Consider the following 57,671-nt stretch of genomic DNA (forward strand, 5'->3'; position numbering starts at 1 on the left):
GTTTCATGCAGAATCTCCTCCAGCATAGGGTATGAGAAAATTCTACTTTTGACATCAGTTATTTTTCGGGGGGATTACCAATTGACTCACATTTTATCTGGAAAAACTTATATGGATGTGACTTTTGAATCCTTACCTTTAGATGATCTCCATCAATTCCAAAAAATATTGAAAACTGAACTAAAAAGTCGTCGAGTACAATCTCATGATCATTTACCAGAATTGACTGTTCCTCCTTTTCATTTGAGCGTCAAAATTGAAGATGCTATTCCAAGGTTAGATCAAAAAGCATTGCTCGATGTAATCTCGAAAATTTCGGATGAAACTTTGGCTGGTTTATCTCAGCAAGCTCATTGCGCATTAAAAAAAAACCAAAATCTAACTGACAAATCATTCAAGGAGTTTTTACGATCATCTATTTATTCAAATGAAAATCGGCACAGTCAGCTTAATACTGAAGGTAATTCGGGATTTGTGTTTGCGAAGCTTTAAAGAGATTTGTTGCACTCTTGTAATACTTTCAAAGAGTGTTGGTCAATAGGGATCTTTATAATTTAAGATCTTTATAAACTACTAAGGATTCTTCTAATTGTTCAGAAAACTAGTGTTTTATAAGGGAGTAATTTTTTTTTAAATTTATTTTCTATAAGCCTTTTTTGGTTTTCAAACACCATATCCTATATTCCATAATATTTTGTAAAATGCTGTACAATTTACAAGTCGAATTTTTATGATTAGCCATATATACGGAAACCCTTATACCTATAGTCGAAACAATGCATTGCAATATAATTTTGCTATGAAATTGCTAAGTAAAATTTCATTTGATACCAAATCTAGAGTGTTAGATATTGGATGTGGTGACGGAGTAATCACTAATGAAATTGCAGCTATTGTTCATGAGGGCTGTGTGATCGGCACCGATATTTCTGAACAAATGATTGAGTTTGCTACTAAAACATATAAGACGCGGAGCAATCTCCGTTTTTTAGTCATGGAGGCAAACCAAAACATATTTAGAGAACAGTTCGATATTATAACTTCATTTAATTGCTTACACTGGGTAAAAGACCAGCAAAACGCACTCCTTGGCATAGCAAGATCTGCACTACCAGGAGCTCAAGTTGCTCTGCTTCTGTCTCATAAAAAATCATTATATCATCTGGTCCTTGATGAACTTTGTTCTAGTAGTAAATGGAAAAATAGTTTTATTGATTTCGTTAGTCCTCGTTCATTTTTCGATCCAAATGATTACAGCGATATGATCGTTAAATCTGGTCTGGAAGTGGTTGATATATCAGAGGAAGAAATGACATATTCTTTTCAATCAAAAGAACATCTTAAAGATTTTTTTAGTGCCGCTGGATCTCAGATCAAACAAATTCCTGAGACCAGGAAAGCTGAATTCTTAAATGACTTTGCGAGCGAATACCTAAAGAATGCGAATTGTTTTCAAGGAAATTCGATACCTGTTGGTTTTTGGTGCTTACAGGTCATAGCTGTTAAACCAAGTCTATGATTAATAAAAAAGATGATTTACAAAAGTCACCAATTAAGCTGTATTCGTAGTGACATATTTTTCTAATATTTAAATCAATTCGTGGAGTAAACATTTTTGCTAATATTCCTCAAATATTTTTTGAATTCTATTAGCATCTGGAGTAACAGTTAATGAGAGTGATAACAGAAGACTTGATTTATGCTGGGATAAGCCTTTGGCTACAATAAGGCCATATTTTTCATTGTAATTTGTATTCCTGGGGTGAGATGTTCTCGTTCAGAATATGGATATTCCCGTATTGACAAAATACCTGAATCTACAGCTTTTTAATAGGTCTGAAATATAACTGGGTTGATATCCTTTACCATCAGCATTAATTACCATCACACTAATCAACAAATTTAAAGTATTATGCAATTATTATTGATTATATCTTGCAGATGCGATATTTTCCCTTACCGTAAAGTGGCTAAATTATTTGGATTTTAGTCGCCACTAATTAGCATGTCCTCAGTATAAAGGAATAAAGATGAAGAGTTATATTATTAAGTTAGTAACAGTGATGTGTTTTTTCTTTGGTTCCAAAGAAATTATATGTGCAACAACAGATTTTACCCCTTATTTTGAAGCAGATTCTGAATTTCAACAGATAGTTGCTAAAGCCACTACTGTTAATAGGATGCCCCGAATTTCAAAAAAACAAAAAGCTGAATTCATTTATATTTTATCAGATAGCAAGCGCTTTTTCGGCTCTAAAACTTTCGATCTCAGAGACCTTTCCTCAGTCTTATTTAAAAAAGATATCTACTTTAACGGATGTCTCCTGTAACTAAAAAATACAGTTTAAAACCGTGAACTTATAAATTAAAAATAGAAGGTAGTTTCTAAGTATGTTTTATTTAAAAGATTTAAAAGAGAAAATTAGTGATTTATACCCTTTGCCTCAGATGATTTTTTTTGTGGTATTAATAACGGTATTTAATGTTTTTTGTAAACCTTATTATGAGAGTTGGAAGTTTGATAGAGAAATAAAAAAAGCATATCCAATATTTGAAATTTTAGAAAAAGCTTCACCACAAGAGTATAAGGATTATTCTAGTAGCATGGGGAAGATGTTAGCAGAAAAAAAAGATAAGAAATTACTAATGCTTCATACGCATAAATTTGTTGACGCACAGATGAGCAAGCTTTTGCCGGTTGCTGATAATAAGTTCATCTATTCAATGATAAGGGACACATTGATTTTTTATAAACAAGTCGAGGATCCAAGTATTATAATTGCTTTTGAGTTTCCAGAGAGTAGAATCATTGATGATGTTTCTATAAAAAAATATGAAAATTATATCCAAAAAATAGCTCTTTCAAAGTATTCTATAATCAAAAATGGACTAGAAAATCCTCAATCTATTTTTTCGGAAGAACAATTTTTATCTGCCAAAAAACAGTTGAAAAATATTATATCTTCCTTAGAGAAAAAATATGGTTCTGAAAATGTATTTCTATTATTTAATGATACTAATAATCCTAAGCTCAATGATGCGATAGCTGCCAAAATATTAATTAATTTATATCAAATGATTCTTGCCCTTGGAGTTGATAAGACAGGAGAGATATATAAGTTCATATATAGTGGTGAGAGGTGGAAGTTTGAGGAAGAAGTAAAAAAAGAGAACCCACCAGGTGAAATTTTAGAAAAAATTGCCTCACAAGAATCTGAGGGCTCTCCTAAAGAGATTTTTGCAGGAAACCAAGAGACTGATTTAGTAGCTGTTCGGATCCGTGAGTATGTTGAGGCACAAATGCAGAAATATTTGCCAATTTCCGATAATAAATCTATCTACGCAATGGCAAGAGAAACACTGAATCTTTATAAAAAAGTTGATAATCCAAATTTTATAATTGCTGCTGAGTTTCCAGAGAGCCGGAGTATTGATTATGCTACTAAATTTAAATATAGAAACGACGCCTTTAAAATAATTCTTTTAAAATATTATATAATCAAGCATGCACTAGAAAATCCACAACCACCTCTTTCATCAGGGCAGATCTTATCTGCCAAAAAGCAGCTAAATAATTTTAAATCTACCTTGAATAAAAAATATGGTTCTGAAAACGTATCTTTATTATTCCATGATACTAATAATCCCAAGTTGAATGAGGCGCTAAGTGCTAAAATATTAATTGATTTCCATCAGAAGATTCTTGATCTTGGAGTTGATAAGGCAGGAGAAATATTCAAATTTTTACACAGCAAAGACCCAAGAAATTGATTGATAAATAGGAGGGCAGGGATACGATTTTGGTAGATGACAGCGTACAGCGTCATGGTAAGCGAGATCAATCTGATTTAATTTGTTCTAACAATTAATATGCTCAAGAGATTTCTATCTTTTTCACTAAATTTTACCGGTCATGGTTCTGTATTGTTGCAGGCTTAGTTAGCAAAAATAGAAGATAGAAAAATTGTACTAAGAAATATTGTTAGCGATAAAGGCATTGGTATGGTTAAAGAAAGGCAGGATGAAATCTATGTTCAATTTAAACAATTAACCCCTTCTTACCAAGGAATTTACAAAGGACTTGGACTTTATGTGTTAAAACAATTTATCGATGAATTAGATGGTGAAATTTATGTAGAAAGCGAGTTGCATAAAGGCACTTGTTTTACTTGTTTGATTCCTTTAAAACTATCCTTTGATAGATGACGAATCAGGTATCGATAAAATGCAAGAAGAACGGAGTACTTCCGCCAGATTGCAACTTGCTGAAGATGAAAAAGGAAGCAAACCACGTATCTTAATTTTCGAAGACAATGCCATAGCCCAATTGGCTGCAAAAGGTATTCTTACTTCGATGAATTGTCAGGCTCTATTTTTGGCTAATTGATTGAATAATAGCAACTTTTAAAAAAGTATCCTGACAATATCTGTCATAATGAAAGATTAATATATCGTTCTCAACATTCAAAAGGAGTCATCGATATGTCGTTTAGTGAGCCTAAATTAGCAATTCTTGATAGTTTTATTGTTTCTGGTTTAAGTGTGCGGACAAAGAATAGTGAAGAGTTTAATCAGAGTACGGCAAAATTGCCCAGGCTTTGGGAGGATTTTGGAGCGGTTGTAATACCTAAGCTCGCTGATTCGAAGGAAAGCTCAGAGGTTTTTGGGGTGTATTCGGATTATGATAGTGATGCCACCGGGTATTACAAAGTAACAGTTGGAATTCCTCTGAGAACTAGGCAAACCTTGTCTGAGTTTTCTACTGTCACAATTCAAGCGGGTAAGTATTTGGTTTTTAGCGGCAAGGGGGTGATGCCTCAAACTGTCATCGAAACGTGGTTGAGGATTTGGTCTTTTTTTGAGTCGCGTCTTGAATATACCCGTAATTTTATTTCTGATTTTGAGCTATATCGTGGTGATGAAATTGATATTTACATCGGTGTAAGGTCTAGTATGTAGACCTTCTGTTAGATGTTCTACAAGTGCCAGCAAATGGCCACAACCAAGTTAAAATTTTCGTAATAGAAATGGAAATACTCCATGAAAAAAATAGTACTATTATTAACTATCTTATGTAGTAAAATATGGTATCTGGAAGTAAATACATTAAAAGCAAAAGTATTGTAAACGATGTTCTTAATTGAAACTTAAGACACGCTTTTTCTATGAGGTAAAATGGAACATAGTTGTTATTGGGTCTATATACTATTGTGTGAAAACAATACTTACTATACCGGATTTACTAATAATCTTTTAAAACGCTACCGATCTCATATTGATGGAACCGGTAAGTGCAAATACACAAGAAGTTTTAAACCCGTTAAGATTGCACAGGCTTGGCTAATTAATGGTGGAAAGGCTGAAGCAATGAGAGTTGAGCGGTTAATAAAAAAATTATCACGTACCGAAAAAGAAAAAATTATTGCTCATCCGTTACAACTCTTATATTAACAGCAAGGAACTATATTTCTTGTTTAAACTACAATACGTTATCAGAAACAATTTAAGAATTTAAAAAAACATATCGCAGGGAATCATTTGTTTTTTGGAGAATAATTTGTCCTAATATCTTTTCTTAGTACTCCACCACAAAAGAAATTATCTAACCAATCTGAGGAGGAGCATACTTCTCAATCCAGTCCTAATCTTAAGTAAATACCTTTTGTAGCTAATTAATCGAGAATTGAAGGGCGTGAAATTATTATTCCGCTAAGCCATCATGAAATCAATTATGGGGTTTTTGCTGGATTTTGGGTTTCATGCCAAGAAAATTTTTCCATTTGCCTGTAGACCTATAAACGTTTGAAAAACTGTCTTTTATTATTTTTATTCCACAACTTAGCTCGTTTTCTAAGGAAAAAGCGCTAAGGCATTGATTCACTTTATTATCAGTTGCGACATAATTTTGACGCTATTAATAATATCTTAACAATCTGCCCTTATATTATACTTATAGTGTTCTGTAAAGGTAAATGAAATGAAATTGCTACCGGTTTGTATCAGAAATGATTGGCTTTATGAAAATACCAGGCGTCAGAAATTTAGAGAAATGGGGCCAAAGGATGTGTTGTCGATTTCTAAAAAAACATTCAAAACAGTTCCGTTGTTAGCTATCGCAACGGCGGGTATGAGCAAAGGTCTGGCGACCCAGGGAATTAGTTTACTAAATTATAGTATGCAGATCTTAAAACAAGCCCATACCGGTATAGCTAATGTAGGAAAAAATAAAGACTGTTCTTTTTATCAAGAAATTGATTTCAATAAGCTGGAAAAACTTGCAGAAATGGTCGATGCGCATCCTGAATTACCTTATGCTAAATTGTGGTTAGTGACCGATGCAGATTTGCCTGTAGTTAATAGGGGAATATTGCTTTATAGCCGAACAGAAGCAGTTAGATTTGTGGAAATGTATAATTCCTTAGAGGATTATACTCAATCTGATTTTTATAAATATAAAGGTATTTCAATTCAAATCAAAGACAGCGATCTTCCGATCTTTGAAGAGGAGCTGCTCAATTATCTCAAAGTACGTGAAAATCGGTTGTGGTCGCAACTTATTAAAATGCCTGAAGTACTGGATGAGCATTTTACCGATGAACTTGTTACTTCAGAGGATAGTGAGCCAGCTATAATACAAATCAATTTTCCTGAAGCGGTGAGTCAAAAAGCGTTAGAAAAATATTTCCCAGGAACTTTGAAATGTCTTGTAACAGAAGAAGAGAAAAAACAGGCCGTCGCTTCTAAAGATAAGCTCCAAAGTACCGCTATCTATGAGGCTCTTGCTAGCTATGCTGATGAGTGGACTGATTCTGAGACTGAGGATGATTCTATAGAAGAGTCCGTTGTCTATGGGGATGAGATAATTGATTCTGAGCCTGAAGATAATGAGTCTACAGAAGAAGAGAAATACGAACAAAAAACGGCTGCAGGTAAAGAAAAACCGATATCATATTTACATAGAAACAGGGGAGAGGTTGTTGCTACCAGAACAACTACTGTTTCTGCTCAACCGGATCTAACTCCTCAAGCCAGAGGTAACTTAACTAAAGAAAGCGCTACTCAGTCTTCATCGATTGATTCAGATCTATATCCTCAAGCTGGAGGAGGGCTCGTTAAAAAAAGTGCCTTAGCTCAGTCGATGAGTAAAGGAGTTTTTAAAACTAAAGAAAAAGCAACCCCATCTGATGAGTTGGCTAGGGCTCCCGATTCTGACTCCACGTTCAAATATTGACAGGGTTTATAACCGTACTAAAAGAGAATAATTTGATTGATTGACCAATATGGGTTAATATTGGTCATCTGGATTTTTAATGTGCAAAGGTTATGCGTAGTAAAAAGGAAAAAAGCGCTCAGGGTAGTGCAAATGATAGCGCTCAAGATAACAGTACTCAAAATCAAAAAAGCAACAGTTTTACCCAACAACCCCCGATGATTCGTTATGCGCTAAAAAACCATCTTAAACGTATGCAGGAATATTTACGCAAAAAGGGCAAGATTGCTCTAGAAGAAAGAGAAAAAGAGACCAATGGATCAGCTTTTCATCTGGCAGCGTATCAAGGTCATCTTGATATTTTAAAGTATCTAGTTCGTTTTGCAGGTAAACAACATTTACTTGAGGTTAACAAGGAAGGTTCTTCTGTTCTGGATATTGCTCTTGATAGTCGCAGGCCATCAGCAAGAGTTGTTATTTATCTCCTATTCGATATAAAAGTCCCTTTTAGTCAAAAAACGTTAGCATTGTTGAAGAAAAAAAAGGGAACTTTTGTTCAGGAAATAGAAAAAACTTTCTCAGAACCTGAAAAAACTTTTTATCTTCAACAAATGAATAAGTTATTAGATCTTGCGGGTCAACCTGATTGGAGAGAGAGTAGACGAGCCAATTTTGCTAAGCCTCCTAGTTTATTTCAGCTTGCTGCTCGCTCAAGTTTCTTCCTTAAAGATCTTAAAGGAAAAATGCAAATTTTGCCTGTAGACGTTCAAGAGAAAATGACGGATCAAATACTGCTTGAATGCGAAGAAGACCTACTTGGGAAGTTAATACTAAAATAAAAGCTATAATCTGCAACTGATGTATCTCCACCATTTAGTGGTCATTTTTAGGTTTGGATCTCATTAAAATTCCGCCGCTTCATATATTCTATTAAATTTTTCGGACGATAAGTTTCATCATTTAAATAGCGTTCTAGAACTGAGGAGTGAAGTGATTGGCAGCTTTCTTTTCTTGGATCTGCGATTTTTTGATCAATCGGTCTAAAATACGGGGGAATAAGTCGATAAAACCCGGTTCTAGAGTTTCCACAGGACTGCATAAAGTTTGGTTTAAGGTCAAGTTGAGCAAGCCCTAAACCCAGGCTGCTTGCTTTATCGGCCATCCACTCAAGGGCGATATCAGACAAACCCGCTGTCGCATAACCTCCGCCCACATCACTATGGACGCCAACAAACCAAACTTGTTCCAATATTTGATGAGTACCTTTTTCCTTTTCCCACAAGGCAGGATGAAAATACAAACGCTGTTCATCAATGGCTACAGCCTGATAGGCATGTTTGACGTTTGCACCTAGATGATAATCATGAAAACTATGTCGTCGACTAAATAGTCCGTTGAGCAACAAGGGATTTCCTAAAGTACCGACTGTATCCCAAACGCCAATAAATTTAATTGGCGTAAGATTCTCTAACGCATAAGTTCGCCGAAAAAGAGTCGATTCGATCAATCGAGGCTGTGATGCAGGCGAGCGTGATCTATAAAGCTTGAACGCTTGATCGATTTTATCGATGGCATTGAGTCGAAGAATGCCGCAATTGCGAATCATTCCCGCCAAGCTTCTCACAGTGAAAGCGCCACGACTAAAACCAAAAAAGAATAACTCATCGCCTACTTCGTAATTGTGAATAAGATAGCGGTAAGCATTTAACATGTTTTCAGATAAACCGTTTCCTGTAATGCCATCAATAAGTCGATTTAACCGACTTCCAGAAGTACCAATTCCGGTTTCATAAAACATCATCTGCTTGATGTTGGCGCTAGTTGTTAATACGGCGTTAGCAATCTTTGCAACATTAGTTTTTACAGGAACGCCATTGATTTTATTATCCGGAGAGTCCCAGGTTCCATCACAACAGATAACAATGCGTTTCAAGAGCTTAATCCTTTAGCGAGTGGCGTATACAATGATTCCACCCATTTTCTCCTCTCTAACATTAATTAAGAGTTGTTGATAACTATCATACATTTGCTTAAATAAAGAGAGATCAAACTGGGCGACGATCGCTTCTTTTTTCGTCTCAAAATAATGTAGCAATTGAACATACCAATGTTCAAATTGAGTACTAATGTCTAAACTCGTTTTAAAATGCCAGCCTGCTGCTGAGAGTTGTTCTTTTAATTCAGGCAAATAAATAGGATGGAATCGCGAAGCAGTTTTTGACCACGGGAAAGGACTCTCAAGAGGGGAAGCATGAGGACGAGAATAGTCAAAAATCATTAAGTTGCATCCCTCCTCTGCCAAACCTGCAAATTGATGAAGCGCATTTTGTTGCGAGGAAAAAGAAAAGAAAGAATTAAAACAATAAATGACATTAAAGGTTTGCGGTATTTCCAATTGTAAAATGTCCCCCTGAACGAAAGAGACTTCCGGGTAATGTTTTTTTGCATACTGAATAAGTTCATTATCTAAATCAATGCCGGTAATTTCACCCCAATTTCGTTGTTGTAAATAATGAGCTGTTCCTCCTAAACCACAGCCGACATCAAGAAGTCGCTGAGACTGGTTTTTGGGAATGGGCGCCATAGCGAGCTGAATCGCTTCAACTTCACCAGGATGAGCAAAATCACCGTGTCGGGCATAGGCTAGTAATTGCTTGGTTTGACTCATATTTTTCTCAAGATTTTGAAGTGAATAATTTAAACTAGCATTTTTTGCGAACAAGTTTAATCCTTTTAACTAATTTCTTGATGAACATAGCTTCAGCGATGGGTAAGCAGCAGTTTTTTTAATTTTGCTTGATAGACAACCCAATTAGGACAGAATACAATCAAAAAGCGCTAATTATATATTAAGGACTAATATGTTAAGGAAAACGCGTGGACTTGGAGTGCTTTCTTTATTAGCAGCAAGCCCCAGTTTTGCTGGTTTCTATGTTGGTGGTGCCTTTGGTCCAGAAGCTGCAAGATTTAGCCAGAAGGCGCATGTCCAGCGCTTAGGTGATTTTGATGTGGTGGCTAAGCAACGCTTAGGGGCAGTTGGATTTTTTGGTACTATTTTTGCGGGTTTTAGCTATATCTATAAACAAATTTTTGTAGCCGCTGAAGTCAATGGTACCTGGAGCTCTCTTGAATATAAATTGACCAATGATGAATATCTTCATCGAAATTTCCAGAAAAACAGATTCACTATCAGAAACAGTTATGGTGTGAGTGCCTTACCAGGTTTTCTTATTTCTCCCGATACTACACTCTATGGTCGTATTGGCTATGCTAATGGTAGAGTGAAAATTTTTGAGGGGGCGGATCCTTCAATACAAAGTTCTTCGTCAAGAAAAAGTGGTCTGCGCTGGGGGGCTGGTATTCGCCATGCTTTCACAGAGAAGCTTTCTGTGATGGTGGACTTTAGTGCAATTACTTATCGAAGCGTCCATAGTTTTGTTTATGATCCCAATGGTCAAGTGACCAAATCTACAAAAATTACTCCTCAAACAGGTCAAGTGGCCTTTGGTTTAATCTATCGGTTCGATGCACCTCCACCGGCAGTTTATGTAAAATAAAAGGTTGGTCCTTAACCTAATGGCGCTGCTTTAAGGATTTTTTATAACTACATTTCTAACCCGTCCCTACGTTTTGCGGACGTAGGCGGAGGGTTTTTAATTCTTAAGGCACAGTCTCCGGTATTATTACCGCATGATTTTATCATCAAGCCAATTAAACAATAATTTTTGTGTCGACTCTGGTGCTTCATCAATACTTTGTAGACAAACAAATGGAATATTATTTTTTTTGTCTGCACGCGCCAAGCGTGACTTAATTTTAGCTAGAGAATGAAAACCACCATTAACTGTCATTACTTTTAGCGAAGAGTCAAAAATGACATTTCCTCTTTGAATTTCCTGATGTTGAATCAAGGAAATGGGCCAAAATTGTTTAGGATCGCGCAAGGGGTGGCTTAAATTTTCGGCTAGTAATTGAGGGTTTTCTCGAAAGCAACGTTCAAAAATTGTTTTTTTAACCGGATAGGGTGCATGGGGGAGATGAAAAAAATGCTTCTGAAACCCTGCAAGTTTCGCACTTTTTTCTTGTACTGCTCGATGTGGGTTGTCTATTGTCCAATTTTGCCTTGTTTTCAAGAAATAATTTTTTAACTTATTATGCCATTTTTGTTCAAACTGAACGCTCCATTCACCACGCAAGACAAGTTTATTATTCCGAAAAAAATCCGCTGGGGACACAGGCCGAATCAGTGAAAAATCGTCATTAAAATAAATAAATTGCTCAGAGATCCCTGGGATACGCCATAAAACGGTTTCGATGGTCAAGCTATTAAAAGTGGGTAAATAGTTTTCAAATCCGAAGAAGATATCTCGATGATCAATGAGTTTTATCTTCTCTGCATGAGCAGTCCCTTCTAATTGCTTAATAATAGCTGGAATTTGATTGTCGGTGACAATATAAATAGTTCTCAGCCAAGGTGCAAAACGCAGTAAGGACATGACACAGTAGCTCAATTCCCCTCGCTCATTAAATCGTGTAGGCGCGGCACCTGCTGAACGTTTGATACCATGTTTTAGACAGTAATTTGTTAATTTTTCAGCGTGCGCTTGATCACTACCATCGACCCAGGTAATGACTGCATCCACTGCTTCATTGGAAATCATTAGAAGCTCAAACTATTATTCAAAAGTGCAGAGTATAACGCTCATCGCGATACTATATCAAAGTTTTGGGTATTTTTTTCTCTATTTGCAAGCAATGTTTGTAGCGTCAGTGTCAGCATTTGGCAGAGCTTTGATAAAGATTCGGTACTGTTCATTAAAGTTTGATTTGATTCGATTTCAATCCCTGCGTAGTCGTCATCGATAAAGCGTTTACGTAGAGCTGAGGTAAATCCGTCGCTGATACCTCTGTAAGGGTAATTCAAACGTACTCTTAAATCAGATTTTTGTTGTTTAAATTGTTGTTGCCAAAGTGTTGCAAGTTTTTTTTCATTATTTCGTTTGGGATCGTAGAGGAAACCCACATCCGTATTGCGGTTAAGATTATTTAATACTGGCGTGAAACTATGCATGGATAAATGCAACACTAATTTTTCTTGCTGGATGTGCTTTTTTATAATTTCTTCAACTTGCTGACGGTAGGGTAAATAGTATTGTTCAATAATTAGGGCTTTTTCTTCTTTCGATAAAATAGTCGTGATTTCAGAAAAGCAATTTCGATGATGTAGACTACGGTTGCAGTCAATTAGCAAACGAGTGGCTTGTGCTAGTACAAGTTCGCAATTAAATTGTTGGCTAAAAAAAAGCGCAATGGCTTGGGCCCCTAAATCGAGGCCGCGATGAGTTTCTAATAATTCCAAATGTGAGGCGAAGAGGTTTCGGTAAGTATGCGGAACAGTATTTACTGCATGTTCACAGCTGACAATAAGCGCAATTTCTTTCATGTGGGATTAAAAACCTGATTTGTTAACAGACAATGCCCTAACTGGCGATAAACGCGTGTTAAAGTCGGTTTGCTAAAATCATTTCCACAGGCGCGTACGATTCGCTCGCTTAAATTACCCTGACTCAAAATATATTCAAGAGCCTGTTGAGTGGGCCTATCCATATCGCTGCTCACCCGTTCAATAAGCTGAGACCAAACCTGCTGGGCGCTCATTTTTCGTTTAGGGAGTTGCCATTGGCTGCAGAGTTCGGAATCATCGATAGTTGTTGCTAACCCCGTTGTTATCGTTTGATCATAGACCGCTCGCAAGCGTTTAATATCGCAGGGCTTGTCTAAATAATAGCTCGAACTCGCTTGCCAATTTTTCAAGATTGCATGAATTGCGAGAGCAATAGCAATATCTGATTGAACGCATTCTTGTGAATCAAGAAGACGAATTTCGATCGCTTTGTAATCAAATTTAGGAATTGCTGCGCGAGAATTGAGCCATTCATGTTGCAAAATTCCTTGAGAATCAAAGCGACTAATGTCTTTATACATTGGTTCTAAGATTTCTTGTCGATATTGGGCTTCAGAACTTATGAATTCAGGAATAATCTCACCACTAATCGAAGGGATACGTTGCTGATTCTTGCCATAATAATACAAACGCGAATCACTCATACCCGTTTTTTTTCCGTCTAAAAAGGGTGTGCTTGCGGCAATAGCCGGTAATAAAGGCAAAATCAAACGAATTAAATTATGGAGCTGACAAAATTCTTCATCGTTGGCAAAGGGCATATTGACATGCACAGATTGCAAATTGGCCCAGCCATGCCCTTGACAATTGAAGATAGAATCATATTGACGATAAATCGCCATATTGCCATGCGGCCAGCGCTTTGTTTCAGACAGGGGATCCATCCAAGGATGGGCTCCCGTTGGCAGTAAGCACAAATTATGTTGAGTCAATAAAGGTTGTAATTGCTCTATCGTTTGTTGAAATTGTTGCACTATCGGGGCGTTGCTTGGTTTAGGCCCATTGTTTTTTAATTCAAGAACATGCAAGACTAGCTCATTACTCGCGGCAATATCGCCTAATTCCACTTCATTGACTTGTTTTCCTGCCAAAGCGCTCAAAATAACATCGCTTTTGGGCTGTACATTTAATTTTTCAGGATCGACAAGCATATACTCAATTTCAATCCCTAATACAGAAAAAAGTGAATAATCAGACATAGCCATGCTTCCTGCGAATACGTTGTAAAAAGACATTCATAATGTGTTCATAAAGTGCTTCGCCCACAAGCTTATCTTCGACACCAAAATCAATATTGGGATTGTCGTTTACTTCAATGACGTAATGCTTATCGCCCTGACTTTTAATATCTACCCCATATAACCCGTCGCCAATTAAGCGGGTACATTTTAATGCCGTTTTAATGATGGCTTCGGGGACTTCATGGACAGGAATTGTTTCATGAGGGCCTTCTATTTTTTCACTCATAGTGTCCTTTTTCGGACTCATCGCGTCTTTCTCATCCATCGCATCCCAGTTATAAATTTGCCAATGGTTTTTAGCCATATAGTAGCGGCAAGCGAAAATAGGTTTATTGTCTAAGATACCAATTCGCCAATCATATTCGGTCGGAATAAAAGGTTGAATTAACACTAAATCAGAGATTTTAAAAAATTGAGTGAGCGATTTTTGTAAGGCTTTTGAATCATCCAATTTAATAACGCCGTGTGAAAAAGCGCTATCCGGGCGTTTTAAGACACAGGGAAATTCAATATTGGGAATATCTTTATCGTATTTGCTAATAAACGTGGTATCAGGCGTTAAAATTTGATGGCTACGCATTAATTCAGCCAAATAAACTTTATTACTGCATTTGACAATAGATTGCGGATCATCGATAACGACAAGGTTTTCTTGGGCTGCTCGCCTTGCCATGCGGTAAGTGTAATGATTCACTGCTGTTGTCGCGCGAATAAATAAGGCATCATATTCGGCAATACTTCGGCTATCATTTCTTTCTATAAAATCAACGTTTAAGCCCAGTGATTCACCAACATTCGCAAAAATATCCAGCGCTTTCCTATTTGATGGGGCGTTGGGTTCGGTGGGATCGATAAGGATAGCTAAATCATGAAAACGTTGTTTTTTACGCCATTGATGGAAGCGTTTTTTAGATAGGTAAGATTCTGCTGCCTGTTGCATGAATTCCTGGTGATTGGGCGGAATGTCATCAGGAGATAGAATTTGTAATCCTTTAATCCGCCATAGTTTTTTCTTTTCAAAAGTAAAGCGCAATAGTGGCAAGGGAAATAAGCCATGTAATTTTTTAGCCAAAGAGGCATGACATTTGGCCATATTTTGACCAAAATAAAGGCTGAATACAAATTCCTCCGTTTTGATGTCATGTAAGCTGTGTTGAATCTCGTCATCCACATCTTGTGAAATAAATTTAGAGAGTGTTGAACTTAAAACATCTTGAATACTATCTACCGAGGGAATCGCTTTATGGTCGCGTGCATGAGCAAGTAATGAGACATAATAGCCTATTGTTTGATGCTCATAAGAGCGGCAAAGGTTGATGACCCGCACAGATTTACTTTGATGATAATTGGCATTGGATAAGTAATCTGAGGCATGAATAATTGAGGCAAGAGGGGATAAAAAGCGCCAGCTCGAGGGTTCATCCGTAACGATTATAGTTTCCATTTAAACACCTTTCGGTTTAATAATTAATAAGTTAGCATCATAAGTTAAAACACCAAGTAGAATCGCATTAATAAGACGATTCGAACTTACTTTATAATAGTTGTCATGTGAAATTGGATTCTCTCGATGTGGATCGGCCACCACAATCAGTTTTTTTCTTTCATCATAACCACACAATACAACAAAATGGCCACAAGGGGTACCGCGTATATCATCATAGATGGACTCCCCTATCTTGGAAAAACGTTCACGTGAACTATGATAGAGATAGGTGGCACTAAGACCTGTTAAAATAGGAATATTTTTTTGAAAATAGTGTTTTAATAATTGTACACTCAGAGTATGAAACCGCACTCGCCCACCCAACGCTAAGTACTTTAAATAAGCTTCACTTGCTTGGATGATTGCTTTGTTTCGTTTATGTTTCATTTGTGCGACTAACTTGCTCGCTAAATTTTTTTGACAGATCTCATTATCTTGATCGGCTGAAAACCACCAGGTTGGGTCAAATACATCGAGATTATTGATATAAATCGTTGCACTAAAACCATGCTCTAAGGCATGTTTGCCTAACATTGGAGCTAGAGTTCCGCCCGAAAGCGAGCGCTCTACGGTGCTAACAACCTGTTCCAGACTGATATCTAAGCCATAATAGCGATAGATAGCATGCAAGCTAGTAGGGCCGCAACTTTCGTCGTCAGGTTGAGTGTGGATAATCAAATCAATCATCGCAGCCTAAGCGTCATGGTAAATCGTCTATTCTTCAGTTAACGTTAGACTCCGCTAGTCTGTTTGTCAATTCCTATGAGCCGGGGGAATTTAACTCGCAGCGACTAAAGCCTTATCTGCAGCCAGAGTTATTTTTACTGTCGTTGTACCTATTCCAAATAAGGCTATAAAAAAAACAATTAGAATAAAAATAACATTTTTTTTCTCGATCTTAAGGTCGTTTTTCCCTGGAAGATTCTTTTTTAGTACGAATAAATAATTCAATAACAGTAAGCCATAAAAATAAAAAGAGGAAAAAATAAAAGAAACTGCAACATTTTGCATTGCGATGGGCCTCACATAACCTTGCGGTAAATTAATCAGGAAAAAACACAAGAACCACAGCAATAGGGTTTTAGTTGTTACTTCACTCTCCTTAAAAGCAATTGCCCAACCTAAAGTGAGTGGGAAAACGAGGATTGGAAAATAATAAAGCCAACCAAACGGACTGATCAGCAACATCATTGCTAGAGTTAAACAAAAGGGTTGATGATTTACTTTGGTTGTTTGATTGGACTGAAGATTGTAAAGATATCCACCTAAAAAGAGAAAAAATATAACAAGATAAGCAAGCTCTAGATAAAGTTTGTTATGGTAATCGAATAAGCGAAAAATATAGCCACAGATTGAAGCATTCCAATTATCTCCATACCAAAATACACGCTTCATCACTGTAAAATAAGATAAATAAATATCTGCTCCATAAATAAGAAAAGGGATTAAACTGAATATTAAAAAGCTGGCAAGCATAATAAAAAATACAGACCAGCGTCTTTGTTTGAGAGCATAAAAAAATATTAAGGCGGGGAAGAATTTAACTGCTACAATAAATCCCCAGAAAAATCCGGCAAGAAAGTTGCGGTTGGTCAGGAAAAAGTGATAACCAACCATGATAAAAAACAGTAAAAAAGAACCCAATTGAACCAAAAGAGTATTGACCATCGTCGGAAAAAAAGACAAATAAAGCAGTAATAAGATGAGCCAGTATTTTTTCAGAAAGGCAGATGAAAAGGCATAATAAAAAGCCAAGCCAGCACCAATTAATCCTAGCGTAAACGAAAGAGTGATCCAGATGAGAAGTGAAGCATGGTAACTGATCTTAGCTAGCGGGCTGAAAATCCATAACAGAGCAGGTGGATTTAAATTGGCCGTTAATTCTTTGGTTACAGGTAAAAAATAGCTCGATAAAATTCCATAAGGATTCTCATGTTTTTTTAACGATAAAAGCGCAGCATAAAGAGAAGTAAAATCCAGTTGATTAGGGTGGTTTAATATGGAGTAAAAAATCAGGTAATAAGCGATAAGAAGAATAGAAATAAAAGCGATTGGCACATAACGACTATTCATGATACAGCCTTTGGACAAAGGTTTTAAGCTTCATTAATTAGCCTCTTTATTATTTAAATCTTCCATCTGTGTAAGGAGCTTAGCTCTATCCTCCGGCGTTAAAGACAAGCTTATCAGTAAGCTATTAAGAGGAACAATTAATCCGAATATAAATAAGATAGCCACTGCAAGAAGCGCACGACGTTTTTTCTCATTTTCGAGCATTGTATTTATCCTTAGCTCGTTATTTCCTTTGATTTGTCGATTAGAGATTAAAATATACAACAAAACTAGTAATCCATAAAAATCAAAGGAAAATAAAGTAATTCGCTCAGTAAAATTATGCATGCTTTTATTAATAACATAAGCTTGTGGGAAATTAATGAGAAAGAAGCAAGCCGTCCACAATAAGAATGAAATAGGGGAGGTTTTTTTCTCAAAAGAGAGCACGAAAGTGAGAACTAAAGGAAAAATTAAAATTGAAAAATAATATATCCAACCAAAAGGACTTAATAATAACATCATCACTAGAGTTAGGCAGAACGGTTGATGATTGATTTGATTCTTTTGGCCATCGATATAACATGGCCCAAGTGCTATTAAATAAACAAAGAGAGAGATTAAAAATAGTCCCGCATACAATAGTTCTATTGGCAGCAAATTATGAAAACTTGAATGCGTATCAATAAGAAGACGGAAAAGAAAGCCGTAAATAGAAGCATTCCAGCTATCTCCAAACCACAGTATGCGTGTAACCATGGAATGATACTGGAGATAGATCGTTGGACCATAGATTAAAAGGGGGATTAGGCAAGCCAATAAAAAGGTTGCAAGCATGCTTGAAAATACCTGCTTTCTTTTTTGTTTTAAAACATAGAAAAATAATAAAGCTGGAAATAATTTAAGAGCAATAATAAGGCCCCAAAAAATGCCAGCCAGATAGCAGCGATTATTAAGATAAAAATGGTAGCCTAACATCGTAAAAAAAGCTAAAAATGCCCCAATTTGTACAATGGATGTATCCATTAAAACCGGGAAAAAGGCAAAATAAATCATGTAAAAAATTAGTCGATATTTTTTCCAAACTTCAGCAGAAAAAGCATGGCGAAATGCAAGATTAGCCGCCACTAATCCTAAACTAAGTGACAGGATTGACCAAATAATCAGTGCCGTATGATAGCTAAAATGGGCCAAGGGACTAAAAAGCCATATAAAAAAAGGAGGGTTTAAATTTACTGAGATGATTAATTGAACGGGGTAAGGATTTCTCCCTGCCAGAAGTAATTTGGCAGAGGTGTAAAAGGGGGTGAAGTCGATAATACGCTGACTAGAAAAAATAAGATAAAGCAGGATGGAATAAATAAAAACAAGAAAGATCAATGGAAAGATGGTGTAGGTCGAATGAGTTTTCATTTTAGCTACTCTTTTTCAGCATGAGTCTAAATTAGGATAAGACTTTAATTGATAGTTCTAAAATAAAATCCGCAACTTCTTCGGGATTTTCAGGGTAATGAGTAAAGGCTTTAATGGTTATCGGTTTATTAATTCGTTCCCCTGTTTTTTGCGACTCCTCAATCATTGCTTTGACTTCTTCTCCCATCTCACAAACAAAGTAAACATCAGTTTCAGGTCGGCGAAGAAATTGCGCCTGAAACGATTTAAAAACGAGAGACATTTTTACCTTTAATTGGCTCGTATAGTAAAAACCGTGCAAGCCACCTGCCAAGTCAGCCCCAACTGCAAGTGCGCCGAAATACATTGAATTAAGATGATTTTTACTGCGCCGCGTCAGTGGCAGTTTAACGACAACCCGCTTGCTATCGAAGGCAATTAATTTAGGTTTTAAATGACCAATTAAAGGAATTTTGAAGTGCCCAAAAGACCAAAGAAAGTATTTAAAACGAGTTAAGAGTTTCATTATGCATCCTGCTTACCTGTATTTTAGAGATAATTTTTTTCACGCCCCGCACAGCATTAACGCGCTTTATTATCGCTACAATGGATTTATCTTGCTTCACTTTCCCGGATAAAGTCACTGTACCATTTGTGGTGGTTGCATTGATACCTACCAATGGAATCGATTCATCATCGAATACTTTTGCTTTTAAAATCGCTGCTTCCACCTTGGCTGTAATATAGGTATCAGTGAGTGCGGTATTAACTTGTTTAATTTCTAAATCATCAGCTTCAACTGCCTTCACACCTTTCGTTACTTTGACAAGCTTTAAGGCATCAACGAAAGTTTGTTTGTCTTTAACATTTCCTTTGAGGGTTACTATACCATCTTTTGTCGAGACTGAAATTTTCAAAGGATTAAGATCAGGGTTTTTCGTAAACTTGGCTGTGATTTTAGCAGTAATGACAGAGTCGCTAATTTGCTGCTCGAATTCTTTAAAATTGTTATCAGCATGGGCAAATCCCACATAAAATAGCAGGACTGTGCTCATAAAAAAATTTAAAAATGGGCGCATATCAAGTTTGCATTTGTAAAAGTGAAAAAGAGTATATCACCTTTAGAAATTAGAGAGCCAGGAAGAATTTAATGAAAAGAAGAAGTCTTCATTTTTGAAGTTTCAAGCTTGAAAAAATCGCTAGTGACTGACTTAGATTGGCCTTCGTTTTCTTTCATACTATTTATAAGCTATACTTCAGTATTTTTGAAGTAAATGTCTATGCATTCCATCAGTATTCGTGGTGCAAGAACACATAATCTTAAAAATATTAATGTGGAGTTGCCGCGTAATCGATTAATCGTGATTACTGGACTGTCAGGTTCAGGTAAATCTTCTCTCGCTTTTGATACGCTTTATGCTGAAGGCCAGCGCCGTTATGTCGAATCACTTTCTGCTTATGCACGTCAATTTTTATCGATGATGGAAAAGCCAGATGTTGATTCGATTGAGGGACTTTCACCGGCAATTTCAATCGAACAAAAAGCTACCTCACACAATCCTCGTTCGACTGTAGGAACGATCACTGAAATTTATGACTATTTACGTCTATTATATGCCCGTGTAGGCGAGCCGCGCTGCCCCATTCATGGGGTTAGTTTGCATGCTCAAACCATCAGCCAAATGGTTGATCAAGTTCTGGCAATGCCAGAGGGTGCTAAGGCGATGATTTTGGCGCCGGTCGTGCGTGAGCGTAAAGGAGAGCATGTGCTCTTATTGCAACAATTGCAAGCACAGGGCTATGTGCGTGCGCGGATTGACGGGGAGTTGTGCGAATTAGATGATCCGCCTAAATTGACCTTGCGCCAAAAACATACGATTGAAGTGGTGATTGATCGCTTTAAAGTCCGGGCCGACTTAGCTCAGCGTTTAAGTGAATCCTTTGAAAATGCGCTGAATCGTGCAGAGGGTTTGGCGATTGTAGCGCCTGTAGACGGTGATTTTTCGGAAATCGTTTTTTCCTCAAAATTTGCTTGCCCCGAATGTGGCTATAGTTTAAGCGAATTGGAGCCGCGGCTGTTTTCATTCAATAATCCTGTCGGTGCTTGTCCCTCCTGCGATGGATTAGGAGTAGATCAATTTTTTGATCCTGAGCGAGTGGTGCATGATAAAACGGCGAGTTTAGCTGAAGGCGCTATTCGTGGCTGGGACAAAAAAACGACTTATTATTATCCGATGTTGGAGTCTTTGGCGCGACATTATGATTTTGATATCGAAATGGCTTTTTGCGATCTGCCCGAAAAAATTCAACAAATAGTTCTTTATGGTAGTGGAAAAGAAATTATTGAATTTCACTACCAAAGAGGGCAGGGCGATTACATGGTTAAAAACCATCCCTTTGAAGGGATTATTCCGAACATGAAGCGTCGTTATCATGAGTCCGATTCTGCAATGATTCGTGAAGAGTTGGCTAAATATTTATCTTCACGTCCTTGCGAATTATGTCAGGGGGCTCGCTTGCGTGAGGAGGCTCGGCATGTGTTCGTTGATGATAAAAACTTACCCGAAATTACTTCTTATTCTATCGAAAAAGCCTATGAATTTTTTAGTTGCCTTGAGCTGACCGGTTATCGCGGTGAAATTGCTGCAAAAATTAATAAAGAAATCGTTGAGCGTCTAGGATTTTTAGTCAATGTTGGTCTAGATTATTTATCATTAGCGCGTAGCGCAGAAACATTGTCTGGGGGGGAGGCTCAGCGAATTCGCTTGGCAAGTCAGATTGGTTCTGGTTTGGTAGGCGTCATGTATATTCTTGACGAACCCTCTATTGGTTTGCATCAGCGTGATAATGATCGCTTGCTCAAGACCCTGCTGCATTTACGCAATTTAGGAAATACTGTGATTGTGGTGGAGCATGATCATGATGCTATTCTTTCTGCGGATTATGTCTTAGATATTGGACCTGGTGCCGGTGTGCATGGTGGCAAAGTCGTGGCCCACGGTACACCCAAAGAAGTTATGGCAAATCAAGCATCCTTAACAGGGCAATATCTTTCGGGTAAACAGTCGATTGCAGTTCCGGCAACTAGAAAAGTTATTGATGAATCGAGAATGATTCATTTAAAAGGGGTCAACTGTAATAATCTAAACAATGTTGAGGTGAGTATTCCCTTGGGAGTCATTACTTGTATTACCGGCGTTTCAGGTTCTGGAAAATCAAGTTTAATTAACGATACCTTATACCCCATTGCAGCCAACAAATTAAACCGTGCAAGTCTACTGACTACTGGGGCTGTGAAAGAAATTACAGGTCTAGAGTTATGTGACAAAGTTATTGATATTGACCAAAGCCCAATTGGGCGTACCCCGCGATCAAATCCTGCTACTTATACTGGTATTTTTACTCCGATTCGCGAACTATTTTCAGGCACGCCTGAAGCGCGTGCAAGAGGTTATCAGCCTGGCCGCTTTAGTTTTAACGTTCGCGGAGGACGATGTGAAGCTTGTCAGGGTGACGGTTTAATCAAAGTTGAAATGCATTTTTTACCAGATATTTATGTATCCTGCGATGTCTGTAAGGGTAAGCGTTATAATAGAGAAACCTTAGAAATCGAATACAAGGGCAAAAATATCCATGAAATTCTTGAATTGACAGTTGAAGACGCACGTAGTTTCTTTGATGCAATTCCAGTGATTGCCAGAAAATGCCAAACCTTAATTGATGTGGGCTTGTCTTATATTCGTTTAGGCCAAAGCGCGACGACTCTATCCGGTGGGGAGGCTCAACGGATTAAATTGGCTCGCGAGTTATCAAAACGGGATACCGGAAATACTTTATATATTCTTGATGAACCAACAACAGGGCTGCATTTCCATGATACAAAACAATTACTGAGTGTCTTGTTTCGTTTACGAGAGCAAGGTAATACCATCATTATTATTGAACATAATTTAGATGTAATAAAAACGGCGGATTGGATCATTGATCTGGGACCTGAAGGTGGAAGCAAAGGCGGCCAAATCATTGCGATCGGTACGCCGGAAACAGTAGCGAAGAATAAGAAGTCTTATACGGGGCATTTTTTGCAACCCTTGTTGAAGGGGTAGTCTGAAAAACTGTTCGGCTCTGAGATATTCCCACGAAATTAAATAGACTATTTAGCTCATTGCTCGTGATGTTTATCCCGTTCACACTGAGAAAGCGCGCAGCGCTGTCTCGAAGTGTCGCAAAAGGCCTCCCCCCCTTCGAGAACCTCAGGACAGGTCTTCGAGAGCCTCAAGCCTTCGAGACGCACGCCATGCGTGCCCCTCAGGCTGAATGAACGGGATAAAATGAATATAAATTCCTTTGATATTCATTTTGTGGGGAGCTTTCAAAGCCCGAATGGCTTATCAAATTATTCTTCCGAGACTATTAACTATAAGGAAGCACTAAAACTGTCGTCCCGACATCAATAAAATTCTCATTTAACCATTTTGCTGCACCGGGAAGCACGCGAATACAACCGTGGCTGCTATTGTAAGTGGGAACCTCGTAAGCAGCGTGAATAGCAAAACCATGGTAGAAATGCATGCAATAAGGCATTTTTGCTCCGCCAGTATGCCCATCGGGAGAGATTGGGAATTCGTTTGATTTACAATCTGCCCCTTTTTTGTCATAAACACTAAAGGTACCTGTTACAGTACGACAGGATTGCTGGATGTCTTTGCAGAAATCCATCCCCCCTGAAGCGGAGCCTGTCATGACGCGTTTACCCTGCTCATTGTAAGCAGCCCAAGCTGAGGCTCGGGGATCAAAGATAAATATTTTTTCTCCAGTCGCTTGTCGTTGTAATGGAAAAACAGCTTGTCCTCTCGTATCTGCTTGATAAGGTATAGTGTAATGCGGATTACCGGCATCATCAGTAACGACATCCATGTTTTGATGAGTCAGACATGAAGCAAGAAGAATGGAACTAACTAAGGGCAAAAGATATTTTTTCATGATTAAGTTCTTATAATTGTTAGTGATATCCTAGGAATAAAAAACCCTCCCTCTACTTTGTAAAGGAGGATATTTGAATAATTACAAGGCCTTCATAAATGCAGTTAGATCTTGTTTTTCCTGTTGATTAAGTTGGGTTCCGAGTACTAAATTGAAAAACTCAACGGTATCTTCCAAGGTGAGTAAGCGGCCATCATGCAGGTAAGGTGGTGAATCTTTGATACCGCGTAAAGGGAAGGTTTTGATTGGGCCATCACCTACGGCTTTAATGCCATTAATTAGCTGCGGGCTAAAGAAACGCTCTGTTTGCAAATTATGCATGGTATTGTCAGTGTAGTAGGGTGGGGCGTGGCAGGTAGCGCATTGTGCTTTGCCGAAGAACAGCTCTTGCCCACGTAATTCTTGAGGTGTTGCTTTAGCGGGATCAAGTTTACCATCCCACTTTAATTTAGGTGCGGGTGGGAAATCCAAAATCTCTTGGAATTCGGCCATGAAATGGACCTGACTGCCACGCTCAAGAATATTAACTCCTTTTTTAGTCGCAATTACCGGATCTCCATCAAAATAAGCCGCGCGTTGCTCGAATTCGGTGAAATCCTCAACTGTTTTGAGAGCTCGTTGGGAGCCGAATAAACGCTGAATATTAACCCCTCTTAAACTTGGGGTGGTAATGCGATGGCGAAACTCTTGGGGACGTATATCACCCACCAAATGCGTTGCTTCATTAGTATGACCATTCGCATGACAATCCAGACAAGCGACACCACGACTTGGTTTTACTGTCCGCCGATCGTCGGTTTGGTTAAATTGCTGCTGAGGGAAGGGAGTGACTAATAACCTTAAACCTTCTAGTTGTTTGGGGTTAAGTATTCCATTAAAAATATCAAAATAATTCTCAATAGTTACCAATTTACCTTGGGAAACATCACCGAGATCGGGACGAGTTGTTAAATAGATCGGTGGTGGAAAAGCAGGTAGAAAATGATCGGGAATATCGAAATCGAGGTCAAAACGAGTTAAGTCGCGACCTTCTTGTTTATTAATTTCATCGATAGCAAATTTGGGAAACAGCATCCCCCCCTCCGCCTGATTGGGATGGGGTAAAGGAAGAAAGCCTTGAGGGAATAAGCCTTTTTGCTTAATTTGATCAGGCGTCATCTTAGCCAAATCATCCCAACTAATTCCCTGGGGCAGTTTTACGCGTACGCCGTCTTGGAGTGGTTTACCGGTGGTCATCGTGTCTTTTGAGGGTTTATTACTCAAGTCATAGCGCTGATTAAGTAAACTTTGCTGCTTATTATTTAGTCCCTGTTTAGCGTTAGACATACGCTCCAAAATAGTCTGAAAACTTTCTTTATCGACAACGGGCATGTAGCTTGAAATAGGTGGCGGTGGAGCAGCATGGCTTTGCAACAAAAAACTACAGGAAAAAAGAGCAATCCAAGAAGTTTTTTTTAACATAAGAAAGTCCGTTTCATAGAATTATTATCTATAAATCATAAAATACTTGTAGATGGTTTACAATCGGCTCAACTTATGAAATGTTGCCAAGCTCGTCTAAAGGAAAACTAACCAAAACTTTCAACCCTCCCTGTACTCGATTTGTTAGACTGATTTTGCCGCTATGGAGTTGAATAATTTCCTTTGCGATCGTTAATCCCAATCCAGCGCCGCCGGTTTCGCGCGAGCGGGAGCTTTCGCCGCGGTAATAGGGGAGAAAAACTTGCTCAACCTCGGTTTCTTTTAATCCTGTGCCGTTATCTTCTATGGAAATTTCTACCTGATTTGCTTTTTTCTCGACATAAACAACGGCTTGTTTACCGTAATAAATGGCATTATTTATTAAATTGGAAAAAGCGCGTTTTAGTAAATTGAGGGAACCAAAATAGATTAATTTATCCACATTAGACGTGAATTGCACATTAAATTTTAGATCCGCAGCATCTTCGCAGAGCGATTGCAACATGGCAATTAAATCAAAGCGCTGTTTTTTTTCTTCATCGTGAGCTTCTTTAAAATAATCCAAGGTTTCGCGAATCATCATCTCCATGTCATTAATATCATGCATCATTTTGTCAAAATGTTTGTTTTGCGTGAGATATTCCATACGTAATTTTAAGCGCGTCATGGGGGTGCGCAGATCATGAGAAATCGCAGTGACGACTTGAGTGCGGTTTTGTAATAGTTTGCTCATTTTCATCTGTAATGAATTAATTTGATTAAACAGCATGCGTTGATCGCTATTTCCGGTGAGAGGAATGGGTAGCCAATTTTCTTGGCTTTCGTTGTATTTCAGGCTCTGGATTAAAGTTTGAATCGGTTGATTGAGATTTTTAACTGCCCAGTAATTGATTAAAAATAAAATAAATAATAATCCCAGAAGCGCAGCCATCAAAGCGGCTCTCAAGGTATTGTGATTATGCAATGGTGGGATCAAACTAAAATTTAACCAAGATTTTTCTTTAATGAAAACAGACAGTTGCAATTGCTTATGCTGTTTTAATAAATCAAAAACAACCGGAGGTTGAAGGCTCAGTAAGGCATCTTGATAAAGCGGTGTTTCTGATAAGGTCATTTTTGACCAGGGTATTTTTTGTTTCTGCAATACTCGCGGCCAGTCTGCTTCTGGTTGAGATTGTAGCCGATGTACCAATTTGGTAATGGAATGCACGGTATTGGGTGGGATAACCGGTTTAAAGGCAGTAAAAATAAAATATTGAATTAAAATAATACAGGCTAGCAACACGAGAAGATTGCCTGTAATGAGTAGTGCATAGGTTTTTTTAGCGGATGAAGTTAATTTGCTCATGATAAACTGACTTGCACTTTTAGTTGATAACCGCCGCCTCTAATCGTTTTTAACAACAGAGGACTCCGTGGATCTAATTCGATCTTTTTGCGTAAACGACCAATCAAAACATCGATCGTACGGTCCATGGGATCGCAATCACGATCATATAATAAATCGGTTAATTGGTCGCGGCTTAGAATGCGTCCTGGATGTTCGAGAAAAATAAGTAATAAATCATATTCGCGCTGGCTTAAAGAAATCGCAATCTCATCCTCATCGATTAGGCAATGAGTTTCCCTATCTAATTGCCAATTGGCAAAGCGCAAGCGCTTCAGTGGTTTTAGGCGTTGACTGGTTTGCTGCAATTCGCCATTAGCCCGTCTTAGTTGAGCTTTGACCCGAGCTAAGAGTTCACGCGCGCTAAATGGCTTAGTGATATAGTCATCAGCACCTAATTCCAAACCTGCAACTCGATCGGCTGTACTGTCGGCTGCACTTAACATAAAAATAGGCACATCATAATTTTGGCGAATCGTTTTACATAAACTCAAACCATCAGGCCCTGGCAACATAATATCAAGGATGATTAAGTCAAAATTATTTTCCCGTAATAACTGCGCTAAATTGCTGCCGTTATAGGCAGAGGTTGTTCTATAACCATGTTGAGATAAATAATCGCTAATTAATAGATTAATTTCTTTATCATCATCGATAATTAAAATATGATTTTTTTTCATGTTCATAAATACTGTTTTGGCCTAATTTCATTTTATTTAAGATACTTCAAGAGGTTAAATTAGCATTTTGTAGTTTCTTGGGTATATTATACCATTCCTAGGTAACAAGGTTGTTACTACGATAAGGAAGGGATCAAAGGGATTTAATTTTCGATTGAGCCTAGGTTTTACCGAGCAATGATGATACCTGAATTTTATAAGTTAATGTTGATAACCCATCGGCAGCAGCAACCTTTAGCCGATTATCTGCAGTTTATTGAAACATGCATCGCTTCAGGGGTGACTAGTGTACAGCTGCGCGAAAAAGGAGCTGCAGCATCATTTCTCCTCGATTATGCCCGTCAATTGAAAACCTTATTAGATCAATTCCATATTCCTTTAATAATTAATGATAATGTAGAGCTTGCTCTAGAAATTGATGCTCATGGTGTGCATTTAGGGCAATCAGATGGCTCTCCAATCGTTGCTCGTCGGCGGCTAGGCGCGAATAAATGGATAGGTTTGTCTATCGAAACGGGACAAGAACTGATTAAAGCGAATGCCTATGACGTGAATTATGTCGCGGCGAGTGCTGTTTTCCCAACCAATAATAAAGCGAATATTTGTAAAGTTTGGGGCTTAGCCGGTTTAAGTGCTTTGGCTAAGAATTCGGTGCATCCGGTGGTTGCTATTGGTGGAATTAATCAACATAACATTCAAGAGGTGATGACAGCCGGTGCAAAAGGGGTGGCAGTGATTGCTGCTTTACATGATGCTGCAAATCCTAGTGAGATGACAGCTTATTTGCGTGAATTAATTAGTTGAAGGTCGTTGATTTCCCCAACTCTCCGTATATCATCTCGGGCAAAGCGAGGGCTCGGAGGTAAGTTGTCATCCTTGCGAAGGGCAGGGATGACAACTTAAGCATAATGAGGGTAATTAACTCAAATTCATGCCCAAGAAATACCTGGGATACCTCTGCGCGAGATAAGGTATGGGGAAATGAGCTATTGACAAATTCATGACAAGGTCTTCAAAGGAGAGAAAATGATTAAGTTAATGAGAGAATTAGAAACGTCCTTAACTCATTTACGCCAGGCTAAACCCTTAGTGCTTTGTTTAACTAATTTTGTCACCATGGATTTGATGGCGAATAGCTTATTAGCTCTGGGGGCGGCGCCATTGATGAGTCAATCAGCCGAAGAGCTAGATGAGCTGGTTAGCATTAGCCAGGCAGTTTATCTCAATATGGGTACCCTAGATCAACCTTTTTGCGAAAGAGCTCTGCAAGCCGCAGAAATAGCTATCAGCCAAAACAAGCCAGTGATTTTAGATCCGGTCGGTGCAGGGGCTAGTCGATTACGGACCAAGGCAGCTAAATCCCTTCTACCTTTGGTAGACATTATTCGTGGTAATGCCAGTGAAATTTTAGCTTTGGTCGATGAAGTGAGTGAGTCAAAAGGCGTGGAGGCTTCGTGTTCTGTTAATCAAGCCGTGGCCGCAGCTCAAACACTTGCTTCATCGATGCAGAAAGTGGTTGTCGTAAGTGGGCCTGTTGATTTAATTATAAAGGGTACAGAAAAAATAAGCCTTCCTTTTGGTTCCCCCTTGATGTCCTTGATTACTGGAATGGGTTGTACTTTGACTGCTGTGATTGCGGCCTTTGCTGCAACCGGTTTAAATTCTTATCAAGCTGCTGTTTACGCGACTGCTTATTTTGGTTTATGCGGTCAAGCAGTTCATCAGCAGGCTCAAGGACCTGGCCGCTTCAGAGAATTATTTATTGATAGTTTGTATAAACCGGATTGGACTGTATTCAATGAAGATGTTGCTATGGTCAATGCGGATGAGTGTTTATTGTAACTATCTGCCTGGGAGAAATAACATGAGTATGCGTTACAAAACCTTGTCTATTGCAGGATTTGATGGGTCTGGAGGAGCAGGTATCCAAGCTGATTTAAAAACCTTTTCTGCTTTTGGATGTTATGGAATGACTGTATTAACTGCTCTACCTGTGCAAAATACTCAGGGTGTTAAATCCTGCTATGAGCTTCCCTTATCCGCAATAGATGAGCAATTACATGCCATTTTCGAAGATATTAAACCAAATAGTATTAAAATAGGCATGTTATTTAAAAAGGAAATTGTTGAACTTGTAGCCCATTTTCTTAGTAAACACGCTCAGGGAATTCCTCTGGTGCTGGATCCGGTTACTATTGCTAAAAGTGGCGATTCCTTATTGGAGCCTGCGGCTTTAAATGCAATGAAAACGCTTCTGCTCCCGTTAACGACCATAGTAACGCCCAATTTACCTGAGGCGAAAAGCTTATTAAATTCCACAAGTATAGTAACTATGCCTGAAATGGCCCAACAACTTTTAGAATTAGGATCAGAATACGTGTTATTAAAAGGCGGTCATTTAGAAGCTGAGCACTCTAATGATTTCTTAGTCGGTAGAGAAGGAAATAGTTATTGGCTAGAAAGTCCAAGAGTTATTTCCAAAAATACTCACGGGACGGGTTGCACCTTATCGGCTGCAATCACCTCCTGTTTAGCGTTTGGATTTAACATGCTTGAAGCTTGTCAAACCGCGAAAAATTACATTTTCCATGCAATCGATGCAGCGAAAAATGAAGATTTAGGCAAAGGCTTTGGCCCTCTTCATCATTTTTATCATCTATGGCCGACCGTTGAGAAAATTAAATTAGCCTAATGGTAATCAGCTCTGGGCTTCCTTTATGCTTCGAACTTCCAATTGCAATTTGATTTTTTTCTATTTTTAGGACTATAACTTATTGGTGGCTAAATGAAAAAGGAATGAAGCGATGCGTACCTTTCTGATTGCGATTTTAGTGATAGTCGTTCTCTTGGTATTCTGGATTGTCGGTATTTATAATAGCCTCATCGGCTTAATTGAGGCCATCAATAACAATAAGAGACAAATTGATATTCAATTAGACCGACGATATAAAGTTTTTGAATCCCTAATTGAAACAGTCAAAAAATACATGGATTACGAGCAGACTACTTTAAAAGATGTGGTGGCGCTGCGAAATCAAGCTCAGGCTGCTAAGGCTGCTGGTGATGAAAAAGGTCGTATAGCCGCTGAAAACGGCATTTCTCAGATTGCCTCAAATCTAAATGTGGTATTCGAACAATATCCTGATTTGAAAGCAAATCAGAACGTGTTACAACTGCAAGAAGAAATTGTTAACACAGAGAATAAGCTAGCTTATGCAAAACAGGCTTATAACGACAGTGTGGAGCGCTATGAGGCGAAGAAAAAATCGTTCTTTGAATCATTAGTAGTTAATTTCTTCCACGATAAGTTAGATAAAGTTTTTGAATATTGGTCCTTGCCCGAAGAGCAAATTCAGGCGCGTGAAGATTATACAGTCAAATTTTGAGCTAACTTATGCCACTATCTGATTATCAAGCCTCTGTAGGCAATTGGCGTGAACAGTTGCGGCGAAATGAGCGCAAGACCCGTTGGGTCATTGTGCTCTTTGTTGCAATTTATACTCTAGTAGGATTGCTAGTTGACGCGATTGTTTTAGAGGAAAATTTCTATCCTCATCCCACCTTGAGGCAGTCGCTTTATGCTTTAATAACACTGCAAGCAATTCCTTTCGCAACGATACTCATGTTTTGTTTTGCGGCAATTTCTTTACTGATTACTTATGCAATGTATGACAAAATTATGCTATTGGGCACCGATTATCATGAAATTACCCCTGAAACAGCACAAAATTTGCAAGAAAAACAACTTTATAACGTGGTTGAAGAAATGAAAGTTGCGTCTGGCCTTAAGTTTATGCCCAAAGTGTACATTATCGAAGCAAATTATATGAACGCTTTTGCAAGTGGTTATAGTGAAAAATCGGCAATGGTGGCGATTACTCGTGGTTTGATGGAGAAATTAGACCGAGCGGAAATGCAGGCTGTTATGGCCCATGAATTAAGCCATATCCGCCATCATGATATTAAATTAACTTTAATGGTCGCTGTCCTCTCTAATATCCTACTCATTGTTGTCGATATTTTGTTTTATTCTGTGATTTATCGTGGTGATAATGATAGAAGAGAGCAAAACCAATTTGTGCTAGTAATTACTCTTTTGCGCTATGTCTTGCCGATTATTACCGTAGTGCTTACATTGTTTTTAAGCCGTACCCGCGAATATATGGCGGATTCCGGTGCAGTCGAATTAATGCGGGATAATGAACCCATGGCGCGGGCTTTACTAAAAATTTCGGAAGATAATCAACAACATGCTGCAGAATATGTACAGGAATATGGAAGTACGGCTCATGAGCAATTAAGACAATCCTCTTATTTATTCGATCCTTCCAGTATTGACCCGGTTAAATCGTTTAACAATGCTTTTTCAACTCATCCTGATATAGAGGAGCGCTTGAACGCTTTAGGTTTTAAACGAAAAGATCCCTCTAAATAGATTCTTAGACTTTCGCTTTTATTGGGACATGCAAAAAAGTTGAGTCCTTTCCATAGCAGTAAGGCTAAGCCCGAACTGTTTTATCCCCACGAAATGACTATCTAAGGAGTTGTATTCATTTTATCCCGTTCAGCCTGAGGAGCACGCATGGCGTGCGTCTCGAAGGCTTGAGGTGCTCGAAGGGCCCGCCCTGAGGCCTCCTTTCGAAGGAGGGTTTTTGCGATGCTTCGAGACAGCGCTGTGCGCTTCCTCAGTGTGAACGGTATAAACAAAACGATCAATGAACTAAACAGTCTATTTAATTTCGTGGGGATACCTCAGAGCCCGAATGGGGCCAGATAAATAGGGACCAAAGCTTATAGCCTGGCGGCTATGAGCTTTGGTCCAGCATTTCCTTAGCATTTCTAAAAAAATGAATATTTTACAAAGACAAAGTTAGAGCCTAGTATTAAAGAGGAGTATGAGGATTACTAAAAATAAAAGGAGTTAATCATGTTAATGTGGGCTCTTATTTTCTTAGTCATTGCAATAATTGCTGGAATCTTTGGTTTCAGGGGGGTGGCCTCAACGGCTGTTGATATTGCAAAAGTATTATTCTTCTTATTTATTGTTATCTTCCTGGTGTTGCTGATTCTAAGTTTATTTGGGGTAGGTACTCCACCTCCACCTGCACCAACACCATAGTTTAAAGACGCGTTGACCCTCTTTTAGGGACAACGCGTTCCCTTATTGATTAAAGCCATTTTTTCCGTTTAAAGTATTTATAAGGAACTAAGGCAGAAATAAACATCATCCCGATAGCCAAAAAATAACCCCACTTGAAAGAAAGCTCAGGCATAAAGCGAAAGTTCATCCCGTAAACACTAGCGATGAGCGTGGGTGGCAGAAAAATAACTGCGGCGACAGAGAATATCTTGATAATGGCGTTCTGTTCAATATTAATCATACCTAATGTGGCATCCAAGAGAAAATTCACTTTCGTGGAAATAAAACTAGCATGGTCGCTTAATGCGCCGATATCTTTACTTAGAGTAGCAAGCCTTGTATGCCCTTTCGTATCGAGGTCTGTGCCGACGGATTGCCCGAAAAACGGGATGAGGCGGCTAAAGGTCACTAAACACTCACGTGCTTTCGTATTTAAGTCCGCATTTGTACCTATTTTTTGGATCAAAAATTGATAATTTGGTTTTTTTTCTTCTAGAGAACTTAGATCAGGTCTGAAAATTAATTTAGAGCATTCTTCCAGATTATGACCGACAATTTCTAGGATATCGGCTAAGCGATCGATCGTCGCTTCTAGCAGTTCAATAAGTACCATCGCGGCATGGTTATGGTTTAAATCAGAACTATTTAATTGAGAGATAAGTAATTTAAATGCCTGAGGCTCAATGTACCGGATAGTAACAAGTTGTTTCTTAGTGAGGATAAAAGTAACCACATCTTGTTTAGGATCACGTGAGGAAGATTTAGCAATCATGGAGGCTGTCATAAACAGGGCATCTTTATACTTATAAAGACGGCTTGATAACTCGATTTCAATCATTTCTTCTCGCGTTGGGATCTTTAAGCAGAGCAATTTCTCTAGTTCTAATTTTTCCGCACGCGTTGGATGCAGTAAATCAATCCAGACTGCATCTTTTAATAAAGAAAGATTATCCTCCCTGATTTCATAGGTTTTGAGCGTCCCTTCATTCAAGTAGGCTGTAATCATAGGATCTTAAGTTTTGAGTTTATCCATTAAATTAACCTACTTAGTTATGACAATCCAGTCTTACCTTGCTTGCAATATTGTTCATATAGGGGGGGGGCAATTCAGAGAGCTTAGAAAGGCTTCTTCCAAGTATAGAAATTGAACACTCTGATAAAAGAGATATTTGCTCCTCATTCTAGCGAAGAGCCGGGAATTCGCAGATCACCGTAGACGTCAGAATGGAGGAGCAAGAGAATTATTATCAACAGCCTGCGACCCAGGATAGTGCAGCTCAAGAGCAAGCTAGTGAGCCAGATAACTACCCCGCTATGTTTAAATATAAGCCCCTAAGCTGGGCGAATTATTAACTTGGTGTTGATAACCACGATCATCATAAAGTAATGCGGCTTTTAATTGTGCAGCTAGATCTTTAGCAAAGGGTTCTATAAGTTTTGGGTTGGAGTCCAATTTAAATTTTCTATGTTCCTCTGCAAAATCGTCAATCAACTTAGAGAGTCTTAATTTGAGTGAACTTTGCTTAGGAATAAAAAAATCAGCTTCTACTGTCGTACATTTAGGAAATGTAGTAGGGCGTGTTTGGTTTGTTTGGTAAAAATCGAGTGATAAAGTCTTTATTACTGCCGTTTTAAAGGCATCATTATCAGGCTTTATCTTCGCACGTAAACTGACAAATCCTTTAGGCGCCCTTCCCGCATCCATAGCTAATCGTTGGGCTGTGATGGATTGTTTGTTTTGAGTAGAAAGATAACAGGCTTGACCCGTTTTTTCTCTTAATTGGACAACTAAGTCATTATAAGTTGGGGTATTTAAAGCACCTTCTAAACGGGCCTCCAAAACATGCCTTAAATGGGTATCCAACGCATCTTTTAAATAAGGTAAAACTTGATCCAAACTAGAAGAAGAAGAGGCGCGATGAAGGCATAAACGTTCTACCTGGAAAAAAGCACGAAGATGAAAGGATTGTTGCTCATCTATAAATTCCATTTTAGGAAGCTGGCTCTGTCGTTCGTAATTATCTATTGCACTCTCTAAAGAGTCAGCATTCGCAAAATCATCTGATAATAATGCTTTAATGCTAGTTCTTAAATATTGAACTAAAGCGTCCGCTTGCTTAAATTCATCATTTGTCTCCTCTAGATACTTTTGATAGCCCTTATCCAATTGTTCAAGCATCTGCCTTAATAATAAAATTTGTTCATTCTTAATCGGATGAAACGTGATTTGCTGTTGAGTAGTGAGAGAAGTTAATATAGCTTGTTGAGTATACCAAGGACGATTACTGAATCGTTCAACAGCTTCTATATTAAACTGTTCCATCACTTCATACACGGAGGTCATCCGCCAAAGTTCGGGGGTACTTTGCTCTGTAATTAATGACTCAAGTTGGATACTTTTGAGCGCTTTTAAAGTTTTTGGGGGTCTCAGTTTCACCGAGTAACCCGTTTCTTCTATCTCGGAATCGGTTGTCGATGATAACTGCTCCATTTCTTTTTCTTTCCCTTTATTTTTTTTCTTGTTCTCTAAATGATCAGTTTCTGAGTGATTTTTTGCTAATTTACTGTAAGAAGTAGAGCGTTCATTTTTGGGTTTGAGAAGATTAAAAATTCCACGAAAACTATTCCCTATAAAATGTTTTTTTCCTTTGTGTTCGGTTTTTGCTTGCATAATTGGTATTCCTTATCTCATCCTGTTTAAAATCCAACCAAAATTGTAATTTAAATTAACTTTGTGGTCAAATAAAAACTTTTGGATTTGGATTAAAATGAGGAGCTAATAAAGAAAAAAATGATAATTTTCAGTAACAAAAATGCATAAATTTTTTTGCTTTTTTTTTTTAATTTAATTCTTTTTTTGGAAATGCTTAAGATAGCTGGTTTGAATTGCTATTTTGAGTCAAAAAACGAAGGAAAATACACAATACAGACATTAAAATGTTAGTTGCATCATGAGTTCTAATGCGAAAATCTATTTCGCGATTTTCATATGTTTTTGAACAACGCTGTGCTAATACAGCCAGATTTCTGCATACGACAGAATAGCGGGAAAATTCAGCAGGTATTTCACAGCGTGGATGATTCTTTAAGCGATTTCTTTCGCGGCTTTCTTGGCAGACTTTTGGTGTTGTTTCCACTCTTTATCTTTAGCGAAGACAAAATAAGCAGCTTCTTCGATGAAAAAACCGACGTCATCAATTTTAGCCCAAGCGCAATATTGTTCAATTTGCTTCAGAATATCGATGCTGATTTCAGCTTTAATTTTTTCTTTCTTATTAGAACGACTACCATTAATAATGGCCATAGTTTCTTTCTCCAGTTATATTTTTTGCGAAAAAAATACTAACAGACTCTGCGCAAGAATGAAATCAAAACTTAGTGAGCCCCTATTTTTGAGCGCTCATTCATTGTCATCCCCTGCCTTCGCCTTCTAATTAGCCTTAAGTTTTACTGGACTAAGCAAACTCTATTTGCCGCGGCTTGTGTGGCATCCATAAGATGCTCCTTCATCGCCCTAAACAACTGGATACTGCGGACAAGCCGCAGTATGTTATGCTTTTTAATTATCAAATCAAACTTAAGACTAATTTGAAGATCTTCGCAGGGGTGGCAGCAGCGTCGCTGGGCTACCTTAAATCCCGAACTGATTCAATGAGAAATTGTTTAGCAGCCATGAGTTTGCTGCTCGGATTGTTTCTGTGCTTCCAACAGCTCCAATAAGGGATTTACAGTATCTGCATATTGTTCATATAAACTTGGATTCAGCGAAAAATCTTTTGCACGCAACAATAACAAAGTTGCCGCTGCAAGTTTAGCTTTTATTTCCTGAATGGTCGTCTCGCTATTGCTACTCTGCATTGTTAGCTTATTTAGCTGAGTTAGAATTTGCTTTCTTAGCATTTTTTTAATCTGCGCCTCATCGAAATATTCGGGTGGGCTTTCATCATAGGGATTTTTTAATTGAGACTCTGGTACTTTGCTCATATCATCGATGAGACGCATTAACATGATTTTGAACAGTGCCTTAGCCAAATCTGCGGAGTCGAGTTCATTGAGTCCTGCAATCTGGGCGGACCAATCTTTCCCTTGAAATCCTAAAGTATGAACAGAAGTTTGAGAAATTAAACCAAGGTAGGGTGGACAATAAGTAAAAAGTAAGTATTTGGCAAAAGCATGATAGCCTGAATAGTCGATGTCCAAACCGAGCGGAGCAAGAATCGTACTGCCTTCCTTGCAATGATTTTCATGACCATGATCGGCATCATTGACCGAAGGACGGGCAATATCGTGAAATAACAGGGCTAGAATATCAGCTAAAGACATCTGCAACATAAAGCTAATTTTAGCCGCTTGGAGGGCATGTTGTTTTTCAGTTACATTTTCTTGATCTTTAGTTTTTTCATAGGGTTTTTGCGCTAAATCGTTATCTAAAACATCATAGAGCAGATGGATATAGCAATTTATTTCTGTCGTCAGTGGAGCAAATAGCCCGAGTTGTTTTGGGGTTAAGAGTTCTGTTTCCGTGGTTTCATGCCTCTCTTTCTCATCACTCTCTTCTATTTCCGTCAAACTAGTTAAAGAAATTTTCGCGTCAGCTAATTTTTGTACTAAGAATTGTGCAGCCGCAATATCCATGGCGGGAGGATTTTTGCCAAAAAGTTCGGCGATAAACTCTAACATAGTGTATTCTTTTAATTCTTTGTCTTTAAAAAAGCCTTTTTCTTGTAGTTTTACTAACATCTCAATAAAGCCTGGTATCTCATCGATAAAAGATTGTAAAGTTACTTTTTCTAACACTAATAAATTTTGTGAAATGGGCGTAAAAAAAGCGGTGGGTGTGGTAAAAACTGAATCTTTTCGAGTAGCCATGATTTTTCCTTTTTTAATAAGCTTTGCTTCAATGCAACAACTCCATTGATGGTCTAATATTACAGAGGATGTTTTAGCAAAGTCGAGAGTTAAAACGCCATTAGTGTGGAAGAGATATGCCTATTAACTTGACTAAACATTCAAAAATATGGATACATCCTAATGGTTTTCTTCCGCAAAAAGTAGTTAATCGTTTGATCTTTCAACGGAAGGTAAGACCTAGGGATTCTTTGACTTTTTTTATTAATCAAGCCTGCGTTAACAAAGAAGAGCTTAAGATTGAACAATTAAAGAAACATGGAATTAAAATTAAAATCATTGAAGACTGTTTAACTGAAACCTTTGATGATGACTTTCTCATTAGTTTTGCGAAAAAAGTCATGCAAAGGGTCTCTGAAACACAAAATATTCGGGATACAGTCTACGCAACCGATATCTTAAGGCTTATGAAAATGGTTCAGCGAGAAGGGTTGTATTCTGATAATGATGTTTTGTTTCTCAATTTTAATAAAAGTTCTGAAATAATGAAAAAATATCTGTTTGGCTGCCATGCTCACGGAATGCCCGATATCCATATTTTTGGTATTGATTTAAATTATTGTGATGACTTTTATCGCGGATTAATTGCTAAAATCAAAGAAATGTGCGGCGATCCGCCTTATCCAGACGATGAGGCATGTGCTATCCCTGGACTTGCATTTATTCCCGATAACATCAATCTCCTTGCTTATGGCCATTTGGCTTTTAAAGCAACAAGCGACAATGTGGTATCAGGGAAAGAAAATGATCAAAATGGAATTGAGATGATTTATAACCCTGAAGGCCAGGATTTGTTTTTAGAAGAAGTAAAGCTGGCCTTAAAAGAGGGTTGTGTAAAAAAGGTTCGGCTCTGTACGCTTCTTAAAGGGTCTGGAGACGATTCTAAGGCCTAGGCTCGGTTTATCCCGTTCACACTGAGGAAGCGCGCAGCGCTGTCTCGAAGTGTCGCAAAAGGCCCCCGTTCGAGATAGACCAAGGCCCAACCTACGCTGTTAATAAAAAAACTAACAGCGCTTTTTGTACATGCAATCTATTTTCACTTTGTGCAAAAATTGCTGAAGCAGGTTCATCCGGCAACGTTAAGGACACTTCTTTCCCCCGCTCCATCGGCATGCAATGCATGAAGATTGCCTCTGGTTTTGCATGAGCCATAAGCGTTTCATTCACTTGCAAGCCGGCAAACTGCCCTTCTGAACGCTGATGTTCAAAGCCCATACTTGTCCATACATCCGTATAAACGGCCTGCGCATTATGGACTGCAGCTTGTGGGGTTGCATGATTGCCTATCATCTCCGCGAATTGATTCAAAGAACGTTCAAGAATTTTCGTGTTGGGTTGATGAGTTGGGGGGCAGCAATAATTGATTTTTATCCCTAGTTGCGGCGCTAAGGCTAAAAAAGTATTTAAAATGTTATTGCCATCACCAATATAAGCCAGGGTTAACCCTTCCAATTGACCAAAATATTCTTGTAAGCTAAGTAGATCCGCAAGAATTTGGCAGGGATGATACAGCGCTGATAATCCATTAATAATAGGAACCGTCGCATAACGAGCCATTTCCTCCAAGACTTCATCGTCATGAGTTCTTATCATAACCGCATCACAATAGCCATTTAATACGCGAATGAAATCACGTGGCTCCTCTGATTTTCTGGTGCTACTTACCGACTCTATCGCAGTTCCACCCAAGCTCTGTATCGCGCGGGTAAAGCTGAGCCTTGTACGAAAAGAGGGTTTTTCGAAAATCAAGGCTAAATTTTTATTGACCAATAAATGGCTAAATTTTTCAGGATTTTGTTTTAATTGAGCGGCCAATTGCAGAATGATTTTGATTTCTTTGGCACTTAATTCCAAACCCGTTAAAACATGGCGAATTTTGCTCGGATGTTTAATCTCTCGATAGAGCATTTGCAAGCAATCTAGCTTTTTGCTGCTAAGCATCGGAGAGGCATCCTGGTTAATTAAACTACGCACCACCATCACTGCCGCTTCACGAGTAGAAATATAAGGGAGGTTAGTTTGTAAGGCATAAGATAAATGCTCTCTCGCCCCATCGATTGCGATAACAAAATCAGGCGTTTTACCCGCTTCCAGTTGGGTAACCACAGTGAAGCCAGCTTGTTTTAAAGTGATGAGTAATTCATCATCAGCAGCGAGCCCCGACACTAAAACTTGCTTAGACTGACCAAGTCTGAAATCATGCCCCGCGGCGATTTGCGCTTTCAAATAAGCTTCATAAGGGGTTTGTCCAATCCCCATGACTTCACCCGTTCCTTTCATTTCAGGACTAAGTATTGGCGATGAGGTTTGAAATTTTCGAAAAGGCAGCACAGCTTCCTTCACGCAATAATAAGGTAAAGAGATAGGACTTAAGCAGCGCTGTTCTTTGAGGGAATGACCGAGCAGGCATTGTACGGCGATTTCAACAAGAGGAATGCCTGTCGCTTTACAAATAAAAGGTGTGGTTCTTGAAGCCCGTGGATTGACTTCAATCAAATACACCTCAGAATCTTTTACCGCAAACTGCACATTCATGAGCCCTTTCAAGTTGAGAGCACGCGCCAGTTTTTTGGTTTGTTGATGAATGAGATTAATGATTGCAGGAGAAAGACGATAAGGAGGGGTAATACAAGCAGAGTCTCCTGAGTGAACGCCGGCGGCTTCAATATGTTCGAGAACGGTTGGAATAAAGACCTCTTCTCCGTCTGAGACAGCATCCACATCCACTTCGATGGCGCCTGTAAGAAACTCTTCAATTAAAACCGCATGAGTTGTTATTTTAAAAAGTTCGCTGAGTTTTTCTTTGAGAATTTCTTTATCACCGACGATTTCCATTCCTCGTCCTCCAAGTACAAAAGAAGGGCGAATGATTAAGGGAAATTGGAGCTCTCCTAAAGTTGAATCTAGTTCTTCGATCTGATTAATCGCTCGATTTTTAGGTTGTTTCAAGTTTAAGCGCTGAACTAGATTACTGAAAAGATCGCGATCTTCGGTGATATTGACAATCTCGCTGGTCAAACCTAAAAGAGGAACGCCGGCTTGATGAAGTGCATCAAGCAAATTTAAAGGAGTTTGGCCGCCGAATTGCAAAGCAATGGCCTGGGGCTGTTCTTTTTCGATTAAATCCAGCACTTTCTCATAAGTAAGCGGCATGAAATAGAGTTTAGACGCCACATCATAATCGGTGGATACCGTTTCAGGATTGCAATTAACCATGATCGTTTCAAAGCCAGCGCCAGCAAAGGCTTGAATCGCTTTGACGCAAACATAGTCAAATTCAATACCCTGTCCGATGCGATTAGGGCCGCTTCCGAGAATCATAATCTTTGGTTTGTTGCTTAAATTTGACTCACAATGTTCTTGATAGGTGCTGTATAAATAAGCCGTTTCCGTTTTAAATTCGCCCGCACAACTGTCAACACATTTGTACACAGGATGAATATCCAATTGCTGTCGATATTGGCGAACGGCAGCCTCTGTGCTTTGAGTCAGCTTGGCGATACGCTGATCGGAAAAACCTTGTTTTTTTAATTTTAATAGCGTTGATGGCCCAAGATCATGCAGCGTTTTACCTTGCAGACCTTGCTCTAGCTCAACGAGTGCTTTTATTTGCTGCAAAAACCAGGGGTCGATAAAGGAAGCGGCATAAATCTCATCGACAGTAAATCCACGACGAAAACTTTCAGCAACAAACCAAAGATGTTTAGCCGTATGACGCTTTAATTCCAATTTTAAGGTTTCATCATCTAATTCACTTAAGGCATCGAATCCAGAAGCATTGATTTCCAGGCTTAAAATGGCATTTTGTAAACTTTCGGCGAAGGTTGAACCTATCGCCATCACTTCGCCGACAGAACGCATTTGCGGGCCTCGTGCTAAGCATTGAGCATTAAATTTCTCATCATGAAAACGTGGAATTTTCACGACGGTATAATCAATACTTGGCTCGAAAGAAGCAGGTAAAGCATCGGCTGTGATCTCATTGCGCAACTCATCGAGGGTATAACCAACAGCGAGTTTGGCGGCAATTTTAGCGATAGGAAAACCGGTTGCCTTCGACACTAAGGCTGAGGATCGGGAAACACGCGGGTTCATTTCAATGACCACCATTCGGCCAGTTCGCGGATGAATGGCAAATTGGACGTTACTGCCACCGGTATCCACCCCGACTGCACGCAGCACGGCAAAGGCAGCATCCCGCATCGCTTGATATTCATCATCGGTCAAGGTTTGGATAGGAGCGACGGTGATCGAATCGCCGGTATGAATACCAAGAGGGTCCACATTTTCTACGCCGCAAACGACGATGCAATTGTCATTTTTATCACGCACTACTTCAAGCTCAAATTCTTTCCAACCAATGAGGGCTTCATCAATTGAAATTTCTGCATCGCCAGGCTGAGCGAAAGCCTGCTTGAAAATAGCAAGCGCTTCGTCTTTGTTATGAACAAGAGCAGCGCCCGAGCCACCCAAGGAGAATGAAGAGCGAATCATTAAAGGCAGACCCAAGTTTTGCATAATTTGTAGGGCCGATTCGAAGTTTTTTGCAGTCTGGCTTTTAGGAACATCTAAACCTATCTCGAGCATTTTCTGATGAAACAGCGCTCTATCCTCGGCCAGTCTAATTGACTCAATCGAGGCGCCAATCAGCTCGACCTCATAGTTCGCTAAAATGCCTTTTCGATGCAGATCCAAAGTGCAATTTAATGCGGTTTGCCCCCCTAAAGTTGCAATCAGTGCATCGGGGCGTTCTTTATCAATAATACTGCTGACATAGTCGCTAGTAATCGGTTCGATATAAGTGGCATCAGCCAATTCAGCATCTGTCATGATCGTAGCTGGATTTGAATTAACGAGAATCACGCGATAACCTTCTTCTCGCAAGGCTTTTAAGGCTTGAGTACCGGAGTAATCAAATTCACAGGCTTGGCCAATATTAATGGGACCCGAGCCGATGACCAAAATGCTTTTAATTTGAGTATTTTTGGGCATGTTGCACCTCAGTGATGAACTGTTTAAACAAGACCATAAGTTCATTGGGTCCTGGATTTGCTTCTGGATGTCCTTGGAATGAAAACGCAGGGGCTTGGCGGTGGCTAAGTCCGGCGATTGTGCCATCAAATAAAGAAAGATGAGTGATTTCTAAATGGTGGGGTAGGGAGTTTTCATCAACGACAAACCCATGATTTTGCGAACTTATAAATACGTTCCCTGTTTTGCAACATTTAATCGGATGATTGGCACCACGATGGCCAAATTTCATTTTTTTGGTTTTAGCTCCGGCAGCAAGAGCGAGAATTTGGTGCCCGAGGCAAATACCAAAGACAGGAGTCCGTTGCTGCAATAGTTGAGTCGTTAATTGAATCAGGGATTCACAAGCCTCAGGATCACCTGGGCCATTAGAAAGTAGGACACCATCGGGTGCAAAAGCATTGAGCTCCTGCAGACTGATTGATTGAGGAACTACCGAAATGTTAATGGGATATTGCGCTAGGGTCTTTAAAATACCCTTTTTCACACCGCAATCAACTACCACCACATGCGCACTGCTGTGCTCTAGTTCCTGATAAAGATAAGGTTCTTTGGTGGAGACCAAAGCGGCTAAATGAGCTGTTTTTTGGCGTTGATGATGTTGTGCCAAAGAAAGCGCTTTTTCAGGAGTGATTGAGTCGGTGGCGACAATACACCCTGTTTGACAGCCTTTTTCTCGTAAATGCAGAGTCAGTGCACGTGTATCAATGCCAGTTAAAGCGACAATTTGATGGGTGTCTAAAAAATTTTGCAAACTGTCTTGGGCGCGCCAATTACTAAAATGAGGCGAAAAATCGCGAAATAGCGCGCCAGTCGCATGTATTTTCGACGATTCATTATCATCCTGATTAACACCCACATTGCCAATATGTGGCATCGTAAAATTAATAATCTGACCATGATAAGAAGGGTCTGTTAGAATTTCTTGATAACCGGTCTGTGAAGTATTAAAAACCATTTCACCCAAGGCATAAGAGGGTGCGCCAATCGCCTCGCCTCTAAAAATCGTACCATCGGCCAGCATTAGGAAAGCCATTATTTGCTCCTTTTTATGAGCTCTGAGAGCGAACAACCCTTTTCAAGCGCTTGGCTTACCCAATAACCGACTTGATGATGGGCATCTCGGAATGGAACGCCTTGGAGCACCAATGATTCCAAAACCGCTGTTGCATCCAAATAACCGCCCTGAGCTTTTTCTTTCATCAAAGCTGTATTGAACTGCAGGCTTTGCAAGAAAGGGGAAATCACTTCCAAGCAGCCAATCAGCGTATTGACTGTATCAAATAATCCTTCCTTGTCTTCTTGCATGTCTTTGTTGTAAGCAAGCGGTAAAGCTTTCATTATCGTTAATATGCCAACTAAATGGCCAAAGACCCGGGCAGTTTTACCACGAATCAGTTCGAGCACATCAGGATTTTTCTTATTGGGCATCAGCGATGAACCGGTAGCAAAGGCATCATCGAGCGTGACAAAGGAAAATTCCTGCGTAGCCCACAGAATTAAATCTTCGGCTAAACGAGAAAGATGCATCATCAGAATTGAGGCAAAAGAGCAAAGCTCAATAATAAAATCTCGATCACTAACGGCGTCTAAGCTGTTCTCAATAACACCACTAAAACCCAAGGTTTTAGCGACCCATTCCCTATCCAAAGGCAGATTAGAACCGGCCAAGGCACCAGAGCCCAAGGGCGAAAAATTCATCCTTGCTTGCCAGTCCTGCAACCGACTTAAATCACGTTGAAACATGGAAAGATAGGCCGCAAAAAATTGACCTAATCGCACAGGCTGAGCTTGCTGTAAATGAGTGTAGCCCGGCATTAAATCGTTGGTATGCTTGCTGGACATGTCCTGCAAAGTCTGAGTTAGTTCCTGCAATAGACTGGTTATTTTCTCAGACGCATCTCGAGTATAAAGTCGCAGATCCAGCGCGACCTGATCATTACGACTTCGTCCCGTGTGTAATTTTTTACCGACATCACCGATCTTTTGAATGAGTAAATGCTCAATAAACATATGAATATCTTCGCAATTTTCATCCAGGGGATGCTGGCCCTGCGCAATTTCATCATTTATTTCAGTAAGCGCGTTTGTAATCGCCAGAGCTTCTACAGCCTCAATCAAGCCTTGACGGGCAAGCATTTGCGCATGGGCTTTACTGCCGGCAATATCATGGGCGTAAAGCACATAATCAAAGGCGAGGGAGGCATTAAACTTTAGTACTCGGGGGTCAAGTGGTTTTTTAAATCGTCCGCCCCATGTTTGATGACTCATGCTGATTTCTCCTTATGGACCATGCCGTAGACTTTGGCGGACAGGGAAAATAAGTTAATGAAGCCTTCTGCATCTTGTTGATTGTAAACGCTATCTTCTTCAAAAGTAGCTAACGCAGGATTATGCAGACTGTAAGGTGACTCCATTCCACAGGCAATCATATTGCCTTTGAAAAGCTTTAATTTAACCGTGCCGGTGATGTGTTTCTGAGTGACTTCAATCAATGCGTCGAGCGCTTCTTTGGTTTGTGAAAACCATCGGCCTTCATAAACTAAGTTGGCGTAGCTAGCTTGTAGCGATTGTTTCAAATGAAGCGTTGCTCTATCAAGGCAAAGACTTTCAAGCATTTGATGGGCGGTATAAAGTACTGCAGCAGCAGGGGCTTCATAAACGCCTCTAATCTTCATGCCGACTAAGCGGTTTTCTACAATATCAGCCACTCCAATACCATGTTCTCCGGCTTTTTTGTTGAGCACAGTCAGTAATTCAATGGGGTTCATGGCTTGATGATTTAAAGCTACCGGGACTCCTTTTTCAAAATGAATAGAGATGAGCTCGGGCTTGTCGGGTGTTTGTTCGATGGGGTTAGTCATCAGCAGCAAACCTTCTGGTTTTTCTTGGCTAGGATCTTCCAAAACACCGCCTTCATGAGAAATGTACCAAATATTATGGTCTCGTGAATAAGGTGATTTAGGCGTTACTGGTACTTCAATGCCATGCGCTTTCGCATAGTCGATAGCTTGTTGCCTTGATTTAATTTCCCAAGATCGCCAAGGGGCAATAATTTTGAGTTGAGGGGCCAGTGCCTTCACTGTGTATTCAAAACGTACCTGATCATTTCCTTTGCCTGTCGCGCCATGGGCAACTGCGTCGGCTTTTTCTTGCAGCGCAATTTCCACCAGTTTTTGGGCAATCAAGGGTCGAGAAATGGTGCCTAAAACGTATTGATTTTCATAGAGCGCACCTGCTTTAACCAATTGCCAAAGATAGTGACTGACGAATTCTTCTTGGACATTCACCACATAGGCTTTGGCCGCGCCGCTTTTGATCGCTTTTTCTTTAATCGCTGCTAGATCTTCATTTTGGCCCAGATCACAAATGACGGCGATAATTTCCGCTTGGTGATGATTTTCCTTAAGCCAAGGGATCATCACTGAGGTGTCGAGTCCGCCAGAATAAGCGAGAGCGATTTTTTTGATAGATTCTGTCATTTTTTACTCCTGATAATATTTTTTTAAATCATGAACGGGATGGGCTAATTCTTTTGGTTTAACATCCGCAACAAGTTGCCCGCCTTTGAGGACCACAATTCGGTCTGCCATTTTGCTGAGAAAATCGAGATCATGAGAAGCGATGATCATGGTCACGCCCATCGATTTAATGGAATTCAATAATTGAATAACATCTTCAATGGTTGCTAAATCCAAACCTGAAGTGGGTTCATCGCAGAGCAAAACCTTCGGTTGCATCATTAAACTTCTGGCCAGAGCGACGCGCTGCTTTTGCCCGCCGGAAAGTTGTTCGGGGTAGGTATTTGCTTTTTCCGCGATGCCAAGGCTGGTTAACAATTGCAGGGCAGCTTCCTCATGGTTGATCGTTTTATTCTGCAATTTGGGGGCGTAAATTAAATTTTGCAGCACCGTCATGTGAGGAAAAAGTTGGAAATCTTGAAACATAAAGCCCATTTTTCCAGCGCAATTAATTTCACCGGAATCCAAAGCCTCTAGCCCTTGAATGCATCGAAGTAGGGTTGATTTCCCCCCTCCAGAAGGACCGGCAAGGCCCACTACAGTCTGCGCTTCAATTGAAAAACTGACTTGATTTAATACCGGCATCGCTGCGAACTGTTTAGAGACCTGATTAACTTGCAACATGTTTGCCTCCTTGTTCAATTTTTTTGCCCAACTGTTCGATGAGTAAAACCAGACCATAGTAGTAACAACCGGCAATACACAGTGGTAAGAAATAGGTAAATTGCTCAGCAGCAACAGATTGAGCTTTTCGCATCAAATCCATTCCACCAATCGTTGAGATCAAAGCGGTTTCTTTAAGCAGCGCGATCATTTCATTCACCAAGGCCGGTAAAATGTTTTTTATCACCTGCGGCAGAATGATATCTTTCCATAAATAGAAATTAGGAATATGTAGCGTCTTAGCCGCTTCAAACTGGCCTTTGGGTAAATTTTCTATCCCTGATCGTAGAATTTCTGCAATATAGGCTGAGCTGTTAAGTCCGAAAGTGAGAATTCCTGCGACCAGGATATTCGCTTTGAGGCCAATTAAAGCCGGCAAAGCAAAATAGACAAAACTGAGTTGTAAAATGAGAGGTGTCCCTCTCATGACAGAAATAAATCGATTAATTACGCTCTGAGAAAAACCCTTGTATCGCAGTACAGCCAGGATGGTTCCAAGCAGCATGCCAATCAACATGCCGCCGGCCATCAACTCTAAAGTGAGAAGGATACCCTGGCCAATGAAGAGGAGATTTTGGCTTAACTCTTCCATTGCAATCCCTCCAACCAAGTTTTCTGTAGCTTGGCAAGTTCACCGTTTTCTTTCAGCGTATTTAAAATTCGATTAATTCTTGCAGTCAGTAAGGATTGTTTAGGAAGTGCGATGCCATACCCGTCTTCAGCTTTGGCAATAATAGCGTAGGCAAGCCCCGGATTCTTCTGGCTGAAAATAGCACCCTGGGCCCCATCCATTAATACAACATCCACATGGCCTGCTTTTAAGGCTTCAATCGCTTGATTGTTATTATCCATCATTGTCTTTTCTTCATTGGCTGCGTGTTTTTTTAGCCAAATTTCCATTGTGCTCCCGAGTTGTGCTGCCAATTTTTTCCCAGTGAGTTGCGAGGGCTCTGAAATAGGGGAGTCTTTTTTGAAAACGGCAGCCATCCCTTCAAAATAATAGGGTGTTGTAAAATCAAAATTCTTTTCGCGATCAGCGGTAATCGTGATCGTCGATATCGCCAAATCAGACTGCCCGGAAGACAGCGAGGGGAGAATGCTAGAAAACTGCATGTTGTCGAAAACCGCTTTTTTGCCAAGATGTTTGGCAATTAATTTCGCCAGTTCAATATCAAAACCTTTTAATTTCCCATTTTCCTGGTATTCAAAAGGTGGATATTCTGCAGAGGTGGCAAAATGAATAGTTTTGTCTTCTTTACTCGAACCACATCCAACTAGTAAAAGGGGTAAACCTATTGTCACACAAAGAATAAATTGTTTCATGATGATTATGTATCCATTTTTTATCCATTATGTGACTATATTGTTTTTGGATTGCGATGTCAATAAAAAATGAATATAATTAACAAAAAATGGTTTTATATTCATTTTGAGGAAATGAGAATGTCTTATGATAATGTTCTTGATGGTCATATTTTAAGCATTGTGCAAACTCAGGAAATCCCCGAGCAAATTGATTTGCAAAACAAATTAAAAGAACGTGGTTACGATATTCCGCAAGCAACCTTATCGCGGCGCTTAAAAAAATTAAAAATTGCTAAAGTAGCTGGCGTTTATCGCGTTGTCGATTTCAGTATGCCCAGTTTGCCACTCGTGCTTAATATGCAGATTTCCGAATTTGGTATGATTGTTTTGCATACCCATCCTGGTAGCGCCAGTAGCTTAGGTTCCTTTATCGACAGAAAATACGTGTCTTTTTCTCCAGAAACGACGAGTGGTTCAGGAATTTTAGGAACGATCGCAGGCGATGATACAGTGATCTTAATTATCCAGTCGAAGCCAATGCTCGATGAAGTGGTCAAAATAATGCTGGAAGAGTTTCCCTATCTCAAAAGTCGCTAAGCCCGATAATCTATTGGCTTAGCAATTTTATATCAGTGAGTATTCAGGTGCTTAAACCTGACTTATGTAAATAATCTCCTTGATGCGGTAAGTTTTCTCTTGGAGTAGTATTTTGATGCCTATTAAAGTAGAGAAATCGGGAATTACTGTAAGAATTAATCGTGCGAGCTGCTATCTCTAATTTTTGAGCAATACTTGTATTATAAGGAATGGGTAAATTAGGATTAGGTTGATAATTCCTAATATTGTGCTCAAATATTTCATCAGAACTCATATCTTCAGGGGCGGGATAAAACATATCAGAGGATTGACTGCTAAAAGCATCATCCCTTCGGATAGTACCCTCTGGGACGTCTAAAGGGCCGCATACAATTTCTTTGGGATCTGTTGTAAAAAATGAATCGAAAACTTCTTCAGATGTCTTTTCTTCTGAAGGTAAAGCTTTGAGAGCTTTAGGCATAATGACACGCCAAGGAAACCAAGGTTTAAAATGTTCTACATTTTGTGGGTAAGGAAAGTTTGTCCAAGAATAAAAATCAGTTAAACCACAATTCCAGCGAATTGCAATGCTTGGTGGAAGAGTATTCACATAAGTTATATCTTCGATATACCGTGGTTTCCCCCTAAAAGTTATTTGATGTGGAATAAGTTGATAATTGATTGGATAAAATACACAGTTGATATAGTGAAACAATGGCCCAAAGTCACTTAAATTAGGCTGGGAAGGATAACTTGTCCAAGAGTAAACCGTGGTAGTGTCATTTGCCCAACGAATGGAAATCCTTGGTGGATAAGTATAAATGTAAGTCGCTTCTTTGATTAACGGTTTCATTAAGATAACAAATTCTGGTTGAGGGGAGCGATAATACAGGAAAATTGTAGCCAGTAAAAATAGTAATCAAATTTTTAGCGCAATCTATCACGGATTAGATGAGTAAAATGACGAATTTTTAGTTTAAGTGTATCTGTAACAACTATTTTCATCACGCCGAAAAGCCAAACAAGATAGTCAAAAGTTTGCTCCTCATTGAAAAAACACCTGCTTTTTTGTTTATCAGCAAAGCAAGAATAGAGGAGCTGTTGTTGATAAGATTCAGAACTAAGTTCGTCTGCTAAAACTTGTTGATAAAAATGATTCACCCAGTTGTCGTTGGCTTGAGAGCGCTTTAAATACTGGCGAACTTGTCGCATAGGCTGAGTGACTTGCTGATGCCACTCTTTGATTCGTTGATAAGCTTGCTCAAATTCAGGTTGCGAGATCACTTCGACTGCATAAGACAACCAACAGCAAACTAATAATAAATTAACGTTGACCCCTTCTTGATTTTGGAAAGAAAGGCAAGCCTCTTTGATCGCTTCATGTTGATAAAGCTTGAGTGAAAATTGCCAAAAAGGATTGTCTAACTCGCTTGTCAGTGTATTAACCATTCTTCAACTCAATCACGGTCACATGTAAGGGTTCTTTACCGGCATTTTCATCTTGATGAGGCTCTTTTCCCTGGGCGACACTCAAATACACAGGGATTTGCTTTTTTAAATTGATAAAATCCTCTTTGCCGGATTGATAAGTGACTTTTAGACTCCCTGTTTCTTCAGGGATCACCACTCGAGAATAATGATGGACATGAAAAGAAAGTTTTTGATTAGGGCAGATGGTTGTTTTCCAAACTTTAGTTGCCGTATTTTCAATAAAAAGCTCACGTTTGGTGATACAGTTTTCAGCGAAGGTCAATTGGCTTAACAATAATAAAAATACAGTTATTAATTTAGTCATTGCAAATATCCTTTTTTGGGGGAGTGGGTTTAGCCTAAATTAAGCAACCCACCATAGCATGCTCTAAAGTAGATGAAAATACATTGCTAAGCTTCAATGGTTGCTAACCATGTCCATAAGACCTAGCTTGCTCTTCAATGATCTGAGACTGGGTTGCTGTTGCTTCTTCAGTATGGAGATCTTTGTAAATAATTAGAGCCTCTTGTAACAGGCTATTCGTAAGCGTCAAAAGTTTATCCTTGTCATTGTACACTGCAGAATTATCCGCTAATAACGCAAAGCAGCCAGTATGTTTTGTATAGATAGCCGCTTGAGCAGAGAAGTCACCTCGACGTCTGCTTGTTAATTTAGGTGAGTTAGGGAGCTTAGCTAAGTTTTCTAATGCGCTTTCTAAATCACTAGAATTCAATTCTTTGATAAGACTAGGTATTTTTTGATGCATTAAAGCCTGAGGGTTGTTAAGCAATTCACGTATCAAGATCATTAAAGGCTCGGCTTTATTTTGAAAGGGCATTTTGTCTAATTTTTTACATGCCAATTTTTTCGAAGTTTTTAGCGCGTTTAATTCATCAAGCCAACCTTCCAGTAATTGTTTCAAATCTCTTGCCTGTCCTCGTTTATTAGGGAGTCGAGTAGTTTCTTCTGAGCTTGTAAAAAAACTGTAGATAGAAACAGGGATAAGATTCGTCAAAACAGAGCAACAACTACTCCCGCTTTGGATTAATTCGAGGTAATCAGAAAGTAAATTACGAAGTTCTTTGATTGAATTAGCTTGCGGGAGCTCTTTGGAGAGTTCATTTGCAATTTGCTCTTGTCTGTATGAGGTAAATTTATAGTTTTTTAATTTGTATAGATAATCTTCGATCAGTGTATTTTTCATGTCCATTGCCTAGTTATTCGCGCAACCCCACCCCTTTTTTTAACAGAATCATATTGAGTGCGGTTAATACAACCAACATTATGCAAATAATAAACATAGAGGTCAACATATTGACTTCGCAGACATTAATCATGGCATTGCGAAGCGCATTCACCATATAAAGGATGGGGTTTAAATGAGAAATTTTCTGCCAGAAAGGGGGGAGCATGTTGGTCGTATAAAATACGCCGCCTAAATAGGTGAGTGGAGTGAGGATAAAGGTAGGAATAATCATTATATCGTCAAAATTACGTGCTAGCATTGCGTTGGTAAATCCAGCAAGTGAAAATACCGCCGATACGAGAAGGATGACTAATAAGGTTATCGGAATCTGGGTGAATTTTATTTCTAGGAAGAAGCTAGACACAATATAAACTAATACAGCAACAATTAAACCTCTTATTACTCCGCCTAAAACATAGCCAAGAAGTAATAAACCGTCATGCATTGGGCTCACTAAAATTTCTTCAATACTTCTTTGAAAGCGGACACTATAGAGCGAGGAGGATACATTGGCATAGGAGTTAGATATGACCGACATCATAATGAGTCCGGGAGCAATGAAAACCGGATAACTCACACCGCTAATATCGCCTATGCGACTTCCGATTAAGCTGCCGAAGATTAAAAAATAAAGAGCAGTCGTAATGACAGGGGGTAAAAAGACTTGGCTGGCGATGCGAAACATTCTTACCAGTTCACGTCTTATTATGGTGTAAATTGCGATAACTTGTTGTTTAGTGGCCATAGTTGATGAGATCCAAAAACAGTTCTTCTAAGCGATTGGTTTTGTTCCGTACACTATGAACGGTAATACCGTGTTCAGTTAATACGGTAAAGAGGGTATTGAGAGAACATTCATTATCAATGCGTAATTCAAAAGTATTGCAATCAATCCATTTAGGAATAAAGCCCTGCATTGTGGGCAAATGATTAATTGGTTCACTCGTGGTGAAAACTAAGGTCTGATGTCTTAAAGTTTGGAGTAACTTTTTCATCGAGGTATTTGCTACAAGTTGACCCTTATCAATGATAGCGATGTTCTTACAGAGCTGCTCAGCTTCTTCAAGATAATGGGTTGTTAAAATAATGGTGGTTCCCTCATGATTAGTATTGGTTAAAAACTCCCACATACTACGGCGAATCTCGATATCCACTCCCGCCGTCGGCTCATCCAGAATTAATACCTTAGGTTGATGAATTAAAGCCCGAGCTATCATCAACCGACGCTTCATACCACCGGATAGATGACGAGCAATTTCATCTCGTTTTTCCCATAAACCTAGCTGGTGTAGAAGTTTTTTTGCGCGAACAGATGCTTCTTTGCGCAAAATGCCGTAATAACCAGCTTGATTGATTAAAATATGCTCGCAAGTTTCAAAAATATTAAGATTAATTTCTTGTGGCACCAACCCCAAACAAGCTTTCGCCAAGTCAGGAGACTCATCCAAATCATAGCCGTGGATTTTAATGCTGCCAGAGGTTTTGGTAAGGAGCGAGGTGATTAGACCAATGGTTGTTGATTTGCCTGCTCCATTGGCACCCAAAAGGGCAAAAAAATCGCCAGTTTTTACGGTCAGATCGATGCCCTTAAGGGCTTCAACGCCATTAGCATAGACTTTACGTAACTGGTGAATTTCTAAAGCGTACATAGTAGCTGACGATAAGGAAAAACGCCCATTATACACTAGAAAATTACGGACATCGATCGCGTCTTCATCCAGCCGGCGATGCTATATCGCGGGTGTTTGGTTTCACAGACTTCATGAGGTAAATCGCTATTAAAACAGATGAAGCGATTGCCTCGGGGAAGGACATTGGCGAGCAGTTGATCGTTTTTATCAAAGAGTTTTAACTGCCCGGCATAAGCTTCTTGCCAAGACTCATTGAGATAATAAACGCAGGATATCCGTCGCGCTTGAGTGGAAATAAATTGATCCACGTGTTTTTTATAAAAAGAGCCAGGTTGGTAAATCGCAAAATGAGTTTCAAAATCGACCAAACCTAAAAATAAAGTTTGGTTTAACCGATCCGCAATGGCACGAATTTTATTGAAATAGGCATTAATCGCGCGATCGCTGGAATCATCATCCAGCCAACATATTTCATCGCGGCGAATATCGGCATTATGAGTCGCTGCGATGCGATGCCCAATTTTAGCGCCTTTAAATTGCCCTTGGCTGTGCATCAATTCCGCTTTAGCTGAGAGTAGGGCAAAATCTTGCGGTTCTAGAAAATTATCAATAATGTGAAATCCTTTTTCACAGATTTCATCTTCTATCTGAGTGTTCAATAGTGCACCATTTGAGAATCCTTGGACAAAACGTTCGGGCTCTGATGTATCCCCACGAAATTGTTGTCATCCCGGCCTTCGCAGGGATGACAATTTAAGCATAATGAGAGTAATTAACTCAAATTCTACGCGAATTTTCTGCAGTTCACGAGAGCTATCTCCACTAACGTAAAGGCTTTTCTTCCAATCGATTTTTTAAATCGCGCCAGTGAGGTAAAAATTGATCCATAAAAGCATGAAAACGCTTATTATGACTGGCTTCTAAGAGATGCACCAATTCATGCACGAGTACATATTCTAGGCAAGGCAACGGTTTGCTGATGAGCGTTAAGTTAAGCCAGATCCGTTTTTTATCCGTATTGCATGAGCCCCAGCGTGTCTTCATTGATTTAATACCCCAACTGTTCGCTGTGACGCCAATAATGCCCTCCCATTTTCTGAGCAACTCGGGTAACAGGTCTTTCATTTGCTGTCTGTACCAGTTTTGTAAGAGTAATTGCCTATCGGCAACACTGGCGTTTGTTCTTGTATAGCAATGAATAGCGTCCTGCTGGACGATGACCTTCGGTGAACTGTCAGTCTCGTGGATGATTAGGGTATAAGTTTTACCGAGAAAATCATGTTGTTCGCCGGTCTCGAATGCCATGGGTGGGCTGTAGGATCTTGCTCGCAGTTTAGTCCGTTGAGCATGAATCCAGTCACGCTTTGCTTCAATTTGATTGTGGATTAAATCTAAATGCATTCGCAGGGGAGCGCTCACTTTTATTTGTCCATCAGGTGGATAAATGCGCAGGTGAATATTTTTAATAGGCTTTCTTAGTACTTCAATGGTTAGACCGTCAAATTCAAGCAAATTCTTTTTCATAAAGCGAGGCCAGATACTATAAAGCGATATTGTATACCCAAAACAAATTTGTTCAATTACGTTCAGCGGGGATACAGGGGCTATCGATATATTCGCCATCTATTTTTAAGACCATATTCACTGACGCTCGACGATAGCGAGAGAGCACCTCATATTGAGCTTTAGTAATGTAGCCGTAAGACTGACCACAATAAAATAAAGAGGGCGCATGGCTTGACCGTTTTGGCTTCACCGGAATATCGCAACCCCAGCGAAAGCGAGTTAAATCACAGTTTGCGGATACAGAAAAGGGCAATAGAAGCAAAATTGCAACTATACTCATCTTTTTCATGGTGCGCTCCCGAGAATTTTCAAGATCTGATAGCAGACCTCTTATTGTTTTTATCAGTGGGTGAAATTATTTTCTACTATTTTTTTAAGCATAGCAGGAGATAAAAAATTTGCTGTCTAGCTAAGCAAAACTAAATTGCATGCTCATGCATGAGCAAAGAAGTCTTGTAACCTAAGGCATTAGCTCGCCCCATATATCCGCCTTGATTTGTTTTGCCCACAATGCGATGGCAAGGGATAAATAAAGCGAGGGGATTATTTTTGCAGGCTTGACCTATTGCACGAGGACTTGATTGTAGGGCTTTGGCCAGTTCGCCATAAGTCAGAGTTCGACCGACAGGAATGACCAATAAAGCATTCCAAACACGTTGCTGGTAAACGGTACCTTGAGGTTTTAAAGGAAGCTGAAACCGATGATGAGGGTTGTTGAAATAGTGCTGAAGTTCTTGAGTTATTGTTTGAGTGAGTTGATTCTCGACCCGATTTTGAATGGGGACCTGGGTAAATATTGCTCGATGAATGTAATGCTCATCGTACTCGATTTCAAGCCAACCAGCTGGAGTGTTGAAAGCGGTAACGATGAGCATGAAGATCTTAGCTTTCTTTTTTGCCAGTTAATTTTTCTTTAATACGTGCAGCACGACCAGCTAAGTCGCGGAGGTAGTATAATTTAGCACGACGTACATCACCACGGCGTTTAACAACGATACTATCAACAATAGGACTATAAGTTTGGAAAACTCGCTCAACACCGACACCATGAGAAATTTTGCGAACTGTGAACGCAGAATTCAAACCACGATTACGCTTAGCGATCACGACACCTTCAAAGGCTTGTAAACGCTCACGAGTTCCTTCTTTTACTTTTACTTGCACTAAAACAGTATCACCTGAACTAAATTCGGGAATCTCTTTGCCTTTCATTTGCTCAGCATTCAATTCGTCAATAATGTTGGTCATGATCACTCCTCAAATTGGCATTCCTCAATAGGAATCGCCGTGTTCGCGTTTAAACTCGACAAGCAAGCGCTTGTCAGTATCAGTTAACTCAAATTTTTCTAATAAATCTGGCCGTTTGAGCCAGGTTTTACCTAGCATTTGTTTTCTGCGCCAGCGCTCTATCTCTTTGTGGTTACCACCCAGTAATATTGGCGGAACATCTAAACCATCGATGCTTGCCGGCCTGGTGTAGTGTGGGCAGTCCAATAAGCCATTCATAAATGAATCTTGCTCTGCTGAACCTAAATGCCCAAGGCTGCCTGGTAATAAGCGTATAACTGCATCAATAAATACCATGGCTGCCAATTCGCCACCACTTAAAACAAAATCACCAAGAGACCATTCTTCATCCACATGATGACTAATAATACGCTCATCAATTCCTTCATAGCGGCCTGCTATAAAAAGCAAGGCTTGCTTGTTTTCTGCCACCTGATTTAAATCGGTTTGGCGGATTACCTTGCCTTGTGGACTGAGATAAATAGTCTTACAAGTGCTTGGCATCTGGTTTTTTGCATGAGTAATTGCTGCATGCAAGGGTTCATACATCATTACCATTCCTGGGCCTCCACCATAAGGCTTATCATCAACTTGACGATAAGGCCTTGCTGCCCAGTCACGTGGATTCCAGTAGTCTATCTTTGCTAAATTCTGCTCAATTGCTCGCCCGACTACGCCGTATTTCAGGCTAGCAAACATTTCAGGCATTAAGCTTATTATGCCAAGATGCAACATGCTTTAAAAATCCAATTCCCAATCAACTTTAATAAGTCGTTCGCTGGGATTTACTTCAATTACATACTGTCCTGGCAAGTAAGGGATGAGATGACGTTTTTCATCACCCTGTACGACCAAAACATCATTGGCACCCGTAGGTAGAATTTCAATTACTTTCCCAAATGATTGACCTTGCTGGTTAACCACTTGCATACCTACAAGTTCATGCCAATAGTATTCACCTGGCTTTAACGCAGGAAGTTGAGTACGACTGACAGCGATTTCTACATTGGTTAATCGGGCGACCTGTTCACGCTCTCGGTATCCCTCAATCTGTGCCAGAATCAATTTATTATTGATTTCTAAATGCACTATTTTTAAGGGTTGCCATTGGTTAGCTATGCGGGCATGCCAATCTGTATAACGCAAGATGTTGTCACGTGGTTCGGTAAAGGAATAAACGCTAATAAAACCTTTAATTCCGTGAGCACGACCAAAACGGCCTACAACAATCCAGTCAGTACTATTTTCCACGCTTATTTAGCTTCAGCTTTCTTCTTAAATTCTTTAACTAATGCACTAACACGGTCAGATAATTGTGCACCTTGACTTTGCCAGTGAGTTAATTTGTCCATTTCTAAATGCAAGCGAACTTCTTGACCACGTGCGATTGGATTGAAATAACCAATTCGCTCGATATAGCCGCCATCGCGGCGCTTACGGCTGTCAGTAACGACCATGTTGTAAAAAGGACGCTTTTTTGCGCCAGCTCGTGATAAACGTATAACGACCATTATTTTCCTCTACTTTTAAGAATGGTTACGTAAAAAATGCCGTGTATTGTACGAAAATTAACTCGGCAAGGGAAGTGGTTTTTCAATTATTTGCGGTCATCTTCAGGAATAATTCCTTTTAAACCGGGTAAACCTCCAAGACCACGCATCATTTGCTTCATTCCGCCGGGTTTAGTAAATTTTTTCATCATTTTTTGCATTTGCTCATATTGTTTCAGCAAACGGTTAACATCTTGAATCTGCGTACCGGAACCAAGGGCGATACGTTTTTTTCTTGAACCAACGATGATTTTAGGAATTCGTCGCTCTTTAGGCGTCATTGAATTGATAATAGCGATTGTTCTAGCCATTGCTTTATCATTGACTGCACCCATTGCTTGTTGGGGTAATTGACTCATGCCGGGCAGTTTGCTCATCATGCTGCTAATACCGCCCATTTGATTCATTTGCTCTAACTGC

At 39.4% G+C, this 57,671-nt stretch carries 61 protein-coding genes (1 of these 61 running past the window's edge); 20 read left to right on the plus strand and 41 right to left on the minus strand.

All coding sequences use genetic code 11. The features are described 5' to 3' along the window. Positions 1 to 81 precede the first annotated feature (81 nt). The 10 genes from Lnau_RS01020 to Lnau_RS01060 all read left to right on the plus strand — a co-directional run bounded on the left by Lnau_RS01020 (position 82) and on the right by Lnau_RS01060 (position 8,049). A complete protein-coding gene (locus Lnau_RS01020; protein ID WP_133134933.1) occupies positions 82 to 492 on the plus strand; it encodes a hypothetical protein in 411 nt (136 codons plus the stop codon). A 307-nt stretch (positions 493 to 799) separates the two neighbouring features. After that, the gene (locus Lnau_RS01025; RefSeq protein ID WP_058503295.1) at positions 800 to 1,519 is read left to right on the plus strand and encodes a methyltransferase domain-containing protein; all 720 of its coding nucleotides are present in this window, start codon (positions 800 to 802) and stop codon (positions 1,517 to 1,519) included. Between the two features lie 511 nt (positions 1,520 to 2,030). After that, the gene (locus tag Lnau_RS01030; RefSeq protein ID WP_058503296.1) at positions 2,031 to 2,330 is read left to right on the plus strand and encodes a hypothetical protein; all 300 of its coding nucleotides are present in this window, start codon (positions 2,031 to 2,033) and stop codon (positions 2,328 to 2,330) included. A gap of 61 nt (positions 2,331 to 2,391) precedes the next feature. Continuing rightward, on the plus strand, positions 2,392 to 3,771 hold the full coding sequence (locus Lnau_RS01035; RefSeq protein WP_058503297.1) for a hypothetical protein: 1,380 nt from the start codon (positions 2,392 to 2,394) through the stop codon (positions 3,769 to 3,771). A 231-nt stretch (positions 3,772 to 4,002) separates the two neighbouring features. Further along, on the plus strand, positions 4,003 to 4,206 hold the full coding sequence (locus tag Lnau_RS01040) for an ATP-binding protein (protein ID WP_058503298.1): 204 nt from the start codon (positions 4,003 to 4,005) through the stop codon (positions 4,204 to 4,206). A gap of 19 nt (positions 4,207 to 4,225) precedes the next feature. Then, entirely contained in the window at positions 4,226 to 4,387 is a 162-nt protein-coding gene (locus tag Lnau_RS16290; protein ID WP_157070608.1) for a hypothetical protein, read from the plus strand. A 95-nt stretch (positions 4,388 to 4,482) separates the two neighbouring features. Further along, a complete protein-coding gene (locus Lnau_RS01045; RefSeq protein WP_058503299.1) occupies positions 4,483 to 4,959 on the plus strand; it encodes a GyrI-like domain-containing protein in 477 nt (158 codons plus the stop codon). 216 nt (positions 4,960 to 5,175) lie between these two features. Next, positions 5,176 to 5,451: a GIY-YIG nuclease family protein gene (locus tag Lnau_RS01050; protein WP_058503300.1), complete on the plus strand. Its 276-nt coding sequence runs from the start codon at positions 5,176 to 5,178 to the stop codon at positions 5,449 to 5,451. Positions 5,452 to 5,977: 526 nt separating this feature from the next. Further along, the gene (locus Lnau_RS01055) at positions 5,978 to 7,231 is read left to right on the plus strand and encodes a hypothetical protein (protein WP_058503301.1); all 1,254 of its coding nucleotides are present in this window, start codon (positions 5,978 to 5,980) and stop codon (positions 7,229 to 7,231) included. A 197-nt stretch (positions 7,232 to 7,428) separates the two neighbouring features. Next, positions 7,429 to 8,049: an ankyrin repeat domain-containing protein gene (locus tag Lnau_RS01060; RefSeq protein ID WP_133134932.1), complete on the plus strand. Its 621-nt coding sequence runs from the start codon at positions 7,429 to 7,431 to the stop codon at positions 8,047 to 8,049. A gap of 47 nt (positions 8,050 to 8,096) precedes the next feature. On the opposite strand, the gene Lnau_RS01065 is transcribed toward Lnau_RS01060, so the two are convergent. Beyond that, a complete protein-coding gene (locus tag Lnau_RS01065; protein WP_058503303.1) occupies positions 8,097 to 9,143 on the minus strand; it encodes a DUF2235 domain-containing protein in 1,047 nt (348 codons plus the stop codon). A 12-nt stretch (positions 9,144 to 9,155) separates the two neighbouring features. After that, the gene (locus Lnau_RS01070; protein ID WP_058503304.1) at positions 9,156 to 9,932 is read right to left on the minus strand and encodes a class I SAM-dependent methyltransferase; all 777 of its coding nucleotides are present in this window, start codon (positions 9,930 to 9,932) and stop codon (positions 9,156 to 9,158) included. Between the two features lie 139 nt (positions 9,933 to 10,071). On the opposite strand from Lnau_RS01070, the gene Lnau_RS01075 reads away from it, so the two are divergent. After that, on the plus strand, positions 10,072 to 10,767 hold the full coding sequence (locus Lnau_RS01075; RefSeq protein WP_058503305.1) for an outer membrane protein: 696 nt from the start codon (positions 10,072 to 10,074) through the stop codon (positions 10,765 to 10,767). A 126-nt stretch (positions 10,768 to 10,893) separates the two neighbouring features. Here Lnau_RS01075 and Lnau_RS01080 read toward each other — a convergent pair whose 3' ends face one another. From Lnau_RS01080 to Lnau_RS01120, 9 genes are all read right to left on the minus strand, one after another. Further along, complete coding sequence (locus Lnau_RS01080) at positions 10,894 to 11,871, minus strand: Stealth CR1 domain-containing protein (RefSeq protein ID WP_058503306.1); 978 nt, start codon at positions 11,869 to 11,871, stop codon at positions 10,894 to 10,896. A gap of 41 nt (positions 11,872 to 11,912) precedes the next feature. Next, positions 11,913 to 12,653 carry an N-formylglutamate amidohydrolase gene (locus Lnau_RS01085; RefSeq protein WP_058503307.1) on the minus strand — a complete coding sequence of 247 codons (741 nt, stop codon included), beginning with the start codon at positions 12,651 to 12,653 and terminating at the stop codon, positions 11,913 to 11,915. Further along, a complete protein-coding gene (locus Lnau_RS01090; protein ID WP_058503308.1) occupies positions 12,650 to 13,873 on the minus strand; it encodes a glutamate-cysteine ligase family protein in 1,224 nt (407 codons plus the stop codon). The genes Lnau_RS01085 and Lnau_RS01090 overlap by 4 nt, the downstream gene beginning before the upstream one ends. Then, the gene (locus Lnau_RS01095) at positions 13,866 to 15,359 is read right to left on the minus strand and encodes a RimK family protein (RefSeq protein ID WP_058503309.1); all 1,494 of its coding nucleotides are present in this window, start codon (positions 15,357 to 15,359) and stop codon (positions 13,866 to 13,868) included. Before Lnau_RS01095 ends, Lnau_RS01090 begins: the two co-directional genes overlap by 8 nt. Next, positions 15,360 to 16,088, minus strand: coding sequence for a C39 family peptidase (locus Lnau_RS01100; protein WP_058503310.1), 729 nt, complete (start codon positions 16,086 to 16,088; stop codon positions 15,360 to 15,362). 90 nt (positions 16,089 to 16,178) lie between these two features. Beyond that, positions 16,179 to 17,474 (minus strand): glycosyltransferase family 87 protein, encoded by a 1,296-nt coding sequence (locus Lnau_RS01105; RefSeq protein ID WP_058503311.1) that lies wholly within the window; start codon positions 17,472 to 17,474, stop codon positions 16,179 to 16,181. A gap of 33 nt (positions 17,475 to 17,507) precedes the next feature. After that, positions 17,508 to 18,866 carry a glycosyltransferase family 87 protein gene (locus tag Lnau_RS01110; RefSeq protein ID WP_058503312.1) on the minus strand — a complete coding sequence of 453 codons (1,359 nt, stop codon included), beginning with the start codon at positions 18,864 to 18,866 and terminating at the stop codon, positions 17,508 to 17,510. 31 nt (positions 18,867 to 18,897) lie between these two features. After that, positions 18,898 to 19,371 carry a PaaI family thioesterase gene (locus Lnau_RS01115; protein WP_058503313.1) on the minus strand — a complete coding sequence of 158 codons (474 nt, stop codon included), beginning with the start codon at positions 19,369 to 19,371 and terminating at the stop codon, positions 18,898 to 18,900. Beyond that, on the minus strand, positions 19,349 to 19,900 hold the full coding sequence (locus Lnau_RS01120) for a BON domain-containing protein (RefSeq protein ID WP_238585895.1): 552 nt from the start codon (positions 19,898 to 19,900) through the stop codon (positions 19,349 to 19,351). Before Lnau_RS01120 ends, Lnau_RS01115 begins: the two co-directional genes overlap by 23 nt. Before the next feature lie 225 nt (positions 19,901 to 20,125). Between Lnau_RS01120 and uvrA the strand changes: the two genes are divergently transcribed. Continuing rightward, entirely contained in the window at positions 20,126 to 22,951 is a 2,826-nt protein-coding gene (gene uvrA / locus Lnau_RS01125) for an excinuclease ABC subunit UvrA (RefSeq protein ID WP_058503363.1), read from the plus strand. A 307-nt stretch (positions 22,952 to 23,258) separates the two neighbouring features. Here uvrA and Lnau_RS01130 read toward each other — a convergent pair whose 3' ends face one another. From Lnau_RS01130 to Lnau_RS01145, 4 genes are all read right to left on the minus strand, one after another. Beyond that, a complete protein-coding gene (locus tag Lnau_RS01130; protein ID WP_058503315.1) occupies positions 23,259 to 23,828 on the minus strand; it encodes a L,D-transpeptidase in 570 nt (189 codons plus the stop codon). Between the two features lie 81 nt (positions 23,829 to 23,909). Further along, a complete protein-coding gene (locus Lnau_RS01135; protein WP_058503316.1) occupies positions 23,910 to 25,289 on the minus strand; it encodes a hypothetical protein in 1,380 nt (459 codons plus the stop codon). 73 nt (positions 25,290 to 25,362) lie between these two features. Further along, positions 25,363 to 26,637, minus strand: a complete 1,275-nt coding sequence (locus Lnau_RS01140; RefSeq protein WP_058503317.1) for a sensor histidine kinase — start codon at positions 26,635 to 26,637, stop codon at positions 25,363 to 25,365. Then, positions 26,634 to 27,362, minus strand: a complete 729-nt coding sequence (locus Lnau_RS01145) for a response regulator transcription factor (protein ID WP_058503318.1) — start codon at positions 27,360 to 27,362, stop codon at positions 26,634 to 26,636. The genes Lnau_RS01140 and Lnau_RS01145 overlap by 4 nt, the downstream gene beginning before the upstream one ends. Before the next feature lie 171 nt (positions 27,363 to 27,533). Here Lnau_RS01145 and thiE point away from each other — a divergent pair, with 171 nt between their 5' ends. The 6 genes from thiE (at position 27,534) to Lnau_RS01175 (ending at position 32,475) form a co-directional block, all read left to right on the plus strand. Further along, positions 27,534 to 28,160 carry a thiamine phosphate synthase gene (thiE, locus tag Lnau_RS01150; RefSeq protein ID WP_083503744.1) on the plus strand — a complete coding sequence of 209 codons (627 nt, stop codon included), beginning with the start codon at positions 27,534 to 27,536 and terminating at the stop codon, positions 28,158 to 28,160. A gap of 222 nt (positions 28,161 to 28,382) precedes the next feature. Then, on the plus strand, positions 28,383 to 29,198 hold the full coding sequence (thiM, locus tag Lnau_RS01155) for a hydroxyethylthiazole kinase (RefSeq protein WP_058503319.1): 816 nt from the start codon (positions 28,383 to 28,385) through the stop codon (positions 29,196 to 29,198). Positions 29,199 to 29,220: 22 nt separating this feature from the next. Further along, positions 29,221 to 30,048: a bifunctional hydroxymethylpyrimidine kinase/phosphomethylpyrimidine kinase gene (thiD, locus tag Lnau_RS01160; protein WP_338011298.1), complete on the plus strand. Its 828-nt coding sequence runs from the start codon at positions 29,221 to 29,223 to the stop codon at positions 30,046 to 30,048. Between the two features lie 112 nt (positions 30,049 to 30,160). Next, a complete protein-coding gene (locus tag Lnau_RS01165; RefSeq protein ID WP_058503320.1) occupies positions 30,161 to 30,742 on the plus strand; it encodes a LemA family protein in 582 nt (193 codons plus the stop codon). Positions 30,743 to 30,750: 8 nt separating this feature from the next. Then, on the plus strand, positions 30,751 to 31,791 hold the full coding sequence (htpX, locus tag Lnau_RS01170) for a zinc metalloprotease HtpX (protein WP_058503321.1): 1,041 nt from the start codon (positions 30,751 to 30,753) through the stop codon (positions 31,789 to 31,791). Positions 31,792 to 32,283: 492 nt separating this feature from the next. Continuing rightward, positions 32,284 to 32,475, plus strand: coding sequence for a DUF1328 domain-containing protein (locus tag Lnau_RS01175; RefSeq protein WP_058503322.1), 192 nt, complete (start codon positions 32,284 to 32,286; stop codon positions 32,473 to 32,475). Positions 32,476 to 32,524: 49 nt separating this feature from the next. Here the strand turns inward: Lnau_RS01175 and corA are convergent, their stop codons facing one another. The 4 genes from corA to Lnau_RS01195 form a co-directional block, all read right to left on the minus strand. After that, a complete protein-coding gene (corA, locus tag Lnau_RS01180) occupies positions 32,525 to 33,502 on the minus strand; it encodes a magnesium/cobalt transporter CorA (RefSeq protein WP_058503323.1) in 978 nt (325 codons plus the stop codon). 312 nt (positions 33,503 to 33,814) lie between these two features. Further along, positions 33,815 to 35,167 carry a hypothetical protein gene (locus Lnau_RS01185; protein WP_058503324.1) on the minus strand — a complete coding sequence of 451 codons (1,353 nt, stop codon included), beginning with the start codon at positions 35,165 to 35,167 and terminating at the stop codon, positions 33,815 to 33,817. A 414-nt stretch (positions 35,168 to 35,581) separates the two neighbouring features. Beyond that, complete coding sequence (locus Lnau_RS01190) at positions 35,582 to 35,800, minus strand: hypothetical protein (RefSeq protein WP_058503325.1); 219 nt, start codon at positions 35,798 to 35,800, stop codon at positions 35,582 to 35,584. A 359-nt stretch (positions 35,801 to 36,159) separates the two neighbouring features. Further along, a complete protein-coding gene (locus Lnau_RS01195; protein ID WP_058503326.1) occupies positions 36,160 to 37,365 on the minus strand; it encodes a hypothetical protein in 1,206 nt (401 codons plus the stop codon). Between the two features lie 116 nt (positions 37,366 to 37,481). Between Lnau_RS01195 and Lnau_RS01200 the strand changes: the two genes are divergently transcribed. Beyond that, positions 37,482 to 38,297 (plus strand): hypothetical protein, encoded by an 816-nt coding sequence (locus Lnau_RS01200; RefSeq protein WP_058503327.1) that lies wholly within the window; start codon positions 37,482 to 37,484, stop codon positions 38,295 to 38,297. 91 nt (positions 38,298 to 38,388) lie between these two features. Here Lnau_RS01200 and carB read toward each other — a convergent pair whose 3' ends face one another. Genes carB through Lnau_RS01235 form a run of 7 tightly spaced genes read right to left on the minus strand, consistent with a single transcriptional unit; the run spans position 38,389 to position 47,942 of the window. After that, on the minus strand, positions 38,389 to 42,396 hold the full coding sequence (gene carB, locus Lnau_RS01205; protein ID WP_058503328.1) for a carbamoyl-phosphate synthase large subunit: 4,008 nt from the start codon (positions 42,394 to 42,396) through the stop codon (positions 38,389 to 38,391). Then, positions 42,374 to 43,471, minus strand: a complete 1,098-nt coding sequence (gene carA, locus Lnau_RS01210) for a glutamine-hydrolyzing carbamoyl-phosphate synthase small subunit (protein WP_058503329.1) — start codon at positions 43,469 to 43,471, stop codon at positions 42,374 to 42,376. The genes carB and carA overlap by 23 nt, the downstream gene beginning before the upstream one ends. Continuing rightward, positions 43,471 to 44,706 (minus strand): argininosuccinate lyase, encoded by a 1,236-nt coding sequence (gene argH, locus Lnau_RS01215; protein ID WP_058503330.1) that lies wholly within the window; start codon positions 44,704 to 44,706, stop codon positions 43,471 to 43,473. Before argH ends, carA begins: the two co-directional genes overlap by 1 nt. Then, a complete protein-coding gene (locus Lnau_RS01220; protein WP_058503331.1) occupies positions 44,703 to 45,917 on the minus strand; it encodes an argininosuccinate synthase in 1,215 nt (404 codons plus the stop codon). The genes argH and Lnau_RS01220 overlap by 4 nt, the downstream gene beginning before the upstream one ends. 3 nt (positions 45,918 to 45,920) lie before the next feature. Next, entirely contained in the window at positions 45,921 to 46,580 is a 660-nt protein-coding gene (locus Lnau_RS01225) for an amino acid ABC transporter ATP-binding protein (RefSeq protein WP_058503332.1), read from the minus strand. Further along, a complete protein-coding gene (locus Lnau_RS01230) occupies positions 46,567 to 47,211 on the minus strand; it encodes an amino acid ABC transporter permease (protein WP_058503333.1) in 645 nt (214 codons plus the stop codon). Before Lnau_RS01230 ends, Lnau_RS01225 begins: the two co-directional genes overlap by 14 nt. Next, a complete protein-coding gene (locus tag Lnau_RS01235; RefSeq protein WP_058503334.1) occupies positions 47,199 to 47,942 on the minus strand; it encodes an ABC transporter substrate-binding protein in 744 nt (247 codons plus the stop codon). Before Lnau_RS01235 ends, Lnau_RS01230 begins: the two co-directional genes overlap by 13 nt. 120 nt (positions 47,943 to 48,062) lie before the next feature. On the opposite strand from Lnau_RS01235, the gene Lnau_RS01240 reads away from it, so the two are divergent. After that, positions 48,063 to 48,521 carry an arginine repressor gene (locus tag Lnau_RS01240; RefSeq protein WP_058503366.1) on the plus strand — a complete coding sequence of 153 codons (459 nt, stop codon included), beginning with the start codon at positions 48,063 to 48,065 and terminating at the stop codon, positions 48,519 to 48,521. A 43-nt stretch (positions 48,522 to 48,564) separates the two neighbouring features. Here Lnau_RS01240 and Lnau_RS01245 read toward each other — a convergent pair whose 3' ends face one another. From Lnau_RS01245 to ffh, 15 genes are all read right to left on the minus strand, one after another. Then, positions 48,565 to 49,353: a hypothetical protein gene (locus Lnau_RS01245; protein WP_058503335.1), complete on the minus strand. Its 789-nt coding sequence runs from the start codon at positions 49,351 to 49,353 to the stop codon at positions 48,565 to 48,567. 74 nt (positions 49,354 to 49,427) lie between these two features. Then, positions 49,428 to 49,949: a TIGR02444 family protein gene (locus Lnau_RS01250; RefSeq protein ID WP_058503336.1), complete on the minus strand. Its 522-nt coding sequence runs from the start codon at positions 49,947 to 49,949 to the stop codon at positions 49,428 to 49,430. Continuing rightward, a complete protein-coding gene (locus Lnau_RS01255) occupies positions 49,942 to 50,295 on the minus strand; it encodes a cupin domain-containing protein (RefSeq protein ID WP_058503337.1) in 354 nt (117 codons plus the stop codon). Before Lnau_RS01255 ends, Lnau_RS01250 begins: the two co-directional genes overlap by 8 nt. Before the next feature lie 103 nt (positions 50,296 to 50,398). Next, the gene (locus Lnau_RS01260; protein ID WP_058503338.1) at positions 50,399 to 51,175 is read right to left on the minus strand and encodes a hypothetical protein; all 777 of its coding nucleotides are present in this window, start codon (positions 51,173 to 51,175) and stop codon (positions 50,399 to 50,401) included. Positions 51,176 to 51,188: 13 nt separating this feature from the next. Beyond that, complete coding sequence (locus Lnau_RS01265) at positions 51,189 to 51,962, minus strand: ABC transporter permease (protein ID WP_058503339.1); 774 nt, start codon at positions 51,960 to 51,962, stop codon at positions 51,189 to 51,191. Then, entirely contained in the window at positions 51,952 to 52,866 is a 915-nt protein-coding gene (locus tag Lnau_RS01270) for an ABC transporter ATP-binding protein (RefSeq protein ID WP_058503340.1), read from the minus strand. Before Lnau_RS01270 ends, Lnau_RS01265 begins: the two co-directional genes overlap by 11 nt. Before the next feature lie 35 nt (positions 52,867 to 52,901). Then, on the minus strand, positions 52,902 to 53,507 hold the full coding sequence (locus tag Lnau_RS01275) for a 2OG-Fe(II) oxygenase (protein WP_058503341.1): 606 nt from the start codon (positions 53,505 to 53,507) through the stop codon (positions 52,902 to 52,904). Between the two features lie 163 nt (positions 53,508 to 53,670). Continuing rightward, positions 53,671 to 54,372 carry a M48 family metallopeptidase gene (locus Lnau_RS01280; protein ID WP_058503342.1) on the minus strand — a complete coding sequence of 234 codons (702 nt, stop codon included), beginning with the start codon at positions 54,370 to 54,372 and terminating at the stop codon, positions 53,671 to 53,673. 52 nt (positions 54,373 to 54,424) lie between these two features. Beyond that, a complete protein-coding gene (locus Lnau_RS01285; protein WP_058503343.1) occupies positions 54,425 to 54,703 on the minus strand; it encodes a hypothetical protein in 279 nt (92 codons plus the stop codon). Between the two features lie 130 nt (positions 54,704 to 54,833). Continuing rightward, positions 54,834 to 55,289, minus strand: coding sequence for a methylated-DNA--[protein]-cysteine S-methyltransferase (locus tag Lnau_RS01290; protein WP_058503344.1), 456 nt, complete (start codon positions 55,287 to 55,289; stop codon positions 54,834 to 54,836). Positions 55,290 to 55,296: 7 nt separating this feature from the next. Continuing rightward, positions 55,297 to 55,662, minus strand: a complete 366-nt coding sequence (gene rplS, locus Lnau_RS01295) for a 50S ribosomal protein L19 (RefSeq protein ID WP_058495247.1) — start codon at positions 55,660 to 55,662, stop codon at positions 55,297 to 55,299. Positions 55,663 to 55,686: 24 nt separating this feature from the next. Next, the gene (trmD, locus tag Lnau_RS01300) at positions 55,687 to 56,436 is read right to left on the minus strand and encodes a tRNA (guanosine(37)-N1)-methyltransferase TrmD (protein WP_058503345.1); all 750 of its coding nucleotides are present in this window, start codon (positions 56,434 to 56,436) and stop codon (positions 55,687 to 55,689) included. Between the two features lie 3 nt (positions 56,437 to 56,439). After that, the gene (rimM, locus tag Lnau_RS01305) at positions 56,440 to 56,952 is read right to left on the minus strand and encodes a ribosome maturation factor RimM (protein ID WP_058503346.1); all 513 of its coding nucleotides are present in this window, start codon (positions 56,950 to 56,952) and stop codon (positions 56,440 to 56,442) included. A gap of 2 nt (positions 56,953 to 56,954) precedes the next feature. Then, positions 56,955 to 57,212 (minus strand): 30S ribosomal protein S16, encoded by a 258-nt coding sequence (gene rpsP / locus Lnau_RS01310; protein WP_058503347.1) that lies wholly within the window; start codon positions 57,210 to 57,212, stop codon positions 56,955 to 56,957. Positions 57,213 to 57,298: 86 nt separating this feature from the next. Beyond that, positions 57,299 to 57,671: the end of a signal recognition particle protein gene (ffh, locus tag Lnau_RS01315; RefSeq protein ID WP_058503348.1), read on the minus strand. Its footprint extends 1,007 nt past the window's final position; 373 of the gene's 1,380 nt are visible here — the last part of the coding sequence; its start codon lies beyond the right edge, outside the window — the gene reads right to left on this strand; its stop codon occupies positions 57,299 to 57,301.

Origin of the sequence: Legionella nautarum (assembly GCF_001467895.1) — a bacterium.
Lineage (GTDB): Bacteria > Pseudomonadota > Gammaproteobacteria > Legionellales > Legionellaceae > Tatlockia > Tatlockia nautarum.

Coding starts and splice junctions, on each gene's coding strand:
- Lnau_RS01135 (WP_058503316.1), bottom strand. CDS start 25,289: ATGTTAAAAAAAACTTCTTGGATTGCTCTTTTTTCCTGTAGTTTTTTG.
- Lnau_RS01195 (WP_058503326.1), bottom strand. CDS start 37,365: ATGGCTACTCGAAAAGATTCAGTTTTTACCACACCCACCGCTTTTTTT.
- Lnau_RS01255 (WP_058503337.1), bottom strand. CDS start 50,295: ATGACTAAATTAATAACTGTATTTTTATTATTGTTAAGCCAATTGACC.
- Lnau_RS01090 (WP_058503308.1), bottom strand. CDS start 13,873: ATGTCTGATTATTCACTTTTTTCTGTATTAGGGATTGAAATTGAGTAT.
- thiD (WP_338011298.1), top strand. CDS start 29,221: ATGAGTATGCGTTACAAAACCTTGTCTATTGCAGGATTTGATGGGTCT.
- Lnau_RS01085 (WP_058503307.1), bottom strand. CDS start 12,653: ATGAAAGAAATTGCGCTTATTGTCAGCTGTGAACATGCAGTAAATACT.
- Lnau_RS01035 (WP_058503297.1), top strand. CDS start 2,392: ATGTTTTATTTAAAAGATTTAAAAGAGAAAATTAGTGATTTATACCCT.
- thiM (WP_058503319.1), top strand. CDS start 28,383: ATGATTAAGTTAATGAGAGAATTAGAAACGTCCTTAACTCATTTACGC.
- Lnau_RS01110 (WP_058503312.1), bottom strand. CDS start 18,866: ATGAAAACTCATTCGACCTACACCATCTTTCCATTGATCTTTCTTGTT.
- carA (WP_058503329.1), bottom strand. CDS start 43,471: ATGGCTTTCCTAATGCTGGCCGATGGTACGATTTTTAGAGGCGAGGCG.
- Lnau_RS01025 (WP_058503295.1), top strand. CDS start 800: ATGAAATTGCTAAGTAAAATTTCATTTGATACCAAATCTAGAGTGTTA.
- Lnau_RS01100 (WP_058503310.1), bottom strand. CDS start 16,088: ATGATTGATTTGATTATCCACACTCAACCTGACGACGAAAGTTGCGGC.
- argH (WP_058503330.1), bottom strand. CDS start 44,706: ATGAGTCATCAAACATGGGGCGGACGATTTAAAAAACCACTTGACCCC.
- Lnau_RS01130 (WP_058503315.1), bottom strand. CDS start 23,828: ATGAAAAAATATCTTTTGCCCTTAGTTAGTTCCATTCTTCTTGCTTCA.
- Lnau_RS01175 (WP_058503322.1), top strand. CDS start 32,284: ATGTTAATGTGGGCTCTTATTTTCTTAGTCATTGCAATAATTGCTGGA.
- Lnau_RS01235 (WP_058503334.1), bottom strand. CDS start 47,942: ATGAAACAATTTATTCTTTGTGTGACAATAGGTTTACCCCTTTTACTA.
- trmD (WP_058503345.1), bottom strand. CDS start 56,436: ATGTTGCATCTTGGCATAATAAGCTTAATGCCTGAAATGTTTGCTAGC.
- Lnau_RS01290 (WP_058503344.1), bottom strand. CDS start 55,289: ATGCTCATCGTTACCGCTTTCAACACTCCAGCTGGTTGGCTTGAAATC.
- Lnau_RS01140 (WP_058503317.1), bottom strand. CDS start 26,637: ATGAGCAAATTAACTTCATCCGCTAAAAAAACCTATGCACTACTCATT.
- Lnau_RS01045 (WP_058503299.1), top strand. CDS start 4,483: ATGTCGTTTAGTGAGCCTAAATTAGCAATTCTTGATAGTTTTATTGTT.
- Lnau_RS01225 (WP_058503332.1), bottom strand. CDS start 46,580: ATGTTGCAAGTTAATCAGGTCTCTAAACAGTTCGCAGCGATGCCGGTA.
- Lnau_RS01040 (WP_058503298.1), top strand. CDS start 4,003: ATGGTTAAAGAAAGGCAGGATGAAATCTATGTTCAATTTAAACAATTA.
- Lnau_RS01030 (WP_058503296.1), top strand. CDS start 2,031: ATGAAGAGTTATATTATTAAGTTAGTAACAGTGATGTGTTTTTTCTTT.
- Lnau_RS01270 (WP_058503340.1), bottom strand. CDS start 52,866: ATGTACGCTTTAGAAATTCACCAGTTACGTAAAGTCTATGCTAATGGC.
- Lnau_RS01165 (WP_058503320.1), top strand. CDS start 30,161: ATGCGTACCTTTCTGATTGCGATTTTAGTGATAGTCGTTCTCTTGGTA.
- Lnau_RS01115 (WP_058503313.1), bottom strand. CDS start 19,371: ATGAAACTCTTAACTCGTTTTAAATACTTTCTTTGGTCTTTTGGGCAC.
- Lnau_RS16290 (WP_157070608.1), top strand. CDS start 4,226: ATGCAAGAAGAACGGAGTACTTCCGCCAGATTGCAACTTGCTGAAGAT.
- Lnau_RS01220 (WP_058503331.1), bottom strand. CDS start 45,917: ATGACAGAATCTATCAAAAAAATCGCTCTCGCTTATTCTGGCGGACTC.
- Lnau_RS01095 (WP_058503309.1), bottom strand. CDS start 15,359: ATGGAAACTATAATCGTTACGGATGAACCCTCGAGCTGGCGCTTTTTA.
- Lnau_RS01280 (WP_058503342.1), bottom strand. CDS start 54,372: ATGAAAAAGAATTTGCTTGAATTTGACGGTCTAACCATTGAAGTACTA.
- rpsP (WP_058503347.1), bottom strand. CDS start 57,212: ATGGTCGTTATACGTTTATCACGAGCTGGCGCAAAAAAGCGTCCTTTT.
- Lnau_RS01190 (WP_058503325.1), bottom strand. CDS start 35,800: ATGGCCATTATTAATGGTAGTCGTTCTAATAAGAAAGAAAAAATTAAA.
- Lnau_RS01260 (WP_058503338.1), bottom strand. CDS start 51,175: ATGAAAAATACACTGATCGAAGATTATCTATACAAATTAAAAAACTAT.
- Lnau_RS01105 (WP_058503311.1), bottom strand. CDS start 17,474: ATGAATAGTCGTTATGTGCCAATCGCTTTTATTTCTATTCTTCTTATC.
- Lnau_RS01120 (WP_238585895.1), bottom strand. CDS start 19,900: ATGAGCACAGTCCTGCTATTTTATGTGGGATTTGCCCATGCTGATAAC.
- Lnau_RS01285 (WP_058503343.1), bottom strand. CDS start 54,703: ATGAAAAAGATGAGTATAGTTGCAATTTTGCTTCTATTGCCCTTTTCT.
- corA (WP_058503323.1), bottom strand. CDS start 33,502: ATGATTACAGCCTACTTGAATGAAGGGACGCTCAAAACCTATGAAATC.
- Lnau_RS01145 (WP_058503318.1), bottom strand. CDS start 27,362: ATGAACATGAAAAAAAATCATATTTTAATTATCGATGATGATAAAGAA.
- Lnau_RS01250 (WP_058503336.1), bottom strand. CDS start 49,949: ATGGTTAATACACTGACAAGCGAGTTAGACAATCCTTTTTGGCAATTT.
- uvrA (WP_058503363.1), top strand. CDS start 20,126: ATGCATTCCATCAGTATTCGTGGTGCAAGAACACATAATCTTAAAAAT.
- carB (WP_058503328.1), bottom strand. CDS start 42,396: ATGCCCAAAAATACTCAAATTAAAAGCATTTTGGTCATCGGCTCGGGT.
- Lnau_RS01050 (WP_058503300.1), top strand. CDS start 5,176: ATGGAACATAGTTGTTATTGGGTCTATATACTATTGTGTGAAAACAAT.
- Lnau_RS01185 (WP_058503324.1), bottom strand. CDS start 35,167: ATGCAAGCAAAAACCGAACACAAAGGAAAAAAACATTTTATAGGGAAT.
- Lnau_RS01200 (WP_058503327.1), top strand. CDS start 37,482: ATGCCTATTAACTTGACTAAACATTCAAAAATATGGATACATCCTAAT.
- Lnau_RS01075 (WP_058503305.1), top strand. CDS start 10,072: ATGTTAAGGAAAACGCGTGGACTTGGAGTGCTTTCTTTATTAGCAGCA.
- Lnau_RS01230 (WP_058503333.1), bottom strand. CDS start 47,211: ATGGAAGAGTTAAGCCAAAATCTCCTCTTCATTGGCCAGGGTATCCTT.
- Lnau_RS01245 (WP_058503335.1), bottom strand. CDS start 49,353: ATGAAACCGTTAATCAAAGAAGCGACTTACATTTATACTTATCCACCA.
- Lnau_RS01080 (WP_058503306.1), bottom strand. CDS start 11,871: ATGATTTCCAATGAAGCAGTGGATGCAGTCATTACCTGGGTCGATGGT.
- Lnau_RS01265 (WP_058503339.1), bottom strand. CDS start 51,962: ATGGCCACTAAACAACAAGTTATCGCAATTTACACCATAATAAGACGT.
- rplS (WP_058495247.1), bottom strand. CDS start 55,662: ATGACCAACATTATTGACGAATTGAATGCTGAGCAAATGAAAGGCAAA.
- htpX (WP_058503321.1), top strand. CDS start 30,751: ATGCCACTATCTGATTATCAAGCCTCTGTAGGCAATTGGCGTGAACAG.
- Lnau_RS01240 (WP_058503366.1), top strand. CDS start 48,063: ATGTCTTATGATAATGTTCTTGATGGTCATATTTTAAGCATTGTGCAA.
- Lnau_RS01055 (WP_058503301.1), top strand. CDS start 5,978: ATGAAATTGCTACCGGTTTGTATCAGAAATGATTGGCTTTATGAAAAT.
- Lnau_RS01060 (WP_133134932.1), top strand. CDS start 7,429: ATGATTCGTTATGCGCTAAAAAACCATCTTAAACGTATGCAGGAATAT.
- thiE (WP_083503744.1), top strand. CDS start 27,534: ATGATGATACCTGAATTTTATAAGTTAATGTTGATAACCCATCGGCAG.